We start from the raw sequence: 55,470 nt of genomic DNA, 5'->3' as shown, positions 1-55,470 counted from the left end.
CCCGGACGCCACCGGGCCGATGGCCACCTCCTCCGGTACGCCCGCCCGGCGCAAGGGCCGTGCCCTGCTCGCCGCCGTGGCCGTCGCCGTCGTCCTCGCGGCGGCCGGGGGCACCGTCGCCCTGGTGAACAACAAGGGCGACGCCAAGAACGAAGGGCAGGACAAGTCGTCGGTCGGCGTCGCGGAGGGCACGTCCGCCGCGGCGAGCGGCAGCGCCGACGCCGACCGTTCGGGCGACTCCGGCCTGACCGAGAAGGACAAGGACGAGAAGTCGCCCGACGCGACCAAGTCCCCGAGCCGATCGGCGGACACCGAGCCCTCGGACCGGCCCACCACCTCCTCCCCGACCAAGACCTCGGGCGGGGGCGGCTCCGACGGCGGTACCACGGGCGGCGGTTCCGGCGACGGCGGCACCACGGGCGGCGGCGGAACGACCGGCGGCGGTGGCACCACCGGCGGTGGCGGGGGCGGCAGCACACCGACCCCGTCCTGCTTCTCCATCGGCGGCGGCAAGTACAACTGCAAGGTCTGGAAGCAGGCCAAGTCGTACACCGCCGCGGGCGCCGAGGTCGGTGTCCTCAACGCGGGCACCAACTACTTCTACTGCCAGCAGAACCTGGGCCGCCGCGAGACGTACGGCGAGTGGACCAACGTCTGGTGGGCCAAGACGGACGACGACAGCGGCAACACCAACGTCTTCGTCAGCGACGTCTACATCGAGGGCGGCAACAACGACGAGCCGGTGCCCGGACTGCCGGTCTGCTGAGGCCGAACCGGGAGGTACCCCTCCAGCCCGGAGGCCGTCACCAGGTTCTCCTGCGCGAACAGCAGGGTGCCCCGCTCGCACCGCCCCGCGTCGGCACGCGCCCGCGCGCAGAACTCCTCGGGCGTGGCCCCGAAGAGATCCCTCAACCGGGCCGAGCCCGCGAGGAGTTCGGTGAGCAGCGCGCGCTGGCCGGGGTGGGTGCGCGGCGCGCCGGTGCCGTCGTGCAGGACGCCATGACGGTTGACGTACGCGAAGGCGCCCGGGAGTACGGTGCCGTCCGCCAGCTCGATCCGTACGTCGGGTGAGGGCAGCCAGGAGCGGTCGTAGTTGCCGTCCGGTGCCTGCGCTCCCTCGCTCGCGTCGATCACCGGGAGCTGCTCGTCGTCGAGCCAGGTGACGAACAACTCCCGTACGTGCCCCGGGGCGTGGAACGGCGACGCGGACACGTACCCCAGGCGGCTGATGTGCGCGGAGACACCGACGTCGAGGCCGGTCACCCGTGCCTTCACCATCGGCAGGGGCGAGACGATGCCGAACTGGTCCATCTTGTGCCGCAGTTGGCCGGGGCAGGCGTTGGAGCCGACCGCGAGGACGGGCACTCGGTCGTCGTGGACCAGGCGGTCCAGGGGCAGCAGCCGGTCCCCGTCGAGGAGCCCGGAGTCGGACGGCCAGGCGCCGGGGTAGAGCAGCGGATGCTCGCGCGGCGCGTCCGCCAGGCCGAGTGTCCGCAGGCTGCGGTCGTCGTCCACGGGCCGATCGCTCCTCTCAGCGCGCCGGCGGCAGCTCGCCCGAGCCGCGGGCGATCAGCCGCGTGGGCAACTCGATGCGCTCCGGGGTGACCAGCGTGCCGTCGAGCTGGCGGAACAGCCGCTCGGCGGCGGTACGGCCGAGGGCCGCGGCGTCCTGGGCGACGACGGTGACGCCCGGCTGGAGCAGATCGGCGAGCTCGATGTCGTCGAAGCCGACGAGGGCGACGGGACGGGGCTGCTCGGCGAGAACACGGATGACGGTGACCGTCACACGGTTGTTGCCCGTGAAGATCGCGGTCACGGGGGAGGGGCCGGTGAGCATCTCCTCGGCCGCCCGGCGCACCCGCTCCGGGTCGGTGCCCCCGAGGGACATCCAGGAGTCCTCCACCGGTATGCCCGCGTCCTCCATGGCGGCCCGATAGCCGCGCAGCCGCTCCGCGGCCGTGTGGATGCGGGGCATGTCGCCGATGAAGCCGATGCGGCTGTGGCCGTGCGCGATGAGGTGGGCGACGCCGTCGCGGGCCCCGCCGTGGTTGTCGGCCAGGACGCAGTCGGCGTCGATGTTCCCCGCCGGACGGTCGACGAACACCGTGGCGACGCCCGCCTTGAGCTCGGGCTCCAGGTACCGGTGGTCGTCACCGGCCGGAATGATCACGAGCCCGTCCACCCGGCGCGCGCACAGCGCCAGCGCCAGTTCCTGCTCGCGGTCCGGGTCCTCGGCGCTGGATCCGTTGATCAGCAGGGCTCCGTGCGCCCGGGCGACCTCCTCGACCGCGCGGCTGAGCGGTCCGTAGAAGGGGTCCGCGAGATCCTCCAGGACCAGTCCGATGCTCGCCGTGCGGCCCTTGCGCAGCACCCGAGCGCTGTCGTTGCGGCGAAAGCCGAGGGCGTCGATGGCCTCCTGGACGCGCCGCTCCGTCTCCGGGGTGACCCCGGGCTCACCGTTGACCACGCGCGAGACGGTCTTCAGGCCGACTCCGGCACGCGCGGCGACGTCCTTCATGGTGGGACGGTTGCCGTATCGGTTCTCGGGCGCGCGGTCGGATCGGCGGATGGTCTCGGGCACGATGCGGTGTCCTGTCCTGTCGTCGTCCACGGGGGTGCGTAGGTCCATGGGTTTGTATGAGGATGTGGCGTCGAGCATAGAGCCTGGACAACGTTGTCAGATCCGGGAGACACTGTCCACCGCAATCTCCGGCCTGCGTCCCCACCGCGAGACCGGCTCTCATAATTCCCGTGGTTGACGGGGAGTTCCGAATGGTTGACGGGGAGAACTGACACTGATGCACACCGACCTCGTGGCTGCGCTCGACATCGGCGGCACCAAGATCGCCGGAGCGCTGGTGGACGGCCACGGCACGATCGTGGCCCGGGCCCAGCGCGCCACTCCCGCGCGGGAGGACGGTGAGACGGTGATGCGGGCCGTCGAGGAGGTCGTCGGCGAGCTCACCGTATCGCCTCTGTGGGGGCACGCCACGGCCCTCGGCATCGGCAGCGCGGGCCCGGTGGATGCCTCCGCGGGCACCGTGAGTCCGGTGAACGTGCCCGGCTGGCGCGACTATCCGCTGGTCAGGCGCGTCCGCGAGGCGGCCGGTGGCCTGCCCGTCGAGCTGATCGGCGACGGCGTGGCCATCACGGCGGCCGAGCACTGGCAGGGAGCCGCCCGGGGGCACGACAACGCGCTCTGCATGGTCGTCTCGACGGGCGTCGGCGGCGGCCTGGTCCTGAACGGCCGACTGCACCCCGGCCCCACCGGCAACGCCGGTCACATCGGCCACATCAGTGTCGATCTGGACGGCGATCTGTGTCCGTGCGGGTCGCGCGGCTGCGTGGAGCGCATCGCGAGCGGTCCGAACATCGCCCGGCGGGCGATCGAGAACGGCTGGCTTCCCGGCCCGGACGGCGACACGTCCGCCGCCGCGGTGGCCGCCTCCGCGCAGGACGGCGACCCGGTCGCCGTGGCCTCCTTCGAGCGGGCCGCGCAGGCCCTGGCCGCCGGGATCGCGGCCACCGCGACTCTCGTCGAGATCGACATCGCGGTGATCGGCGGGGGAGTCGGCAAGGCAGGCGACGTCCTCTTCACCCCTCTGCGCAAGGCGCTTAGCGACTACGCCACCCTGTCCTTCGTCCAGCGCCTGGCGATCGTGCCCGCGCAGATGGGCACGGACGCGGGCCTGGTGGGCGCCGCGGCGGCCGCCCTCGCACGGAAGGCGGACGCGGCGGCGGGCGTGTGAGGCGAACGGCGGAACGTTCACTCACCGGCGTGCGGCCCGTCGCGCACGGCGGCCGCGGGTCCGTGGGGGCTGGTCGCGCAGTTCCCCGCGCCCCTGAAAGACAGGGGGTTGCAGCCGGCCTGCGCCACGAGGGGCCGCGGGCCTCGACCACGTACGGCGGCCGCGGATCCGTAGTGGCTGGTCGCGCAGTTCCCCGCGCCCCTAAAAGAAGGGGGTTGCAGCCGGCCCGCGCCAAGACGTGACCGCAGCCTTCGCAACCGGTCGCGCAGTTCCCCGCGCCCCTGAAAGACAGGGGGTTGGAGTGGGCCTGCGCCAAGATGTGACCGCAGCCTTCGCAACCGGTCGCGCAGTTCCCCGCGCCCCTGAAAGACAGGGGGTTGGAGTGGGCCTGCGCCAAGATGTGACCGCAGGCGCCGCAACCGGTTGCGCAGTTCCCCGCGCCCCCAGGGAGTCGCAGTCGCGTACGGCGTAAGGGGACGTGCCGGGGGGTGTCCGCCCGCAGCGGCGGGCGTCAAGGAACGGCTCCTCTCTGCCCGGCAGCAACCGCCCGACCGAGGACGGACACCCCCCGGCGCGGCCCCGACCCACCCACCGAACCGTTGGCGCTACGCGCACCCCCACACAGCCGCAGGCATACCCGTCCCCTCGCTCAACAACTCAACCGCGCCTCCGCCCAGTCCCCGTGGTCCGATGTGATGCCGTCGCCGCCGTCCGTGGCGACCAGTCGGACGACCTGGGCGCCGGTCACGTCGGCCGTGATCGGCTGGGCCGGCATCGCGTTGGTGAGAACTCCGGTCGAGGCGGCCTTCACGCCGTCCGCCCAGATCTCGAAGGCGACGGTGCCGTCCGTGCCCTCCTCGTCGTCGACCCCGACCTGCGCGGTCACCGTCTCGCATGCGCCGCCGGCGTAGAACTCGACGGCGCTCTCGGCGTGGACGCCGAGCCCCGTGCCGTACACGACGCCGCCGACGGTGATCGGATGGCCGTCACCGGCAGCGCTCTCGCCGTTGCTGGTGTCGCGCTCGACGGGGCCCCACCCGTTGGTGGCCGACAGCCAGGGGAGGTCACCGAGCCCCGACGTTCCCGCAGGCGGTGGTGCCACCACGGTCGCGGTCAGCGGCAGCGCGCTGTCGACGCGAACGCCGGACGGTGAGCGGTAACTCGCCTTCAGGGTGAGGCCGTACGACCCCAAGGGCGTTCCCGCCGGCGCCCTGACCGCCCACTCGGTGCGCAGGGACCGGCCGCTCGGGAGCGAGGGCGATGCGGTCGGCGACGTCGCCTTGACGGACCAGCCCGCGGGCCCGGTCAGCGAGACGGACACGCGCTTGGCAGCCGTCCGCCCGAGGTCGGTGACCGTCGAGGTCAGCGCGGCCGTCCGGCCCGCCTCGAACAACGGGCCGCCTTCCAGGCCGAGTTCGACGGCCGGCGGGTGCTGCGCCCACCGGCCGTCTGCCTGCACGCGGAAAAGGACCGTGCCGTGCGCGGGGACGGTCGCGGAGATCGTGCCCGCGGTGTTGTAGCTGCGGTGCTGCCACAGGTCGCGCATCGTGTACGCGTCAGCGGCAGGCAGCCCGACCGCCGCGGCGCTCGTGCTGATGCGCTGGGCGGTGCCGGACTCGTTGAACAGCGCCACCGCGCGGCTGCCGTCCCGCATCTCCTTGGTGACAACCCAGCGTCCGCCCGCGGAGGAGACGACGGCGCCCTGCTTGCCCAGCGGGTCCTGGTCGACCGCGATGACCTCGCGATTGCCGAGGATCTCGAAGGTCGCCTCGGAGGCCGACCGCAGATCGGAGCCGATCAGCAGCGGCGCCGCCATGATCGACCACATCGAGAAGTGCGAGCGGTACTCGGTGTCCGTCATGCCGCCGTTGCCGACCTCCAGCATGTCGGGGTCGTTCCAGCGGCCGGGACCGGCATGCGGCGCGAGCGGCAGGTTCTGCTTGAGGATCGACAGCATCGAGCCCCAGTTGTCGCTGATGTCACCGGTCGTACGCCACAGATGCCCGACGTCCGCGGCCCATTCCCAGGGCTTGTTCTCGCCCCATTCGCAGATGCTGTAGACGATCGGCCGGCCGGTGGCCGCGAGCGCGTCACGCATGGTCGTGTAGCGCTGCTTGGCGTCCACGCCCTGGTTGTTGCAGTTGTCGTACTTGAGGTAGTCCACGCCCCAGTCCGCGAACTGCTGCGCGTCGCTGTACTCATGGCCGAGGGCGCCGGGGAAGCCGGCGGTGTTGCAGGTCTTGGTGCCCGCGCTCGTGTAGATGCCGAGTTTCAGGCCCTTGGCGTGCACATAGTCCGCGACCGCCTTGATCCCGCCCGGGAAGCGGACCGGGTCGGGCACGAGCTTGCCGTTCGCGTCCCTGGCGGGCAGGGCCCAGCAGTCGTCGAGGTTGACGTACTCGTATCCGGCGTCCTTGAGGCCCCTCTCCACGAAGATGTCCGCGATCCCTTTGACCATGGCCTCGTTGAAGTCGGCCCGGCAGTGGGTGGAGTTCCAGTTGTTGAAGCCCATGGGCGGGGTGAGCGCGAGACCGTCGTCCACGGCGTCCACGGCGTCCACGGCGTCCACGGCGTCCACGGCGTCCACGGCGTCCATGGCCGGCGCGCCGGGTGCCGCGCCGGCCGCCGGAACGGCGAGCCCCATAGCGCACAGCAGCCCTGCCGCGAGCGCGCCAAGCAGCCTTCTTCGGGTTGTACGGGTGTGAAGGTGACGCATCGTCACGTTCCTCCGAACCTGCGAAATCGGGATGACGCGATGACGACATGTACGCGTCATGATTCGCTCACGGTAGAACCTGTCGGAGTGTGTTGGAAAGTGGTGCGTAGCGAACCTATGTGTGTGGCTCGATTTTTACGACGCGCTTTTTGAACATGTTCAACACTCTGCGCTAGGCTTCCTCTCACACCGAGGGGGAGCCGATGAAGATAGTGATTCCCGGGGGAACCGGGCAGGTGGGCACGATCCTGAACCGTGCGCTGACCGGGGCGGGCCACGACGTCGTCGTACTGACCCGGCGGCCCACGCGTGAAGGCGAGGTCGAGTGGGACGGGCGCACATGGGGTCCGTGGGCCGAGGAGATCGACGGCAGCGACGTCGTGATCAACCTCGCCGGGCGCAGTGTGAGCTGCCGCTACACTCCGGCCAATCTGCGGGCCATGATGGATTCGCGGGTGCAGTCCACGGAGGTCGTGGGCGAGGCGATCGCCGCTGCCGGCCGGCCGCCGAAGGTCTGGCTCCAGATGAGCACGGCAACCGTCTACGCCCACCGGTTCGACGCCCCGAACGACGAGGCGACCGGTGTCATCGGCGGCCGCGAGCCAGATGTGCCGGACTACTGGTCCTACAGCGTCGAGATCGCCAGGGCCTGGGAGAGGGCGCAGGAGATGGCGGACACGCCGCACACCCGCAAGGTCGCCCTGCGTTCCGCCATGGTGATGAGCCCCGATCGCGGCGGCGTCTTCGACATCCTGCTGCGGCTCGCCCGACTGGGGCTCGGCGGCCCTGTGGCGGGCGGCAAGCAGTACGTCTCATGGATCCACGACCGGGACTTCGTGCGCGCGGTCGAGTTCCTGGTCGAGCGGGACGACCTGCACGGGCCGGTGAACCTCGCAGCTCCGCAGCCCCTGCCGCAGCGCGCGTTCATGCGGGAACTGCGCTCGGCCTGGGGTGTCCCGCTCGGCCTGCCCGCGACGAAGGCCATGGCCGAGCTCGGTGCGTTCGCCCTGCGCACGGACACCGAGCTCCTGCTGAAGAGCCGGCGTGTAGTCCCCGGCCGGCTGCTCGCCGAAGGGTTCGACTTCGCCTACACGGGCTGGCCGGAAGCGGCCGGTGATCTGGTACGCCGGCGGCGGGGCGATCGGGGCCGGGTCGGCGACGAGGGCGCGCTGGTGTCCGGTTCGTCCTGAGGTGGGGCGTGACTCCATGGCCGTTTCACAGTTGAACCGGCCATGAAGAAGCGCAGCATGCTCGCCATTGCCTCCCTGGCCACCGGATTCGTCGTCGCGGCGGTCACTCCGTCCCACTCGGTCGAGAACTCCGGCACCTCCGGCACCGGGTCTCCTTCAGCCGGGCTGCCCGGCACCACCGGCGGTCAGATCAAGGCCGCCGGGCTGGACATGAGCGGCAAGAAGCTCGGTGGCCTGGGCACGACGGCTCCGACCAAGCTCGCCGGGATCAACGTGGACCAGACCCTGGACACCTTCGGCAAGGCGATCAACCGCGAGACTGACCGGGCCGTGAACAACGCCCCGCACGGGAAGCCCGGCAAGAAGGGCTGACGACCTCGCCGACCCGACCGCACGGCGCCGCGGCCCGCATTCGAGGGGGCTCCGGCGCCGTTGTCATGCGCCCTCTACGGGAGCTGGTTTCCGTGGCAGGGTGGAGCGGGCAAGCCACAGGGGGCCAATAGAAGAGGGGGAAACGTGATCGTCTGGATCAACGGCGCTTTCGGTGCGGGGAAGACCACCACCGCACGGGAACTGATCGAGCTGATCCCGAACAGCACGCTCTTCGACCCCGAGGTCATCGGCGGAGCACTCAACCATCTGCTCCCGCCCAAACACCTCACCGAGGTCGGTGACTTCCAGGACCTGCCGATCTGGCGCCGTCTCGTGATCGACACGGCTGCCGCACTGCACGCCGAGCTCGGCGGGACCCTCGTGGTCCCGATGACGCTGCTGCGCCAGGAGTACCGCGACGAGATCTTCGGCGGTCTCGCCGCCCGCCGTATCACCGTCCAGCATGTGCTCCTCGCCCCGGCGGAAACGATCCTGCGGGAGCGAATAGCGGGGCGGGAGATCCCGCCCGAGCTGCCCGACGGCGAGATACGGATCCGGCAGTGGTCGTACGACCACATAGAGCCGTTCCGCGCCGCGCTCGCTTCCTGGCTCACCGCCGACGCCTACCCGGTCGACAACAGCGGCCTGACGCCGTACGAGAGTGCTGTCCGGATCGCCGAGGCGGTCGGTGACGGGACGGTTCCCGTCTGTGACATCGTGCAGACGCCCGAACCGACCGCCGAGACCCTCGCCGCGGGCGTCCTCCTCTTCGACGAGCAGGACCGGGTGCTGCTCGTCGACCCCACCTACAAGGCCGGCTGGGAGTTCCCCGGCGGTGTCGTCGAGCGCGGCGAGGCACCCGCGCGGGCGGGCATGCGCGAGGTCGCCGAGGAGACGGGGATACGGCTCGACGACGTACCGCGCCTCCTGGTCGTCGACTGGGAGCGGCCCGTTCCTCCCGGCTACGGCGGTCTGCGGCTGCTCTTCGACGGCGGCCGGCTCGACTCCGAGGTGGCAGAACGCCTGCTGCTGCCCGGCCCCGAGCTGCGCGACTGGCGCTTCGTCACCGAGGAGGAGGCCGCCCATCTGCTGCCGCCGGTGCGCTACGAGCGGCTGCGCTGGGCGCTGCGGGCGCGCGAACGCGGAGCCGCGCTCTACCTGGAGGCGGGCATTCCGGCGCCTTCCTGAGCGAGCCGGAGCTCGGCGTGCGGGAACGGGGTCAGCCTGCTCTCGTTCTGAAGCCGCCGGGCGAAGTCGCCCATGACGGCGGCGAGCGGCGCGTACCGCTCGATGATGTCCGCGGCGGCCCGCGGGATCCCCCGGGCCGGTTCGCCGTCGGCACAGGCGCGCACGAAGGCCTCGTGTCCGTCCCGGTCATGCCCGTACAGGGCGGTCGCGAGCCAGTTCACGTGGTGGAAGGCGGTGTAGACGCGGTCGTAGTCCCGGTGCCGCTCGAAGAAGTCCCGCTCCCAGGCGGTGAGGGGGAAGCGGGCCGAGAGGGCGAGGCCGTAGTCGGCCAGGTAGAGCCGGTGCCCGTCGGTGAGGAAGTTCTGGAAGTGGGCGTCGAAGTGCAGCAGGCGCTCCTCGCGCAGGAAGTCGGTCACGGCCGTGAGCTCCTTCTCCACGAAGGCGCACGCGGCGTCGGCCTCGTCCGTGCGCACCCGGGCGTCCAGCCAGTCGTGCAGGGTGTGCGGGACGTACTCGAGGAACAGCGTCAGGCTCGCGGACGCCGTCCGCAGTTGCTCGATGCGCTCGCGCACCTGTGGTCCGCCGCCCCAGTAGGCGACGGCCCGTTCCACGTCGGCCAGTTCGCCGGCCAGGGGCTGTGGCGGCTGGGGCAGGATCCGCCAGTGATGGGTGAGCGGGAAGCCCGGGAACCGGTCGGAGACGACCCAGTTCGTCGTCATGGTGTGCACCGCGAGTTCCCGCCAGGCACCGAAGCCCGGGCTGCCGATGCCGTAGTGGAAGAAGGCCGGCAGCCCCAGGAGGTTCGCCGTGGAGCGGACGTTCTCCGGCCGTGCCTCCACATCGGTGAGCGGGACCCGCTTCACGAACACCCGTCTGCCGTCCACCTCGACCAGCGCCGACCGCCCACCGATCCCGCTGCCGAGCGGCGTGCCCGACTCCACGAGGCCGGCGAGTTCGCGGTCGGAGAGCAGTGCGAGCGAGGTGGCCAGTTCGGCGTGGGCGAGAAGGCGCGGGGAGGGTGGCATGCCCACCAGGATCGACGATCTACGAGAGCGGTGTCCGGTTCTTCCATCGAACCGGACCTCCCAGCCCTTGCTCGGTCTATCGATATTCGATAGATTCCCATCGCAACTCGATGGAGGGACGGGTCATGGGAAAGCTGGCAGTGCGTGCGCTTCGCGCCGTGCTCGTGGTGGTGCTCGCCGGCACCGTGTTCGTACAGGCAGGGATGGTGTGGGCGTTGGTCAGCGGGAGCGACCCGGAGGACGGGTCGCTCCCGCTGACCCCGCTGCGCGTGATCACGATCCTGGGCATGGTCTCGGCCCAGGTCGCCGTGGTCTGCGTATGGCGGCTGGTGTCGATGGTGCGACGCGGAACCGTCTTCTCCCACGCCGCCTTCCGGTACGTGGACGGCGTGATCGGCGCGATCGTGGCGGCAGCCCTGGTGTGGTTCACGGTCACGGCCATCAACGCACCGGGCCAGCGGGAGGACCCGGGCGTCACCGTCATCATGGGCGGCATCGGCGTGGCCATCCTCGGGGTCGCGCTCATCGTGCTGGTGCTGCGGATGCTGCTCGCCCAGGCCGTCGCCCGCGACGTCGAAGCGGCGCAGATGCAGGCCGAGTTGGACGAGGTGATCTGATGCCGATCGCCGTCGACATCGACGTGATGCTGGCACGGCGGAAGATGTCCGTGGGCGAGCTCGCGGACCGCGTCGGGATCACGCCCGCCAACCTGGCGGTACTCAAGAACGGCCGCGCCAAGGCGGTGCGCTTCGCGACGCTCGCCGCCCTCTGCGAGGTGCTCAAGTGCCAGCCGGGCGACCTGCTGCGCTGGGAGGCCGAGGACGCCGCCGACGGATGACGTGCCCCGGAGCGGACGGGAAAGCACCTGGCCGACCGCATGGACGGTCTTGTCGCTGACCAGGACGCTGCAGCGCAGGTGCGGGCAACCGGAATCTGCCGGCGCGATCGTCACGCGACTACGCCGAGAGCCCTGGTGTGCAGGGCCCTCGGCGTCAGGCGGAGCCGGCAGGCTCAACTCGCCGCGTAGTTGCGCAGGAACAGCGCCTCGGCGACCGACAGCCGCTCCAGCTCCTGCGGCGACACGCTCTCGTTCACGGCGTGGATCTGCGCCTCCGGCTCGCTCAGGCCGATCAGGAGGATCTCCGCGTTCGGGTACAGGGCGGCGAGGGTGTTGCACAGCGGGATCGAGCCGCCCTGACCGGCGTACTGCATGTCCTGGCCGGGGTACGCCACCGCCATCGCGTCCGCCATCGCCTGGTACGCCGGGCTGCTCGTGTCGGCGCGGAACGGCTGGCCCTGGCCGATCTGCTCGGTACGCACCCGGGCACCCCACGGCGTGCGGTTCTCCAGGTGGGCCTGGAGCAGCTTGGTCGCCTCGGCCGCGTCCACGCCCGGCGGTACCCGGAGGCTGACCAGGGCACGCGCGCTCGCCTGCACCGACGGGGTGGCGCCGACGACCGGCGGGCAGTCGATGCCGAGGACCGTCACGGCGGGGCGTGCCCAGATGCGGTCGGCGACCGTGCCGGAGCCGATCAGCTCGACGCCGTCGATGACCTTGGCGTCCGCACGGAACTGCTCCTCCTCGTACTGGAGCCCCTGCCAGGAGGACTCGACGGTCAGCCCGTCCACCGTCGTCGAACCGTCCTCGGCGCGCAGCGAGTCCAGTACGCGGATCAGCGCGCCGAGCGCGTCCGGCGCGGCCCCGCCGAACTGGCCGGAGTGCAGGTTGCCTTCGAGCGTGTCGACCTGCACGCGCACCGCGGTCATGCCCCGCAGGGTCGAGGTGACCGTGGGCAGCCCGACGCGGAAGTTGCCCGCGTCGCCGATCACGATGGTGTCGGCGGCCAGCAGGTCGGGGTGCTGCTCGGCGTACTGCTCCAGACCGCCCGTGCCCATCTCCTCCGAGCCCTCGGCGATCACCTTCAGGTGCACCGGCACGCCGCCGTTCGCCTTGAGTGCGCGCAGCGCCAGCAGGTGCATGATCAGGCCGCCCTTGCAGTCGGCGGCCCCGCGTCCGTACCAGCGGCCGTCGCGCTCGGTCAGCTCGAACGGCGGGGTGCTCCAGGCGGCCTCGTCCAGCGGGGGCTGCACGTCGTAGTGGGCGTACAGCAGGACCGTCTTCGCGCCCTCGGGTCCGGGCAGGTAGCCGTACACCGACTGCGTGCCGTCGGGGGTGTCCAGCAGGGCGACGTCCTCGAAGCCCTCGGCGCGCAGCGCGTCGGCGACCCAGTGGGCGGCGCCTTCGCTCTCACTCCTCGGGAACTGGTCGAAGTCCGCCACCGACTTGAACGCCACCAGTTCGGTGAGCTCCGCCCGCGCCCTGGGCATCAGCGAGGCGACGGTCTCGGCGACCGGATTCGACGACATGGGCACGCTCCTTGTGGGTGCGACGTTGTACGTGTGAGTGCTGTGATCCTCCCACAGCGGCCTGCGACGATGCCCGCCGTAGGATGCGAGGGGACAGCAGCGGCATGCGGTTTGATCGGGAGCAGTAGACCATCGTGAGCAGCGAGAACTCTTCGGCGGACGACGCGCAGCAGGTGTGGGACGTCGTCGTGGTGGGTGCGGGACCGGCGGGGGCCTCGGCCGCGTACGCGGCGGCGGTCGCCGGGCGGCGCGTACTGGTGCTGGAGAAAGCCGAGCTGCCGCGCTACAAGACCTGCGGCGGCGGCATCATCGGCCCCTCCCGTGACTCACTCCCACCCGGCTTCGAGCTGCCCTTCCGGGACCGGGTGCACGCGGTGACCTTCTCGAACAACGGCCGCTTCACCCGTACCCGCCGCTCCAAGCAGATGCTGTTCGGGCTGATCAACCGCCCGGAGTTCGACCAGCAGCTCGTCGAGCACGCGCAGAAGGCGGGCGCCGAGCTGCGTACGGGCGTCACCGTGCAGCGCGTCGAACAGCACGGCTCGGCGGTGCCGGACCGGCGCTCCGTCGCCGTCGTCCTCCAGGGCGGCGAGACGCTGCTCGCGCGGGCCGTGGTCGGCGCCGACGGCAGCGCGAGCCGCATAGGGGCCCATGTCGGGGTGAAGCTCGACCAGGTGGATCTCGGCCTGGAGGCGGAGATCCCGGTGCCGGAGACGGTCGCCGAGGACTGGAAGGGGCGGGTCCTCATCGACTGGGGGCCGATCCCGGGCAGTTACGGCTGGGTGTTCCCCAAGGGCGACACGCTTACGGTCGGTGTCATCTCGGCGCGCGGCGAAGGCGCCGCGACCAAGCGGTACTTGGAGGAGTTCATCGGCCGGCTGGGCCTCGCCGGCTTCGAACCGAGCATCTCCTCCGGGCATCTGACCCGCTGCCGCGCCGACGACTCCCCGCTGTCGCGGGGGCGTGTGCTGGTGTGCGGTGACGCGGCGGGACTGCTGGAGCCGTGGACACGCGAGGGCATCTCCTTCGCGCTCAGGTCGGGGCGGCTCGCGGGGGAGTGGGCGGTGCGGATCGCCGAGGCGCACGACGCGGTCGACACCCGGCGCCAGGCCCTGAACTACGCCTTCGCGATCAAGGCGGGACTCGGCGTCGAGATGAGCGTCGGCAAGCGGCTGCTGACGGTGTTCGAGCGCCGCCCCGGGCTCTTCCACGCGGGGCTGACCGGTTTCCGGCCGGCCTGGAAGGCGTTCATGGACATCACCCGCGGCGCCACCTCGCTGGGCGAGATCGTCCGCAGCCATCCCATGGCCCAGCGTGCCCTGACCGCGATGGACAACCGCCAGGCGCCCGCCGGCGACGAGGCCGCCTCCTGACGGGGCCGCCTCCTGACGGGACGGGGATGCCGGCTCGGCGAAGGCGCCGGCTCACTTCTTCACGGTGATCCGGAAGACGGGGTGGTCGGGGGCGCAGGCGATGATCTCCTCGTCGGAGGACTTCGCCGTGACGCCCTGGAAGTACTGGTTGACCTCCCAGCCCCACTTCTCCAGATAGGTCCGCAGGAGCGGGAGCTTCTCCGCGTCGGGAAGCTCCACGGCGGTGAACTCGCGGACCTTGCGGCCGACCCGGAGCTCCCCGCCCCCGGCGGCGCGCATGTTGCGCACCCACTGCGAGTGGCCGCGGGCCGAGACGAGGTACTGCCCGCCGTCGTGGGTGTGCGGGTTGACCGGGATGCGCTGCATCTGGCCGCTCTTGCGTCCGCGCACCGACATCTCCGCGGTGCCCGCGATGCTGAGCCCGTGCCGGGCCAGCCAGCCGATCACGCTGTTGAGGCGGACGTTCAGCGGGCTGCCCTTGAGGTAGTACGGCGACGACATGGGGACTCCCGTAGGACGAGTTTGAGAGAGCACTGCTCTCGCTTGAGAGCAGTGTGCACGAGAACGGCGATCCAAAGCAAGAGCAGTGCTCTCGATTGTGTGCACTGCTCTTGCTTTCGTGGGAGACTGCCTCACATGAGCAGCACCCCACAGGGCGCCCGCGCCCGCGCCAGGATGGAAGTCACCGCGGCCATCAAGGACGAGGCACGCAGACAGCTCGCGGCCGAGGGCGCCGCCAAGCTGTCGCTGCGCGCCGTGGCCCGCGAACTCGGCATGGTCTCCTCCGCGCTCTACCGGTACTTCCCCAGCCGGGACGACCTGCTGACCGCTCTCATCATCGACGCCTACGACTCCCTCGGCGAGAGCGCCGAAGCCGCGCACGCCGAGGTCGCCGACGCCGGGCCCGTTCGGCGCTGGACGGCGGTGGCGGAGGCCGTACGCACGTGGGCGCTGCGGCATCCGCACGAGTACGCGCTCATCTACGGCTCGCCCGTGCCCGGCTACACCGCGCCGAGGACCACGGTGCCGCCCGCCTCCCGCGTCGGCCTCGTCTTTCTCGGCATCGTCCGCGACGCCCACCTCGGCGATGTCCTCACCGAACTTCCGGCCCTGCCCGCCGAACTGCGCGCCGAGGCCGACCGCATGGCGGCCGACCTGGCCCCCGACCTGCCCCCGGCGACGGTCGCGGCCCTCGTCGCCGCTTGGGCGCAGCTCTTCGGGCTCGTCGGCTTCGAGCTGTTCGGGCAGTTCAACCGGGTCGTGGAGGACAGGGAGCCGTTCTTCCGGCACGCGGTGACCCGACTCGCCGGGGGCGTCGGCCTGGTGTGACCTGCTGGGCGGGGGCGTACTTCGCGGGGAGTACGCGTGATCACCACGCGCGGGTGACGCCGCCCGGCGGCCGACACGTCTAGCGTGGCGGGCATGGACGAGCAGCAGGCACGCCGGGGCGGCGGTCCGCCGATGTGGTGGCGGCACGGGCCGCCGTGGTGGGACCGATGGGAGGACGGCGATGTGCGCGTCCCACGCTGGCCCTGGCGCTCCACCCTGCTGATCACGTTCTTCGTGCTGGCCGGCTCGACCTTCGCGGCTCGGGGCCAGCACGACCGGGAGGATCTCGACCCGTTCGCCCGCGTCCTGCTGTTCGTGGCCGCGGGGCTGCTGTTGTGGCGCAAGCGTCACCCGGTGGCGGTCGCGTTCGGCACGAGCGCGGCCGCCATGCTCTACCTCGGCGCCGGATACCCCTACGGGCCGGTCTTCCTGACCGTTGCCGTGGCCTGCTTCAACGCCATCGTCATGGGGCACCGCAAAGCCGCCTGGACGGCGGTCGGAGTGCTCTGGATCGGCCATGTCCTGGTGGCCCACTGGCTCTACGAGTGGCTGCCGCCCTCCGGTGACCCGGCCGCCCCCTGGGGCCAGGAAGGCGTGATCGCCGCCTGGGTCGCGGCGGTCGTGGCGGTGTCGGAGCTGGCCAGGACGCGACGCGAGCAGTGGGTGAAGGAGCGGGCCGAGCGGGCGCAGGCGGCCCGGCGGCGGGCCGACGAGGAGCGGCTGCGGATCGCGCGCGAGCTGCACGATGTCCTCGCGCACAGCATCTCCGTGATCAACGTCCAGGCGGGCGTCGGCCTCGCCCTGCTGGACACCGACCCCGAGCAGGCACGCACGGCACTCACCACCATCAAGGCCCAGAGCAAGGAGGCGCTCGGCGAGGTCCGCCAGGTGCTCGACACGCTGCGCACGCCGGGTGACGCACCCCGCGCGCCGGCCCCCGGCCTCGACCGGCTGCCCGAACTGGTCCGGCAGGCCGCGAGCGCAGGCCTCACCGTCGAGGTCGAGGGCGAGCCGCCCCGCCTGGCGCCCGGCACCGACCTCGCTGCCTTCCGTATCGTGCAGGAGGCCCTCACCAACGTCGTACGCCACTCCGGATCGCGGCACGCGCGCGTGCACCTCGATCACGGCGACGCCGCGACACTACGGTTGCGTATCGACGACGACGGACCCGCGACCGGCGCCGACGCGGGCGGCAGCGGCAACGGGTTGGCCGGAATGCGGGAGCGGGCGGCCGCGCTCGGTGGCACGATCGAGGCGGGCCCGCGCGGCGACGGCGGGTTCCGGGTGCTCGCCGTACTGCCGCTGAAGGCCCCTGCCGAGACGAAGGAGGACCGGTGATCCGCGTACTGCTCGCCGACGACCAGTCACTGGTGCGGGCCGGCTTCCGGGCGCTGCTCGACGCACAGCCCGACATCGAGGTGGCCGGCGAGGCGGCCGACGGCGAGGCGGCGCTGCGCAAGGTGCGCGAACTGCGGCCCGACGTCGTCCTGATGGACATCCGCATGCCGCTCCTGGACGGACTCGCCGCGACCCGCCGGATCACCGACGACGACACGCTGGCGGGCGTGAAGGTGGTCATGCTCACCACCTTCGAACTCGACGAGTACGTCTTCGAGGCCATCCGCTCGGGCGCCTCCGGCTTCCTGGTCAAGGACACCGAGCCGGACGAACTCCTGCGTGCCGTACGGGCCGTGGTCGAGGGCGACGCACTGCTGTCGCCCGGCGTGACCCGCCGCCTGATCGCCGAGTTCGCCGCCCGCTCCAAGGAACCCGCGGCCGCCGGCACCCTCACCGAACTCACCGAGCGGGAGCGGGAGGTGATGGCGCTGGTCGGCATCGGCCTGTCCAACGAGGAGATCGCCCGCCGCCTGGTGGTCAGCCCGCTCACCGCGAAGACCCACGTCAGCCGCACCATGGTGAAGCTCGGCGCCCGCGACCGGGCCCAACTCGTGGTGCTGGCCTACGAGTCGGGGCTGGTCCGGCCGGGATGGCTGGGCTGAGACTCCCGGCGGAACCGCGTCAGGACGCTGATGACGCGGGCGAAGAACAGTACGACCGCGACCGTGGCGCCGACACCGACGAGTGTGCCGCGCGTGCCCTTCGACAGGTCGAAGACGTACGCCGGTCCGACGATCGCCGCGAACAGCAGCGCCGCCGCGAACGCGGCGCTGAACAGCGCGTACCCGATCTCGACGGTGATCGCGTCCCGTTCCGCCTGACCGCGCCGTCCCCCATGGCTCTCCATCTCCCGAGTCAAACAGGGATGCGCCCGGCGGAGCAAGCGGCTCCGCCGGGCGCTTTCAGGAGGCGTTCCCCTCAGTCGCGGACCGCCACGCGCTCCGCTCCCGCCTCCTTCGCGGTGGACTTGGCGACCACGACGGTCCGCTGCGTGCGACGCGGGCGCAGTCCGGTGAGGGCGATCAGCAGCCCGGCGACCGCGATCCCGGTGACCACGACCAGGGCGGGCAGGTAGCTGTCCAGCACGGCCTGCGGGGACGCCGGTTCCTCGGGCGCGTTCGCGGTCAGGACCGCCGTCACCACGGCCAGGAACAGTGCGCCGCCCACCTGCACCGAGGTGTTGAGCAGACCCGAGACCATGCCCTGCTCGTGCTCGTCGACGCCGTTGGTGGCCTGGACGTTGAGCGAGGGGAAGGTCAGCGCGAAGGCCGAGCCGACCAACAGCATCGTCGGCAGGATCACCGCCGCGTAGAGCGGGTCGAGGTCGATGCGCAGGAAGAGCAGGTAGCCCGCGACCATCAGGGCGAAGCCGACCGCGATCAGCCGTGCCGTGCCGAACCGGTCGATGACCGCACCGACCTTCGTCGCCGACAGCGCCACGAGCGCGCCCGCCGGCAGGAAGGCCAGGGCCGTGTGCAGCGCCGACCAGCCCAGCAGTTGCTGCATGTACAGCGTGACCAAGAACTGGAAGCCGATGTAGCTGCCGACGAACGTGAGCGCGCCCAACTGCGCCCGCACCTGGGCCCCGGAGCGCAGCACCCCCAGCCGGATCAGCGGGCTCGGGCTGCGCCGCTCGACGAGGACGAAGACGGTGAGCAGGACGGCGACCGCGACGAAGGACAGGATCGTGCGGACCGAGCCCCAGCCTGCCTCGGGGGCCTGTACGACGGTGAACACGAGCAGCAGCATCGAGGCGGTGCCGAGGACGGCGCCCGGGATGTCGTAACCGCCCTCCGCCTTCTCGCGCTTGCTGCGCGGCAGCAGCTTCAGGCCGACGGCCAGGGCGATCAGCGCGATCGGCGCGGGCAGCAGCATCGTCAGGCGCCAACTGGCCTCGGTGAGCAGGCCGGAGAAGACGAGGCCCATCGAGTAGCCGGTGGCGCCGCAGGTGGTGTAGATCGACAGCGCGCGGTTGCGCACCGGGCCCTCGGCGAAGGTCGTGGTGATGATGGACAGGCCGGCCGGTGCCGTGAACGCCGCCGCCAGGCCCTTGATGAAGCGGCTGGCGATCAGCAGTGGCCCCGAGTCGACGAGGCCGCCGAGCAGCGACGCGAGCGCGAAGACGCCCAGGGCGACCAGGAACACCTGGCGCCGGCCCAGCAGGTCGGCGGTACGTCCGCCGAGGAGGAGCAGCCCGCCGTAGCCCAGGATGTAGCCGCTGACGATCCATTGCAGGGTCGAGGTCGAAAGGCCCAGGTCGGCGCCGATGGACGGCAGTGCGACTCCGACCATCGACACGTCCAGCGCGTCCAGGAACATCGCGGCGCACAGCACCAGCAGGGTGCCCCACAGGCGGGGCGTCCAGCGAGCCGTGGAGGGCTCGGCCGCCGGGGAGTTGAGCGGAGAGGTCATGCCGAGGACACTACATGCGTATGCATGAGATGCAAGTACATTTAATGCGGCTGCAATGATCCCGGATTTCTGCTACGGTGCGCCCATGGCGGCGAAGAAGGCCGAGCAGGCGCTCGTGGACCAGTGGCGGGATATCCTGGCGCTGCACGCGCGCACCCAGTGCGAACTCGACCGCGCACTGCATCAACACGGCCTGTGCGCGAGCGACTTCGAGGTCCTGGACGTCCTGGCCGACGGCTCGGCGCGCGGCGGTTCGGGCAGCGGCTCGTCGTTCCGGGTGCAGGAGATCTCCGAGCGGGTCCATCTCAGCCAGAGCGCGCTGTCCCGGCTGATCGCCCGGCTGGAGAAGGACGGCCTCGTCCAGCGCTGTATGTGCCCGCAGGACCGGCGCGGCGTGGTGGTGGCCCTCACGGCCAAGGGGCGTGCGCTGCACGGTGAGGTGCTGCCCCTGCAACGCTCGGTGCTGACCCGGATGCTGACGAACTGACCTGTCTGCGCGGCGGGTTCAGCTTCAGGTGACTGCGGAGTTCTCCCGCCACAGCGCGCCGATCGAGGCGTCGCCGCTCACGTGCGGGAGGGGTAGCCGGTTCCACAGCGACAGATACAGCCGGTGGGTCGGCCCGGAGATCTCGCAGTCGGCCCGTGCGGTGTCGCCCCGCTCGGTCACGGGCGGCTCCTGGGACAGCCGTACGGTCCACACCGCGTCGTCCGTGTCGGTCGCCCGCACCCGCAGCACCCGGGGTTCGGCGCTGCGGACGCGGCTCTTGGAACGGGCGTGGAAGCCGCGCAGCAACTCGTCGACGCCGTCGACCGCGAAGCCGGGGTCGACCTCGTCCGGTGTGCCGCCGCGCGCCGACTGTGCGTCGAAGCGGTGCACGGTCGTCTCGTGCGCCTGTCTGCGCGCCCAGAACGCCAGCGGCGACGGGGCGGGCAGGAAGTGCCAGCACCGCACGTCGGCGGGGGCGCCCGCGAGCGTGTCGACCAGGTGGCGATGGCCCTGGCGGAACCAGGCGAACAACTCCGCTCCGTCGAGGTCGGGCAGACCGCCGTCCGGCTGGTAGGAGGTGTGTCCCCCGGCCACGAACGCCGCCGCCCAACGGTGCACCATCCCCGTGTGCCGCACCAGATCCCGCACCTGCCACTGCGGACAGGCCGGCACCTCGGCCGCCGCCCCGGCCTCCTCGGCGGCCGCGGCCAGCAGCAGACCCTCTCGCTCCAGGGTGCGCACGAAGCCGGCTGTCTCCATGGGGGTGAGTGTGCCGGATGGAGTGAGGGCGACGGGAGGGGTGGCTGCGCGGGGCCGCGGAACTCGCCCGGGTGTGAGGGCGCTCAGGGTGAGGTGGGGAACAGACAGAACTCGTTGTCCTCGGGGTCGGCCAGCACCCAGTGGTCCTCGTGGCGGGTCCGCACGGTCGCGCCGAGGGCGGTGAGCCGGGCGAGCTCGCTCTCCGGGTCGGCGGAGACCAGGTCCAGGTGCAGGCGGTTCTTGCCGCGCTTGGGTTCCGGGACGAGCTGGCACCACAAGCGGGGGCCGCCGCCGACCGGTTCGACGAGCACGGTGGGGTCGTCCTCCGGGCCGGCGATTCCGCGGGCCCGCAGCCGTGCGAGCTCGGCGTCGTCGTACGGGGCGACGGCGTAACCGTCGAGGGCGGCCGCCCAGAAGCGGGCGGTGGCGGCCGGCCGGGCACAGTCGATGACGATGTCGTGGAGTCGTGCCATCCGCACATCATCCGCGGCGGCGGGCGGGTCCGACAACGCGCCGGGCCCGCAACATCGCGTCGGGCAGGCTCAGTTCGGCACCGCGCGCCGGGTCGCGACCCCGATCAGCGTGGCGATCGCCGCGAGCACGGCGACGCTGGTCAGGGCCATGGGCAGGGAGAGCCAGTCCGCCATGAAGCCGATCGCGGGCGGGCCGAGGAGCATGCCGCCGTAGCCGAAGGTGGAGGCCGTGGCGACGCCGTTCGGGCCGGCGAGCGTGCCCGCGCGTTCGACGGCCACGGGGAAGAGGTTGGCCAGCCCGAGTCCGGTCACCGCGAAACCGAGCAGCGCGGCCCACAGGCTGGGCGCGAGTGAGCCGAGCAGCATCCCGGCCGCGGCGGTGGCGCCGCCCGCGACGACGGTACGGCCGTGGCCCAGCCGTTCGAGCAGGGCCGTACCGCTGAGCCGGCCGATGGTCATGGCCAGCGCGAAGCAGGTGTAGCCGAGGGCGGCGACGCCGGACGAGGCGTCGAGGTCCTGTTCGAGGTGCAGGGCGCCCCAGTCGGCCATGGCGCCTTCGCCGTAGGCCGTGCACAGGGCGATCAGGCCGAAGACGAACACCAGCGTGCGCGTCCTGCCGACCAGGCGGTGCGAGGTGTCGCCCGCCGCGCGTGTGGGGCCCGGTGTCGCCGGTGGCTCGTGGCGCAGCAGCGTGCGGCCGGCCACCGCCGTCACCAGCAGCCCGATGACGGCGAGGCCCGCCAGATGCCGGGTGGGGGAGACGGCCCCCGCGACCAGCCCGCCGAGGCCGGCGCCCACCATGCCGCCCAGACTGAAGGCCGCGTGGAAGCCGGGCATGATCGGTCGGCGCAGGGCGGTGACCAGGTCCACGGCCGCGGTGTTGAAGGCGACGTTGATGCCGCCGTAGGCCGCGCCGAAGACCAGCAGGACGGCGCCGAGGGCCAGGACCGAGTGGGTCAGCGGGGGCAGGGCCACGCTGAGGGAGAGCAGAACGGCGCACACGACCGTGACCTGGTGGCTGCCGTAGCGGCGGCAGAGCCGGCCGGTCAGGGTCATGGTCAGGACGGCGCCGGCGGAAACGCCGAGGAGGGCGAGGCCCAGGTCGCCGGCGGATGCGCCGGTCTGGTGCTTGATGGCGGGGATCCGGACGACCCAGCCGGCGAAGAGGAAGCCGTCCAGGGCGAAGAAGGCGGTGATGGCGATACGCAGACGGGTGAGGTCGCTGCTGGTACCCGGCACGACATTGTGCTTACGGGTTTTGTTTATTTGCGGCACAAACTCAGGCTAGGTGGGTGCGCGGCGGGCGGCAAGGGGGATCCGCGGTGGGCGGCAGGGGGGATCCGCGGCGGGCCGGAACAGTTGGGCCGAGCCCTGCCCGAGCCCTCGCCGAGGCCGGGGCCCTGGCCGCACGCCCGCTCGCCCGTGCGAACCTGCGCCGCCCCCTGACTGTCCCGGTTCCGTCCGAAGTGCCACTCTGGGACGAGAAACATCCGCCGAGGGAACTCGGGAGGGCACGATGGGACGTGATGTGCCGGCCCTGGTGTTCACGCGGGAGGATCGCCGCAAGTACCGGGACAAGATGCACACCTGCCTCGACGTGCTGGCGCAGATGCTGCGTGAGTCGACCTTCGAGAGCGAGCGGCCGCAGGTCGGGCTGGAGATCGAGCTCAACCTGGTGGACGGCGACGGTCGGCCGGCGATGCGCAACACCGACGTCCTGCGGGCCATCGCCGATCCCGCCTGGTCGAGCGAGCTGGGCCGTTTCAACCTGGAGATCAACATCCCGCCGCGTGAGCTGACGACGGGCGGACCCGGGGCGTGGGAGCAGGCCATCCGGGACGCGCTCAACCACGCCGAGGAACGCGCCTCCGCCGTGGGCGCGCACCTGATCATGATCGGCATTCTGCCGACGCTGGGGGAGACCGACGTGGGCGAGGCCGCCCTCTCCGGCGATCCGCGCTACCGGCTGCTCAACGAGCAGATCTTCGCGGCGCGGGGCGAGGACCTGCGGATCACCGTGGACGGCGTGGAGCGCCTGTCGACGTACGCCGACACCATCACCCCCGAGGCCGCCTGCACCAGCACCCAGTACCACCTCCAGGTCTCGCCGCGGGACTTCGCCGACTACTGGAACGCGGCCCAGGCGGTGGCCGGCGTACAGATCGCCCTCGCGGCGAACTCGCCCTACCTGTTCGGCAAGGAGCTGTGGCGCGAGACCCGCATCCCGCTGTTCGAGCAGGCCACGGACACCCGTCCGGTGGAGATCAAGGCCCAGGGCGTACGGCCCCGGGTGTGGTTCGGGGAGCGCTGGATCACCAGCGTCTTCGACCTCTTCGAGGAGAACGTGCGCTACTTCCCGGCCCTGCTGCCGCTGTGCGACGACGAGGATCCGCAGGAGGCGCACGACCGCGGCGGCGTCCCGCAACTGGGCGAGCTGACCCTGCACAACGGCACGATCTACCGCTGGAACCGCCCCGTCTACGCCGTCACCGACAGCGGCCCCCATCTGCGCATCGAGAACCGGGTCCTGCCCGCCGGCCCCACCGTCTCCGACACCATCGCCAACGGCGCCTTCTACTACGGCCTCACCCGCGCCCTGGTCGACGACGACCGGCCGGTCTGGACCCGGATGTCCTTCACGGTCGCCGAGGAGAACCTCCACACCGCCGCCCGCGACGGCATCGACGCCCGCCTGTACTGGCCCGGCATGGGCGAAGTCCCGGTCACGGAACTGGTGTTGCGGCGCCTGCTGCCCCAGGCCCACCGGGGCCTGCAACTCGCCGGCATGGACGCGGCCTGGCGCGAACCCCTGCTCGGCATCATCGAGCAGCGCTGCCTCACCGCCCGCAACGGCGCCCTGTGGCAGGCGGAGGTCGTCCACCACCTGGAGAAGGCCGGCACCGCCGACCGGGACGAGGCCTTGCGGCGGATGACCCGGACGTACATGGAGTACATGCATCTGAACGCGGCTGTCCACACCTGGCCGGTGGACTGACCGGAGCCGCGGTCACCGGGCCACGGCACCCCGCCACTCCTCGGCAGCCGTCAGCGGTACGGCGACGGGCGGCTGCGTCGAGGTCGTCAGCTCGATGCGTCGGCCCTCGGCCGCGGAGCGCAGGAGCGCGGTCATCGTCTCCAGTACGTGCAGGGCGAGTTCGCCGTCGGCCCGGGGCGCTCGCCGTGCGTCGGCGGTGACGAAGTCGAGCAGGCCGATGCCCCGGGCGCCGTCGACGTAGCCCGCGGAGACCGGCTGCGTGCGCCACTGGGTGTCGCCGAGTGCGAAGAGCCGGACCTCGCCGTCGAAGCCGTTCGGATCGGGCACCGCGAGCGTGCCCGTCTCGCCGTGCACCTCGATCGGCGTGGCGGCAGTGGCCACGCCGTCGAAGCTGGTGGTGATCGTCGTGAGCGTCCCGCCGACGTGCTCCAGCACTCCGCTGACGTGCGTGTCGACCTCGACCGGGATCCGCTCGCCCGCGCGCGGCCCGGATCCGATGACGCGCTCGTCGCGCAGACGGCCGGCCGCCCCCGTCACGGCTCGCACCGGACCCAGCAGATGGACCAGGGACGCGAGATAGTACGGCCCCATGTCCAGCAGCGGCCCGCCCCCGGCGGTGTAGTAGAAGTCGGGGTGCGGATGCCAGCGTTCGTGGCCCGGCGTGACCATCACCGCCGACGCGAACTGGGGACGTCCGATGCTCCCCGCCGCCACGGCGGCCCGCGCGGTCTGGATGCCGGTGCCAAGGACGGTGTCCGGTGCGCAGCCCACGGCGACGCCCGCTTTCGCGGCGGCCTCCAACACGGCCCGCGCGTCCGCGAGTTCGGCCGTGAGCGGCTTCTCCCCGTAGACGTTCTTCCCGTGACCGATCGCGCCGAGGGCGATCTCTGCGTGCGCCGCGGGCACGGTGAGGTTCAGCACCGTGTCCACGTCCGGGCTGCTCAGCAACTCCTCGACGCCCATGGCCCGGGCGCCTGGCACCTCGGCCGCGACCGCGGCCGAACGGGAGGCGTCGAGGTCGGCGACCGCCGTGACGCGTACGGCGGGGTGGCCGACGAGTGTGTCCAGGTAGGCGCGGGAGATGACGCCGAGTCCTACGACGCCGATGCGGTGCGCGTCGCCCACAGCATGCCCCTTTCGATGACGGTGCGGACAGCGGGGTGTTCCAGCACGTCGAGGCTGTGCCCCGGAGTCGTCACGACGACGCGTCCGGCGCCCCACCGACGGGTCCACACCGCAGGCGAGGTGACCGGGCGGTGCCAGGGATGCCACGGCCGGACGGGATGGGTCGTCGTGGCCAGTACGTCGATCAGGTCGTCGTGGAGCACCCAGTACTGCTCGGTGTGCAGCTCGAAGTCCTCGATGCCGGCGGTGACGGGATGTTCGCGGCCGAGCTCGGTGATGTTGACGGAGTGCGGCAGGTAGTTGTCCTCCTGGCCGCCCTGACGCCCGCACGGCTCCTTGCCCGGGTGGGTCGCGAACTGCCCGCCCACCAGATGGAGATAGTCGGAGGAGGCCCTGAAGGAGTCGGCGATCCCGCCGTGCCAGCCGGTGAATCCGGTGCCCGCCACGACCGCGGCGCTCAGTCCCGCCAGTTGCTCGGCGGTGATCTGCGACATCGTCACGCACTGCACGACGAGGTCGGTGCCGGCCATCGCGGCGGCGTCGGCGTAGACGTCGGTGGACTCCTCGATCCGGACGGCGTACCCGTTGGCGCGCAGGAAGGGCAGGAACAGTTCGGTGGCCGGGACCGGCTGATGCCCCTCCCATCCGCCTCGGACCACCAGGGCGTTCTTGCGCGTCATCTCGTCCCTTCACGGGGCGTGGACGCCCCCGTCGCCAGACAGCCCCCTCACTATGTGCCGACCGCTCACGCAGGGGAAAGGCCCACGGGACGACGCGAAAGTTTCGCCCCGGCGGGCCTTCGAAGACCCGGCTACTGCGGTGGGTTGCCGTGCTTGCGGTAGGGCAGATCGGCCTGCTTCGTGCGGAGCATGTCCAGGGTGCGCACGAGTGTCTCGCGGGTCTCGACGGGGTCGATGACGTCGTCGACCAGGCCGCGTTCGGCGGCGTGGTACGGGTGGATCAGCTCGGCGGCGTACTCCTTGACCAGCGCGGTCCGGACGGCCTGTGGATCGTCGGCCTCGGCGATCTGCCGGCGGAAGATCACGTCGGCCGCGGCCTGCGCGCCCATCACGGCGATCTCATTGGTCGGCCAGGCGTAGGTCACGTCGGAGCCGATGGACTGCGAGTCCATCACGATGTACGCCCCGCCGTAGGCCTTGCGCAGGACGACGGAGACACGTGGCACCGTGGCGTTGCAGTAGGCGTACAGCAGCTTCGCGCCGTGCCGGACGATGCCGCCGTGCTCCTGGGCGACGCCGGGCAGGAACCCGGGGACGTCCACGAGGGTGACCAGCGGGATGCTGAACGCGTCGCACATCTGGACGAAGCGGGCCGCTTTTTCGCTTGCGCGGGTGTCCAGTACCCCGGCGAGGCTGGCGGGTTGGTTGGCGACGACGCCGACGACATGGCCGTCCAGGCGGGCCAGACCCACGACGACGTTGGTGGCCCAGCGCTCGTGCACCTCGAGGAACTCGCCGTCGTCGACCAGTTCCTCGATGACCGCCCGCATGTCGTAGGCGCGGTTGCCGTCGGCGGGGACCAGGTCCAGCAGTGCCGTGCCCGGCCGGTCGGGCGGGTCGGTGGACCGCACCCGCGGCGGCTGCTCGCGGTTGTTGGCGGGGAGCAGGGAAAGCAGGTACCGCACCTCTTCGAGGCAGGTCTCCTCGTCGTCGTAGGCGAAGTGGCACACGCCGCTCGTCGCGGCGTGCACGTCCGCGCCGCCCAGCCCTTCGTGGCCGATCTCCTCGCCGGTCACCGCCTTGACCACGTCCGGGCCGGTGACGAACACCTGGGAGGTGTCCCGCACCATGAACACGAAGTCCGTCAGGGCGGGACTGTAGGCCGCGCCGCCCGCGCACGGGCCCAGCATCACGCTGATCTGCGGGATCACCCCGGAGGCCCGGGTGTTGCGCAGGAAGATGCCGCCGTAGCCGGCGAGCGCGGTGACGCCCTCCTGGATGCGGGCGCCCGCACCGTCGTTGAGCGAGACGAGCGGGGCACCGGCGGCCAGCGCCATGTCCATCAGCTTGTGGATCTTCTGCGCGTGGGCCTCGCCGAGGGCGCCGCCGAAGACGCGGAAGTCGTGGGCGTAGACGAATACCGTCCGGCCGTGGACGGATCCCCAGCCGGTGATCACGCCGTCGGTGTGCGGGCGTTTGTTCTCCAGCCCGAACCCCTGCGCCCGGTGCCGCCGCAACTGTTCCGTCTCATGGAACGTCCCCGCGTCCAGCAGCAGTTCTATCCGTTCACGCGCCGTCAGCTTCCCCTTGGCGTGCTGGGCCGCGGTCGCCCTCTCGCTCGGTCCGCGCCGCACCCGCTCGCGCAACTCGCGTAATTCCGCGGTCCGGCCGCGGGAGTCTGCGTGCATGTGGTTCCCCCGTCCGCGGATGCCAACGGGCGGCCCGTCCGGCGCTGGTCCGTGCATCCGCTCCCATCGACCCTAACTCGCCGTCAAAGTTTGCACATCCCTTGACTGGGAATGTAACTCTGTGCGAGCGTGGAATCGCAGCAGATCGCCATGCCCCTGGGGAAGGACGCACATGTCGGACCACGGCCGCACGGACCCGGTTCTCGACTGCCCGGCCGACGAGACACCGGACGGCGAGGAACTCATCACCGCGGCGATGCGGTGGCACTTCAGCCCGGAGACCGGCTCGCCGTTCTGGCTGGAGCGCGCGGGCAAGCTCGACTTCGACCCGCTCACGGACATCAAGACCTACGCCGACCTGAAGCTGTTCCCCAACCTCGTCAACGAACTGCGTGACGTGCGCGTCGAGGAGCTGATCCCGCGCGGCCTCACGCTGCCTGACGACCTGTACGGCATCTACGAGAGCGGCGGCACCACCGGCGCCCCCAAGCGCGTCGTGTGCACGACCGACTGGATGGAGCGCTGGCTCGCCTTCAGCCAGCGCCATCTGGACGCCCGCGGCTGCCCGCGCGGCGTCAACTGGCTTGCCCTGATGCCCGACGGCCCGCACATCTTCGGCGCCGCGCTGCGCGAGGGCGCCCGGCGCAGCGGCGGCATCCTCTTCACGGTCGACATGGACCCGCGCTGGGTGAAGAAGGCCATCGCCGAGGGCCGCGCCGAGGACGCCGCACGCTACGCCGACCACCTGGTCACCCAGGCCGGGTTCCTGCTGGAGACCCAGGACGTCGGCGTACTGATCACGACCCCGCCACTGCTCCAAAGGCTCGCGCAGGAGGAGCGGCTGGTCGCGCTGATCAACGAGAAGGTGCGCTACATCCAGTGGGGCGGCGCCCACATGGACGCCGACACCCGCCACCTGTTCGGCACCGAGGTCTTCCCCGGCATCCAGCTCCAGGGCGCCTACGGCAGCACGATGATCCTCGGCGGCTCGCTGGAGCGCATCGAACCGACCGGCGACGACCGGTGCGTCTTCGACCCCTTCGCGCCCTACATCACCTTCTCCGTCGTGGACCCCGAGACCGGCGAGAACGTCCCGTACGGCGAGCGCGGCCAGGTCGTCATGAACCACATCAGCAAGGCCATGCTGCTGCCCAACAACCTCGAACGCGACACCGCCGTCCGTATCCGGCCGCCGAAGGGGCAGATGGGCGACTCGGTCGCCGACGTCAGCCCGGTGGCCACCTTCGACGACCAGGCCGTCATCGAAGGGGTCTACTGATGCCCCGACAGGCCGCTGTGGCCCCGGGACCCGCCTTACCGGACGCGGGCGCGCGGCTCGCTCAGCTCGACGCGTTCGGCGCGAACGGCCCCTACCGCGCCCGCAATCGCCTGACGGTGCCCGATGTGACGGGTGAGCCGCTCGCCGAACTCAGCATCGTGCCGCCGCTGTTCGTGCAGCGCGCCCTCGCCGCGCTGCGGTCGGCCGATCCGCTGCCGCCGGCCGAGCGGGCCGCCGCACTGGAGCAGGCCGGCCGGCTGTTCGCCTCCGCCACCGTCGGCGGACTGGACCCGGACGCCTACCGGCAGTCGGTCAGCCGCTGTTCCGGACTCCCGGTCTCCGTGGTCCGCGCCGCGACCGGCATCGTCGCGGACGCGGCGGCGCAGGCCGCCACCACCGTGCTCCAGGCCCGGCCCCAGGCCGCCGTCGGCGACTGGCGGGACCCCGCGACCCGGGCCGGCGGCGCGGTGTGGACACGCCGCGGGAACGTCTTCGCCGTGCACGCCGCCGGCAACCACCCCGGGGTGCACGCCCTGTGGCTGGAGGCCCTCGCCCTCGGCTACCGGGTCGTCGTACGGCCCTCGCGGCGCGAGCCGTTCACACCGCACCGCCTGGTCGCCGCCCTGCGCGAGGCGGGCTTCGGCGCCGGTCACATCGCGCTGACGCCGACCGACCACACCGTGGCGGACACGGTCGTCGCCGGTGCGGACCTCGCGCTCGTCTACGGCGGCGACGACGTGGTGCGCAAGTACTCCGGACACAACACGGTGCTGCCCCAAGGGCCCGGCCGGGCGAAGATCCTGGTCACGGGCGGGGACTGGCGAGCCCACCTGGACGTGATCGTCGACTCGGTCGCAGACGAGGGCGGCACCGCCTGCGTCAACGCCACCGCCGTCCTCGTCGAGGGCGGGCCCGCCGAGGCGGCCGCCGTCGCCGACGCGCTCGCCGCCCGACTGGCGGCCATCCCGAGCCTGCCGCCGCAGGACCCCGAGGCCGTCCTGCCCGTACAACCCCTGGCCGCGGCCCGCACCATCGAGGGATACCTGCTGCACAGCGCCCGCGGCGCCACGGCCCACCTGGGCGGCGACGGCATCGTCGACGACCTGGGCGACGGCAGCGCCGTCCTGCGCCCGGCGGTGTTCCGGCTCGATCGCGCCGACGCCCCGCAGACCGGCGTCGAACTGGGCTTCCCCTGCGTATGGGTGGCGCCCTGGACCCGCGCCGACGGCGTCGCACCACTGCGCGACTCCCTCGTCGTGACCGCGCTCACCGACGACGAGGACCTCCTCGGGCAACTGGTCGACGAGCCGACCATCAGCAACGTCCACGTCGGCGACCACCCGACGTACTGGATGCGACCGGGCCTCCCGCACGACCGGTATCTCGCCGAATTCCTCATGCGGACCAAGACCGTCATCCGGGACTGACCCGCCGAACAGCGCACACCAGGGGGCGACATGGCACTGAACCACGACTTCATCGGCCGCACCCACGGGCCGAGCGAGGTCTACGAAGTCAGCCGGGAGAAGATCCGCGACTACGCGATCGGCACCGGCGACACCCATCCGGTCTACCTCGATCCCGAGGCGGCACGGGCGCTCGGTCACCCGGACGTGATCGCGCCGCCCTCCTTCGCCGTCATGCTCTTCTTCCGCTTCGGCGGCTGGCCGCTGTACGACCCCGAGTTCGGCAAGCGGAAGGAACCGGTGTGCGTGCACCGGGCCCAACGGGTCGAGCACCGAAGGCCGATCAGGCCGGGCGACCGGCTCGTGCAGATGACGACCGTCGACGACGTGAGCGTGCTGGGCGAACACGAGCAGTGGGTGATGACCCACCGGATCAGCACGGTGGACGGCGAGGACGTGTGCACCGTCGTGAACACGATCCTCTCCCGCGGCACCGCGGCCCTGCCCCGGGAAACGGCCGCGGCACCCGCCCCGGCGCTCCAGGCCCAGGAGGCGTGACATGGCAGCCAAGGTCGCCCACGACGACATCGAGGTCGGCACCGAGATACCCGCCCAGGACATCACCGTGCGGCGGGTCGACCTGCTCCGCTACTGCGGGGCCTGCTCGGACTTCACCGCCACGCACTGGAACGAACGGATCGCCAAGTCCGTCGGCCTGCCGGACGTCATCGCGCACGGCACCTACACCATCGCCGCCGCCGTACGGGTCGTCACCGACTGGGCGGGCGACCCCTCGGCCCTCGTCGAGTACAGCGTGCGCCGCTTCACCCGGCCCGTCGTCGTGCCCGACGACGACGCCGGCGCGACCGTACGGATCACGGGTGTCGTCGAGCAGAAGCTGGACGACCGCCGCGCCGTGATCCGGCTGCGCGCCCGCTTCGAGGGGCTGGAGGTGATGTCCGGGGCGCGAGCCGTCGTACGGCTCGCCTGAGCCCGCACCGCGCACCGCCGGGCCCCGGCCGGTGCCGCGTCAGACAGGGGGCCGCCCGACGCGGCGGCTGATGCGACCAAAGGAGCACAGACATGACCAGCACCGACATCGCCGCGGAGCGGGAGAACGAGATCAAGGAGCTCGTGGCCGACATCCTCGAACTCGAACCCGACGAGATGACCCGCACCAGCCGCTTCAAGGAGGACCACGAGGCCGACTCCCTGCTCGCGATCGAGATACTCGCCTCCCTGGAGAAGAGGTTCAAGATCACCATCGCCCAGCAGGAACTCGCCCGCATGGTGAACCTGGAGGGCGTGTACGAGGTGGTGGCCGAGGCCGCCGCGGCCCGGCAGTAGGCGGCGGCGTGTCACCGACCATGACACCGCGGCGCGTCGTCGTCACCGGACTCGGCGCCGTGACCAGCATCGGGATCGGCGCCGACGAGTTCCTGACCGGGCTGCGCGCCGGACGCAGCGGGGCCGGGCCCATCACCTCCTTCGACGCGAGCGGCTTCGACCACTCCCGGGCGTGCGAGATCACCGACTTCGACGCCGCCCGCTTCGTCACCCGGCTGCCGCTGCGCGAGTACGGCCGGGCGAGCCACTTCGCCGCCGCGGCCGCCCGGATGGCCGTCGCGGACGCCGCCCTTCCGGTCGAGGACCTGCGCGCCGTCCGCTCGCTCGTCTCCGTCGGCACCACCGACGGCGAGTCCCGCGACCTCGACGGACTGACCCGGCAGGAAGTGGAACTCGGGCCGCGGCGGATGGACCCGGTCGTGGCCCGCCGGGTCCCGGCCGGCCGGCTGTCGGTGGCCGCAGCCCGCGAACTGGGGCTGGTCGACGTCGAGGCCGTGACGCTGCCCACCGCCTGCGCGGCCGGCAACTACGCCATCGGCTACGGCTACGACGCCGTGCGCACCGGGGAGTTCGAGTTCGCGCTGTGCGGCGGGGCGGACGCCGTCTGCCTGAAGACCTTCGCCGGCTTCTACCGCCTCGGCACCATCGCCCCCGAGCGCTGCCAGCCCTTCGACCGCGAGCGCAAAGGCATCCTCACCGGCGAGGGCGCCGGGATGATGCTGCTGGAGAGCCTGGACTCGGCCCTCGCGCGGGGCGCGCGCATCCACGCCGAGGTGCTGGGCTACGGCCTGAACTGCGACGCCGACCATCCCGTCGCGCCCAACGAGGACAGCTTCGCCCGCTGCGTGCGCCTCGCCCACGACAACGCCGGCGTCACCGCCGACGACGTCGACCTGATCTCGGCGCACGGCACCGGCACCAGGGCCAACGACGTCAGCGAGGCCCGCGCGATCCGACAGGTCTTCGGCGGCGTTCCGCCGCGCATGGTCTCCATCAAGTCGATGATCGGCCACACCATGGGCGCGGCCAGCGCCCTCGCCGCGATCGCCTGCACGCTCGCCCTGCGCGAGGGCTTCATCCCGCCGACGATCAACCACGTGGAGACCGACCCGGAGTGCGACATCGACTGCGTGCCCAACCGCGCGATCGACGCCGACCTCAAGGTGGTGCAGAACAACGCGCTGGCCTTCGGCGGCAACAACGCCGTCCTGATCCTCGGCCGCTACGAGCCCGACGGCGCCGCCGAGGCACGCCAGGCGGAAAGGGGAGCGGCATGAACGGCCGTACGCCGCACGGAGGTTGCCGATGAGCACCAATGGACCGGTCATCTCCGCCTGGTCGGCGGTGTCCGCGTTCGGTGTCGGACGGGAGGCGTTCGGCGCCGGCGTACGGGCGCGGCAGCCGGCCGTCACCGACCTGGACCCCGAGCGATGGGCCGCGCCCACCGACCGGGCCTGCCTCGTACCCGGCGGCGAGCCGCGCGAGTTGCTGGGCCGCAAGGGCACCCGCTCCATGGACCGGGTCACCGCACTCGCCGTCGTCGCCGTGGGCAGGCTGCTCGACGACGGCCAGGGCGCGCGCATCCCGGGGCTCGACGAGGACACCGGCCTCGTCCTCGGCACGTCGAACGGCAGCGTGAGCAGCATCATGAGCTTCACCCGCGATTCGCTGACCCAGGACCGGCCCTACCTGGTCGACCCCGCCCGCTTCCCCAACACCGTCATGAACTGCGCGGCGGGACAGTCCGCGATCCGGCACGGACTGCGCGGACCCAATGTCACCATCGCCGGCGGCCGGGCCTCCGCCCTGCTCGCCCTCAACCACGCCCAGCGGCTCCAGCGCTGCGGCCACGCCCGCACCGTCGTGTGCGGCGCGGCCGAGGAGTTCTCCGCGGAACGCGCCTGGCTGGACTGGCACGCCCGCGCCGAACACGGACCGGCGGAGCCCGGCGCCGCCCCAGTTGAAGATGAGGCGTCGCTGACCGGCGAGGGATGCGCGGTCCTGCTGCTCGAAGCGGGCCCCGGCACCGGCGCCGGCCGAACGGCCCTCGCCGAGGTGGCCGCCGTCGAGACAGCGCTGCCCGCCGACGACAAGGACGCGGGACCCGTGCTCGCCGACTGTGTGCGCCGCGCGCTGCGGCGGGCCGACCTGACGCCGGCCGACCTGTGGGCCCTCGCCCCGGCGGACACCCCTGGAACGTACGGCGACCGGGAACGCACCGCGCTCGCCGAGGTACTGGGCGACCACGATCCGCTACGGCTGTCCTGCACCGGCCTGCTCGGCGACACCGGCGCCGCCTCCGCCGCCTTCCAGATCGCCGCCCTCCTGGCGAGCGCCGAGGACGATCCGGCGGCGGCCGGGCGCGGGGCCCTGGTCACGACCGCCGACCCGGACGGCGTCGTCGGCTGTGTCGTGCTGCGCCTCGCCTGACCGCCCGCCGACCGACACCCCTCACGAGAGGATCACCCCATGGACCACGACCGGCGGCCCGTCGCCCTGGTCACCGGCGGCTCCCGCGGCATCGGCCGCGCCGTCGTACGCCAACTCGCGCGGGACGGACACGACGTGGCCTTCTGCTACCGCGCCCGCTCCGACGCGGCCCGGGAGGTCGAGAAGGAGGCCGAGGAACTCGGCGCCCGGGTCCTGTCCCGCCCCGTCGACGTGACGGACCCGGACGACGTCAGGGCCCTGGTCCGGGACGTCGAGGAGGAGTTGGGGCCCGTCGAGGTGCTCGTCACCTCGGCCGGCGTCACCCGGGACAACCCCGTGGTGACCATGACCGACGACGACTGGCGACAGGTGCTGGGGGTCAACCTCGACGGCACCTTCACCGCCTGCCACGCGGTGATCATGGGGATGATGAAGCGCCGGCGCGGGGTCGTGATCACCCTGTCCTCGGTCTCGGGCGTCTACGGCAATCCCCGCCAGGCCAACTACTCCGCCTCCAAGGCCGGGATCATCGGCTTCACCCGCGCGCTCGCCAAGGAGGTGGGCGGCTTCGGCGTGCGGGCGAACGTCGTCGCGCCCGGCTTCATCGACACCGACATGACGGCGGTGCTGCGCGAGCGCGAACACCAACGGGCCGTCGACAGCGTGCCGTTGGGCCGGTTCGGCACGGCGGAGGAGGTGGCGGGCCTGGTCGGCTTCCTGGCCTCGGACCGGGCCTCGTACATCACCGGAGCCGTCGTCCAGGTCGACGGCGGCATCACCATCTAGCGTCCGCACAGCCCCAGGAGGCCGCCATGGCGCCCGCACCGCGTCGTCCCCGTATCTACTTCTCCTTCCGCAGCCCGTACTCCTGGCTGGCCTTCCACGACCTCACCACCAGCCGTCCGCACGTCGTGGACGCCCTGGAGTGGCGGCCCTTTTGGGAGCCCGACGCGCGCAGCGAGAAGCTGCTCACCGAGGCCGGCGGCCGCTTCCCCTACACGCCGATGTCGCGCGAGAAGCACCTGTACATGCTCGGCGACGTACGGCGGCTGGCCGCCCGGCGCGGACTCGCGGTCACCTGGCCGCAGGACGTCGAGCCCTGGTGGGAGGCGTCCCACCTCGCCTATGTGGTGGCGGCGGCCGAGGGACGGGGCCTCGCCTTCATCGAGCGCGTCTACCGTGCCCGGTGGCAGGAGAACCTGGACATCTCCGACCGCAGGACCGTCGGGCAACTGGCCGCCGACGTCGGCGTCGACCCCGACGCCGCCGAACACGCCGCCGATGACGACCGCATACGCGCCGAAGGCGTCCGCGCGCTCCTCGACATCCACCGCGACGACGTCTTCGGCGTCCCGTTCTTCATCCACCGCCGCCAGAAGTTCTGGGGCATCGACCGCCTCGCGGACTTCCTGGCGGTACTGGGAGAGACGGGGGAGGGCGCCACTACGGACGAGCCCGCCCCGCCGCCTGCGATCGCGGCCCACGACGCCCGCTCCACCGACCTGGGACACGCGGGCGGCTGCGGCTGATCAGCCCACCACCAGCGCCGGACACACCCGCACCACCGCGATCCCCCGGTCGCTGCGCCCCAGCCGGAACCGCACCTTGTCGTGCAGCACCGTGCCCGAGGCGGCCTTGCCGTCGACCTGGGGCTCGCCGGGGAACAGGGTGAACGTCCAGCCGCCGCCGACCTCGCAGTCCGGGAGTTCGCTCCCGGACTGAAGCACGCGCGCGCCCCAGATCTGGCGCACCATCAACTCCCTGGTGTCGACGCCGTCCACCGTGAAGGTGCCGGCGTCCGCCGCCGTGATGTCGTCGAAGCTGCCGAAGTGCAGCCCGGCCGGGCCGGTGACGGTGGCCACAAGTGTCCAGTCGGTGCCCGGCGGCACCGCCAGTTGGCCCGCCGGAAGGGCGCGGTCGACCACATCGACCGCGCCCTTGCCGGTCTTCCCGGTCTGGTCGGCGCGCATCGCCGGATCGACCGCGCCACGGGTGTCGAGCTTGTCGGGATCGGGCACCAGCAGGACGCCGAAGACCGTCTCGTCGGCGAACCGGGAGTCCTTGAAGTGCTCCCGCAGCGCCTCCACTGCGCGCTCCGCGCGTCCCCAAAGCGACGCGTCGACGCTGCGTTCGAGATACGCGGCCGTCGGGAGCGGAAGCCCGGCCCGCTCGACGCCCTCCCGTACGGAGTCGCAGGTGTTCCATCCCGATTCGGCCAACAGCTTGATCTGCTCGCTGGCAAACAATGCCACCTCCGGTCGGCATGTCGCGGGTGCGGCGGCCGCGGTGCGCGGCCGGGATCAGGCCCAGGCCCCAAGCTAACCGATGCGATCGCCGAGCGAGCGGGCCACGGGAGCCTCGGGTCCGGGCGTGTCGGCGGCCGGCAACGGCAGCGCGCGCAGCGTTGCCTCGGCCTTGACCAGCATCTCGTCGTACTCGGCGAGCGGCTGCGAGTCGAGCACGATCGCCCCGCCCGCGCCCACACTCAGCTCCTCGCGCCACCGTACCGCCGTACGGATCACGATGTTGAGATCCGCCGTGCCGGAATAGCCGATGAAGCCGAGGGCGCCCGAGTAGATGCCGCGGGCCTGGTCCTCCAGGGAGTCGATGATCTCCATGGTGCGCAGCTTGGGCGCCCCGGTCATCGACCCGCCGGGGAAGCACGCCTTGACGCAGTCGACGGCGCTCGCGTCCGGGCGCAGGGTGCCGCGCACGGTGGACACCAACTGGTGCACGGTCGTGTACGACTCGGTCGCCATGAACGCCGGCACATGCACGCTGCCGACCTGGCAGATCCGCCCGAGGTCGTTGCGTAGCAGATCGACGATCATCAGGTTCTCGGCACGGGTCTTGGGGTCGGCGGGGAGGGAGGCGCGCAGGGCCTCGTCGAGCGTGGGGTCCGGGTTGCGGCGGGTCGTTCCCTTGATCGGCTTGCTCTCCACGGTCCGGTCGCGGTCGATACGCAGGAAGCGCTCGGGCGAGGAGCAGAAGACGGAGAGTTCGCCGAGGCGCAGCAGGGCCGCGTACGGCGCCGGGTTGAGCCTGCGCAGCCTGCGGTAGTAGGCCAGATCGTCGGCCGGGGCCGGCAGATGCAGGCTGTTGGTCAGGCATATCTCGTAGCTCTCGCCGGCGTGCAACTGGCGCTGGGAGGCCGTGATGTCGGCCAGGTACTGATCGCGGGGCCGGGCGAGCCATCGGGTGACGTCCGGGTCGGCCGAGGCCGGGACCGGCCGCGCGGCCACGGCGTCGGGGAGGGTACGCAGCACCGCTGCCGTGCGGTCCAGCCACTCCTCGGCGAGGGCGGCGTCGGACGGCTCGGCGAGGCCCACCAGATACGTGCGCCCCTCCAGGTGGTCGAAGGCGAGGAAGCGGTGCGCGCGCAGCCACATCGCGTCCGGCGCCGGAGCACGGTGGGCGTTCTTGTCGGCGCCGGTGTCGGCCTTCAACTCGTAGCCGAAGTAGCCGACATAGCCGCCGCACAGGTCGAAGGGGAGGTCCGCCGTGCCGGTGATCTCGCGGCGCAGCCGGCCGTCCAGGACGTCGAAGATGGTGCCGTGCTCCAGGTAGGGGATGCCGCCCGAGGGTTCGACGATCACGGACGCGTCGCCGACGCGGTAGGTGAGCACCTCGCCGTCGGGTCCGTCGGCATCACCCATGAACGAGAAGCGGGACAGGCCGGGTTCCACATGGGCGCTGTCGAGCCAGAACGCCCGGCTGCTGTCGCCGTGCAGAGCGGTGAACGCCGACTCCGCGTCCACGGCCCGTTCCAGGCAGCGCACATGGGCGCGCAGGGCGGGCTTCGGGGAGGGGCCGGTGGCCGTCGCCGGGGCCGCGGGCGGCGGGGCCGGTACGGCGGCTCGGGGCGGCGGCACACGCCGTCCGGGACGGGCCGCGCGCGCCAGTCGCCGGAAGTTCTGCATCAGTTCGGCGCCGTACTCCGTGGAGATCGACTCGGGGTGGAACTGCACGCCCCACCGCGGCAGTTCACGATGGCGCAGCCCCATGATGACGCCGTCCTCGGCCCGTGCCGTCACCTCCAGCTCCGCAGGCAGCGGCTCGGCGACGCACAGCGAGTGGTAGCGCACGGCGGTGAAGCGGTCGGGCAGACCGGCGAAGACATCGCTGCCGTTGTGCTCGACGGTCGTGAGGTGGCCGTGGCGGGGCTCGGGCGCGCCGACCACCCGCGCGCCCGTCAGCAGCCCGATGCCCTGGTGCCCGAGGCAGACCCCGAGGACGGGCATTGCGGTGTGTTCCAGCAGCGCCCGCGAATGCCCGAAGTCCCGTCGTCCCGCCGGATGCCCGGGGCCCGGTGAGATCACCGCCGCGTCGAACGCGTCGACGTCCAGCAGACTCCAGGCCGGGTCGTCGTTGGGTACGACGGTCGGCTCATGGCCGTAGGTCTCGGCCAATAGCTGGAAGAGGTTGTAGGTGTAGGAGTCGTAGTTGTCGATCAGCAGTGTGCGCATGGCCCCTTCAGATGGTCGTAAGCGGTCGCCGGTGGGTGGGTGCGGGTGCCGCCGACGGTCGGACGTGGCTCAGGGCGGGGGCGGCCGGTCAGCCGACGGAGACGGTCGACCAGTCGAAAGGCAGCTCGTCGAGGACGTCCATCTCGCTGCACAGCCGGTGCAGCCCGCTGAAGTCCTGCAACAGCCGCTTGCGCGCGGCCGACGCGGCCACGTCCTGGAGCATCTGCCGCCCGCCCGGCACGTCCGTCAGCTCGACGATCCGGTGCCAGGTCGTGTAGTCGGTCGCCGCGAAGGCCTCCATGCCGTCGGCGAGCGCGGCGAGGAAGAAACGCCGGTGCTCGGGCGTGAGGTGGGCGTAGGCGGCCATGGCGATCTCGGCCGCGATCGATGAGTGGCAGTACTCGTCGCGGTTGTGGAGGTCGGCGGTGACGCGGTTGATGGGCTGGACGGCGTCGTCGTCCGCGACGAGGTCGAGATAGGCGTTGATGGAGATCTCGGCGACCGTCGTGTAGGCGAGCTGGTCCAGTTCGCGCAGGGCGGGTGTCGCCGCGGCGGCCAGGCGCTCCTCGTGCCGGCGGGCCTTGTGGCCGAGCGGCAGTGCGCTGTCGGGCATGGCCCAGCCGCGCCGACGGCGGGTCACCGCACTGGCGTTGAGGTGCATCAGGGTGTGGTACTGCTCGTCCACCATGGCCTGGGTCACGGCCACCGTCATGGACTCGCCGAGCCCGGTCTCGAACGCGTCGGCGGCCATCAGGGCGAAGCCGGGATTGACCACCCGCTGCTCGATGTCCTGGATGTTCTTGTTGAACGCGATCCAGCCCCAGCCGCGCAGCCGCGCCTGCGTCTCGTCGTCGAGCGCGAGATAGGTGGGGTGGTCGCGGAACGGCAGCAGGCTGTCCGGGCAGTCGGGCCGGTCCGGCTCGAACAGGTCGTCCAGGTCCGGCTCCTGGCGCTTGACCGCCGCGCGCCGATGCCAGTTGCCGGACAAACGGCTGATCACGGCGTTCTCGACGGGGTGTGTCGGGTCGTGGGCCGGTAATCCGGGAGGCGCGCCGCTCTGCCCCTGGTGGTCGTCCGTTCGTTCGTCTGAGGAATCAATACTCATGCATACATTGTATGGGTCTATACTCTGGATGGAAGCCCCCACGGCTCGATGAGCCGCTGAGCAGGACTCGATGACGGACCGTCGGACGGATGACCTCGCATGTGGCTGACCCAGATCCTGGACCGCAACCGCCGTTGGCGTGCCGGCCGCACCGCCCTGGTCGACGAGCGGCGCGAAGTGACCTGGAGCGAGCTGGCCGAGCGGGTGGACTCCCTCGCCGGCGCACTGCTCGCGCAGGGCCTGGGACCGGGCGACCGGGTCCTGCTGCCGGCCCCGGAGCGGATCGAGGTGTTCGAGGCGTACTTCGCCCTGGCCCGGATCGGCGCCGTGGCCGTACCGGTCGACTCCGCGGGCCCCGCGCAGGAGACGGCCGCGGTCGCCCGGCGGACGGGCGCGGTGGCCGTCCTCGCCGACCTCGCGAGCCACGCCCGGGTCCACGACCCCGGCCTACCGGTCGCCCTGGACCTCGCCGGGATGTCCGACCTGCCGCCGTACGAGGGCTCTTGGCCGCAGGTGCGCCCCGACGACCCCGTCGCGATCATGCACACCTCGGCGACCACCGGCCGGGCCCGAGCCGTGGTCTGGGACCACCGGAGCCTGATGCAGGTCTGCCTCGCCTGGCTCGCGGCGAGCGGACCGTCCGAGGAGGCGACGCTCGTCAACTGCGCCCCGTTGTTCCACAGCAGCGTCGCCATGTCGTTTACGTACATGGCGGGCGGCGCCCGTATCGTCCTGCCGCCCGCGTCGGCCCCGCAGGGCACGCTGGAGACGGTGACCCGGCATCGGGCCACACACCTCTGGCTCGACCCCGAGACCCTCCGGCACCTGCTCGACGCGGCCCGCACGCGGCCGCAGGACACCGGGAGCCTCCAGGAGATCGTCTACGGCGGGGCCCCGCTGCCCTGGGAGGTCTACCGCGACGCAGCCCGCACCTTCGGCTGCGCCTTCCGGCAGGCGTACGGCGCCGCCGAGGCCGGCGGCCACTTCGCCATGCTCGCCCCGCACGAGCACCCGGACCCGCGCACGCCGCCCGACCGGCACCCCGCCCTCGGCGCGGGCCGGCCCCTGCCCGGCGTCGACGTGCGGATCCGCCGTCCCGACGGCACCGAGGCGGCACCGGAGGAGGACGGCGAGATCTGCGTACGCAGCGACAGCCTGATGCGCGGCTACTGGGCCGATCCGCAGGCCACCGCCGAGGCGACCCGCGGTGGCTGGCTGCACACCGGCGACCTGGGCCGGGCCGACCCGGCTGGCTGTCTCACGCTCGTCGGCCGGCAGACCGACGTGATCACCACCGGCGGGCGCAGTGTGCACCCGGCGGAGATCGAGCGGGTGCTGCTCTCGCACGACGGAGTCGCCGACACCGCCGTCGTGGGCCGGCCCGACCCCGCGCACGGCGAGGTGCCGATCGCGTATGTGGTGCCCGCCCGGGCGGCCCGCCCCACACCCGACGAACTCACCCGGCTGATCGCGGCGGAACTGGCCGGCCACCACAGGCCCGCCGTGATCACCTTCCTGGACACCCTGCCGCGCAACCGCTCCGGCAAGATCCTCAAGACGATCCTGCGGGACATGGCGGACGGACACCCGTGACATGAAGACCACCCCGGATCGCGACGCGCACGAGAAGGAGGGCGATGACCCATGCAGGTGATGACGCAGTCCTCGCTGCACGGCCGCGCCCCGTGGCACCCGGCACGCTGGCGCGGACTGCCGGCCGGCCAACCGCCCGGCTGGCCCTACGACCACCGACTGCGCCAGGCGCACGGCCAACTCGCCGCGCGCACCGCGCTGGTGACCGCCCAGGAGGTGCTGACGCTACGACGCCGGCTCGCCGAAGTGGCGTACGGCCGGGGCATGGTGATCCAGATGGGGGACTGCGCCGAGCTGTTCGCCCCGGCGACCCCGGCGGGCATCGGCCGGACCCTGGACCTGTTCCGGGACGTCTCCCGGATCGTCGAGGAACGGCTCGCGCTGCCCGTGCTCACCGTCGGCCGGATCGCCGGCCAGTTCGCCAAGCCCCGGTCCTCGCCGACCGAGGAGGTCGACGGCGTCCGGCTGCCCGCCTTCCGCGGCTTCCTGGTCAACGACGCTGCACCGGACGCCACCGCCCGCCGCCCCGATCCGCGCCGGATGCTCTGGGGCTACGAACACGCCGCACGCACCTTGTTCCTGCTGCGCCGCGCCGCCGACGAGGGCCTGCCCATGCGCGGGCACTGGGGCGACGGCCTGCCCGCGCTGTGGACCAGCCACGAGGCCCTGGTCCTGGACTACGAGGAGCCGCTGACCCGATGGGACGCCGAGGCGCAGGGCTGGGTACTGACCTCGACCCACCTGCCCTGGACGGGCGAGCGGACCCGTCACCCCGACGGTGCCCATGTGCGCTTCCTGGCCGGGCTGCTGAACCCGGTCGGCTGCAAAGTGGGCCCGGGGATGTCACCCGCTGAGGTCGTACGCCTCGCCGCGACGCTCGACCCCGACCGCAGGCCCGGCCGTCTGGTCCTGATCTCCAGGATGGGGGCGGACCGGATCGAGGACCGCCTGACGCCGCTGGTGGAGGCGGTCCGCGCGGCCGGGCACGCGGCAGTGTGGCTGTGCGACCCGATGCACGGCAACACCGTCCGGGCCGCCACCGGCCACAAGACCCGCCACATGCGGGCGGTGGTCGCCGAGAGCGAGGCATTCGTGCGAGCGGTGTGCCGCGGCGGCGGCCGTCCGGGCGGCCTGCACCTGGAGAGCACCGCCGAATCCGTGACCGAATGCGTCGGAGGCCGTTGCGGGATCTCCGAGAATGATCTGCCGTATGCGTACCGCACCGCATGTGACCCAAGGCTGAATGCCGATCAGACCATGGAAACCGTGGAGCGTTTCGCCGAACAGTTGGCGCGAATCTGACTTCCTGCTCCTCCGTCATTGCCACGCCCCAGCTCACCGTTCCTTCACCCGATCGTCACTTTTCGGGCAAGTGCCAAGTCGGCCAGCGTCGTTGCGTCCACTCCGGGGCGAATCGCCCGGGAGCGCGCGGCCGGATGGAGTACGCTTGTGCGGGGATCGCTGCCGTCAATTGTTTCCAGTTGGACGACAGTTGCTCCATAACGGGGATGATGGGGGCGTGCATGGCCGTACGAAACCCGGTCAATCAAGATTCGATCGAGCCTCGTGACGCAAGTCACCGGATACGACCACCGGACACCGAGGCCACCGACACCGAAACGACAGAGACCCGCCGGATATTAGCCCGCGCCGGGGTGCGGTCCGGTCAGCGAATTCTGGATATCGGCGCGTTGCTGCGTCAGCGGGGTATGACGGACCTGGAATCGAAGGAGTTCCAGGTCGTCGGAGTGCGAGAAGCCGCCGGCGCGGCGGCGCGACCGCACCCGGTGCCGGTCGCGCCGGATCTCGACTTCACCGTGGCGCACCTGGATGAACTCGATCTGCCCGTCGCCTCGTTCGACGTGGTCGTGGCGCTCGACTTCTGGCCCTCCACACCGCTCGCGGTCGCCGCCCGTGGCTGGCGGCGCGTCCTCGGGCCGGAGGGAGGGACGGTGATCGTCACCGGGACCGACCTGCCCGGTGTCCATCGGGCGTCGCGTGAGTGGACGAGCGCGCTGGAGGCGGCCGGTTTCACCGTCGAAGCGGTGGCTAAGGCGCCGGCCGACTCCGGTCACTATGCGGCACTGGCGAGCGCGGTCCGGCTCGGCGGTGAAGGGCTGCGCGCGGCATTGGGTCCGGGAACGGCCGAATCGTATGTGGCGCATGTTCAGAGATTGCACGGCAGTACACGTCACGAGTCGGCGGAATGCTTCGAGATCGTGGCCCGGAGCGCGGCCTTTCGGTCACACCCATAGCGCCGGATCGCGATGGTGGTCGGGTGGCGAGGGGATGTGGTCCCATGCAATGATTGCGCGTACCTTTACGAGTACATTAGGTAGTTGTACCGTTGTTGGTTGCCGCGAGCTGCTCCTCCGGCGTCAGGAGGGTAGTAGCGATGAGTCAGAGCGCATCGGAGCGACAGGCCACCCAGACAGAGCAGGGTGCCTGGAACAAGCTCGTCGCCTTCCACACCCAGGTTTCCGAGCTGGTCGAGAAGGCACTTCAGGACAGGTTCGGACTGTCGCTGAGCGAGTACACCGCGCTGGAGGCCCTCGCCGCGGTCTCCGGCAGCGGCCGGCCGGGGCTGCGGATGCAGGCGCTGGCCGAGGCGGTCGGCATGAACCAGAGCTCCGTCAGCCGCCTGGTCACCCGTCTGGAGCGACAGGATCTCGTCGAGCGCATTCACTACGAGAAGGACAGGCGGGGTGTGTTCACGGCCATCACCGCGTCCGGCCGAGAGACCCTGGAAGCCGCCGTTCCGGCCTATCTCCAGACCCTCGCCGCCGCCTTCGACCGGGCGAACGCCGACCCGGACCTGCGGGAAATGGTGAAGCGCATCGGCAGTTAACCTGCCGTTTGAATTCAGGTACGTACAAGCCGGTCCATCCAACTTCGCCGTGCGTGTTCGGCCGAATTTCCGCGTCTGCGTCACGGAGCTTCTGCGGCCTTCTCACTCCACCACTAGTATTTCCAAGCGACGTGAATGAGCCGTCGGCACCCATGTGCCCATGGCCACCTGCACAGTTCTCTACGGGAGTTGGTCGCATGACCACGGCAGAAATCGTCGAGCGGTACTACGACGCCTGGATCAACCGTGACGGAGACATGAGCGACGTTCCGCTCGCGGACGACTTCGTCTTCGTCGGTCCGGTGGGCAACTTTGATTCCGCTGACGGCTTCCGCGCGATGGCCGGGCAATTCGGTCCGGCCGCCACCGATTTCACCGTCCGCCACCGATTCGTAGACGGGGACCGGGCCTGCGCCTTCGTTTCCTGGAACCTGACCGCCGTACCCGGCACCATGACGGCCGCCGAACTGCTCGAAGTCCGGGACGGCGCCCTCGTCCGCGCCGAGGTGATCTACGACGCGGAGGAACTCCGCAAGGCCGCGGCGGCCGGCCGCGTCTGACCCTAGCCACTCGCCGGGCGTCGGGAGGGATCAGATCCAGCCTTGCTCCCACGCCCGGTGCGCGGCCGCATGGCGAGTCGGCGCACCCAGCTTGGACATGGCCGCGGAGAGATAGTTGCGGACCGTGCCGGGAGCCAGATGGACCTCGGAGGCGATGCCGGCGATCGACGCGCCCGTGCGAGCGGCCCGCAGCACTTCCAGTTCGCGCTCGGTGAGCGGGCAGTCGTCCTCGGTCAGCGCGGAGGCGGCGATGTCCGGATCCACGTAACGGCGGCCGGCGGCGACGTCACGGATGATCTCCGCCAGTTTGGCGGCCGGCGTCGTCTTCGGAACGAAGCCGCGTACGCCCGCGGCCAGGGCCCGGCGCAGTACGGCGGGTCTGGCGTGTCGGGTGACCAGGACGACCTGGGTGGGCAGCCCGGCCCGGATCTCCTCGGCGGCGCGCAGCCCGTCGGTGGGCGGCATCTCAAGGTCGAGGACGGCGATGTCGGGGCGGTGCTCGCGAGCCAGCCGTACCGCGTCCGTGGACGTGGACGCCTCGGCCACCACCGAGAGATCGGGCTCCAGCGCGAGCAGGGCGGCCAGAGCGCTGCGCAGCAGGTCCTCGTCGTCGGCGATCAACAGGCGGATCGTCGGGTGGGCCGTGGAGTTGGCCATGGAGTGGGTCATCGGGCGGCTCCATCCGCGTGGCCCGGTGAGTCCGGCGTTCGCGGCGACCCGAGGACCCCCGGCCGTCGGCGCCGGTTGTCCCGGCCGTCCGGCGCGGAGGGTGAATGCGTCGGCAGCGCGGCCGTGACGACGAAGCGGTCGCCGTCCCGCTGCCAGGTCAGCTCCCCGCCCGCCGCCTCCAGGCGCTCGGCGAGGCCGCGCAGTCCCGTCCCGTCCGACCCGCCCGGGTGCTCCTCGACCCCGTCGTTGCTGACCCGCAGCCGGGCGAAGCCGTCCGCGACGCGGTATTCGACCTCGGCGTGCGCGGCCCGGCTGTGCCGCAGGACGTTCGTCGTGGCCTCCCGCATCACCAGCCCGAAAAGATGCCGGGCGGGGTCCGTGAGGCCCATGGGCACGGCACCCGGGGCCGGCGTCATCCGTGCGTCGATTCCGGCGGCGGCCAGCACCCGGGTCGCGTTGGCGAACTCGTCGTCCAGCGTGGTGCGCCGGTAGCCCTGCACCACGGCACGGGTGTCGCCGAGTGCGTCCGCCGCGAGGCGCCGTATGTCCTTCAGCTCCACGGCCGCGCGCGCCGGGTCCACCTCCACCAGACGCTCCGCCAACTCGCCCTTCAGAGCGATCACCTGAAGGTGATGACCCTGGATGTCGTGCAGGTCGGCGGCGAACCGCTGCCGTTCTTCCCTGACCGCCAGCTCCGCCTCCAGATGCCGCGCCTCGTCCAGCCTCCGCGCGGTGTCCCAGGCCCACAGGGGACCGAGCGTCACCCAGACCGTGAACGCGATCAGCCCTGGCGGGAAAAGCGCGGCGTAGGCCAACTCGCCGTCCCCCGCAGCCAGGCTGACGACGCCCCCGGGCAGCAGCGCGAGGGCCACGGCGGCCACGACGAGCGGGCGCCTGCGGCGCGCCGGGAGGTAGGTCGCAAAGATCGCCACCACCACGGCAGGCGCGACCGGCCACAGCCCGTAGTTCCGCCGGACCAGGGGAGCGGCGGCGAGGACGACTCCCGCTGCCACCGCGGCGAGAAGCCATGCCTTGGGCGGCCGCACGGGACCGTCGGACACCGGTAGCAGTGCCAGCCGGCGGCTCAGCAGGACGACACTCGCGCCCACCTCGACCGCCAGCGCGGCGGCGGCCGGGACGCGGGCCCACAGCGGGACGTCGCCGTCGAGAACCCACTCGCCCACGAAGAGGGCCAGGACGCACGCGGTCATTCCCGGCACGGTCCACCAGGTGTAGCGACGCAGGCCCGTCAGCCCCGCCGCTCGCTCGATCGCCCCGTCCCCCACCCGGTCATTGTGGCCCACACCGGATGACAAATGTCATCCGAGGACGTGACAACGCCACGCGTCCGCATGGGGGTTCGGCACTACTGACGCGCCCGGCGACGGCACAGGCTGTGGCCAGGTGAGTTTCCGCGCGAACTCGCCTACGTCCTTTGCGACTTCACGAACCCGGAGGCTCCCCATGTCCATCCCAGCACCGCACGCGACGGCTGACGGCCCGCATCCGGCGGCCGGGCTCAAACGGCGTTGGCCGACCGCGCTGGCCGTCGCCGTCGTCGCCCTCAATGTGGCCGCATCCGGCTCGCAGGACCTGGCCGACGCCGTCGGCGGCTTCGGGGAGACACTCCCGCTGCTGCCCCTGATCTATCTGATGGTGAATCAGCTCGGGGAACGCCGGCTCACCTGGCCGGTGCTCGGAGCCGGCCTGGTGGCCGTGTTCGGCCTCGCCGCGCAGGACGCCGTGGCCGCGTCGACGGTCCTCGTCGGCCTCGCCGCGGTCCTCCTGATGTGGGGCACCGTCCGTGGAGCACCGCACGGGCGGGCGGGCTTCGGCGTCCAGGCCGGCGGCGCGGTCCTCTTCTGCGGGCTGGCACTGGCCGGACTGGCCGTGGATCCGGATCTGGGCCGCTACCTGGTGGCGGCGGGCTGGTTCCTGCACGGCGTCTGGGACTTCGTGCACCTGTGGCGCGACAAGGTCGTCTCCCGCACGTTCGCCGAGTGGTGCGGCGTCATCGACGTACTCGTCGCCGCCCAACTGCTGTTTCTGGTCTAGCCGGGCGCAGAAACGGCCGAGAAACGCCGCGGCGGGCCCGTAACCGGGTCCCGCCACGTACGTTGCCACCAGTGGTCTCTCCCGTCCGATCCGCCAACTCCGCGCACTGGGAGCTCCCTTGGACACCGAAGACACCTCCGGCGCCCTCCGTTTCGGCCCGCTCTCCCGCCGCAGATTCCTTCAGGCCACCGCCACGGCCACCGCGCTCACCACCGTCGGTACCCCGGCCGTGGCCGCCGCCTCCGGTCCGACCACCCTCTCCTTCACCGCCGCCACGGGCGGATCCGCCACCCTCGCCCCCTCCGGTGACCGGCTCGTCGCCGAGGTCCAGAACGTGCTGTGGTCCGTCCCGCGGCAGGGCGGCACCGCCGTGCCGCTCACCTCGCCCGGCCTCGAACCCACCCGCCCGCACTTCTCGCCCGACGGCAGCCTGCTCGTCGTCTGTGCCTACCGCAGCGGAGGCTTCCACCTCTGGACGCTGCGGCCGGACGGCTCCGGGCTGCGGCAGCTCACCGACGGGCCGTGGGACGACCGCGGCCCGGCCTGGTCGCCGGACGGCACCCGGATCGCGTTCGCCTCCGAGCGCGGCGGCGACACCGTGACCGGCGCCCCGTACCGCGTCTGGGTCGTGGACGTGCGCACCGGCGGGCTGACCCGGCTCACCGGGCGCACCGACCAGCAGGGACCCGGGCAGGACACCCGCTGGGAGGACTTCGACCCGGCCTGGTCGCCGGACGGCGAGCGGGTCCTCTTCGTGCGGGCCGGTGTCAGCGCCACGGGCACCCTGCGCGCGACCACGATCGCGTCGGTCGCCGCCGACGGCACGGGCCCGGTCACCACCGAGCACACCGACGACTCCGGGGCCCAGCTCATGACCCCCGCCGTCTCCCCGGCCGGCCGCCTGGCGTACCTGCGCACCACCGCCTCACCCGCGGCGTCCTGCACCCTCGTCGTCGACGGCGAACCGGTCGCCGTGCAGGGCGACCTCCTGCCCGCGCCGCCCCGCTGGACGCACGACGAGCGGCTGCTCCTCACCGTCGACGGCAACTTCCGCCTGGTCGACCCGGACACGCCGGGCGACGGCGAGGTGGTCCCGTTCACCGCCACGCTGCCCGTGGACCGGCCCCGCTACCGCGGCAAGACCTACGACTTCGAGGGCACCGGCACCCGCCCCGTCCGCGCCCTGCACCTGCCCGCCCTGTCACCGGACGGCCGCAGCGTCGCGTTCGCCGCGCTCAACGCGCTGTGGACCACCGGGACGACGGGTGGCCGCACGCCCCGCAAGGTGCTGCAAGTCCCGCCCACCCGCTATGTGCTGGCGCCGGTCTGGACGCCCGACGGCACCGGGCTGGTGTACGCCGACGACCGCGACGGGCTGTTCGCCGTACGGCGCCGCGACCTCGGCTCCGGCGAGGAGACGGTGCTCGCCGAGGGCGGCCGTGTCTTCCCCGCTCTGTCGCCCGACGGGACGCGGCTGGCATGCCTGGACATGTCCGGCAACCTCGTGGTGCGCGACCTGCCCGACGGCGCCGAACAGGTTCTCGCCGCCCCGCTCGGCGGGGGCGGGATGCCCGGCCGGCCCACCTGGTCGCCCGACGGCCGGTATGTGGCCCTGTGTGACCGCAACCGCCTCAACCAGCGCTTCCGGGAGGGCTACAACCTCATCCGCGTCGTCGACACGACCGACCGGGCCGCCGCCCTGCACGCCTTCGCCCCGCACACCTCGCTCTCCGACCGCTACGACTCCGGCCCCGTCTGGTCCCCGGACGGCCGCTGGATGGCCGTCGTCGTGGAGTCGGCGCTGTGGCTGCTGCCGGTCCGCGCCGACGGCACCCCGGACGGCGACCCGCGCCGGCTCACCACCGAACCCGCCGACCACCCGTCCTGGTCCGCCGACGCCCGCACCCTGCTCCACCTCTCGGCGGGCCGCCTGCGCCTGCTCGATGTCGGCAGCGGCAGGACCCGTACCGTCCGCGTCCCGCTGGACTACCGCCGGCCCCGTCCGGCCGACACCGTCGTGCACGCGGGCCGCTTCTGGGACGGCACAGGCACGCAGGTCCGCGAGGACATCGATGTCGTGATCCGTGACGGCAGGGTCACCGAGGTCTCCCCGCACCGCACCGGCCGTTCGGCCGCGCGCCGCGTCGACGCGAGCGAGCGCACGGTGATCCCGGGACTGTGGGACGCGCACACCCACCCCTGGCAGACCACCTACGGCGGCCGGCAGACCGCGCTCCAGCTCGCGTACGGCATCACGACGGCCGTCTCGCTGGGCGGCTTCGCCTACGAGCAGGCCCGCATCCGGGAGGCCGTCGCCGCCGGCGAGCTCGCCGGGCCCCGGCTGCTGGCCACCGGCGAACTCCTCGACGGGGCGCGCGTCGCCTACAGCATGGGCCGCGCCCACCGCACCCGCGAGGGCCTGCGCCGCACGCTGGCGCGCGCGGAGGCACTGGACTGGGATTTCGTGAAGACCTACGTCCGCGCCCCCGGCTGGGTGATGAAGGAGGCCGCGGACTTCGGGCACGAGCGGCTCGGTGTGCGCAGCGGCAGCCATCTGTGCACACCGGGTGTGCAGCTCGGGCAGGATCTGACCACGCATCTGCAGGCCACCCAGCGGCTGGAGTTCGGGCACGCGACCTCCGCGTCCGGGCGTTCCTTCCAGGACGTGAAGGAGATCTACACCGCCGCCGGCTTCCACCTCGTCGCGACCCCGTTCACGGCACTGGCCCTCCTCGGCGCCGACCCCGCGCTCGCCGAGGACCCGCGGGTCACCGCGCTCATGCCGCCGTGGGACACCGCGCTCGTGCGCGAACAGGCCGGGCATGCGCCCACCGACGCCCAACTGGCCACGCTGGGGCGGGAGATGGACGTCTACCGGGGGATCCTTGCCGGTGGCGGGCTGATCGCGCTCGGCACGGACCAGCCGATCGTCCCGGTCGGACTGCACCTGCACCTGGCCCTGCGGGCCCTGCATCGCGCCGGTCTCTCACCCGCGCAGGCGCTGCGCACCGCGACTCTGCTGCCCGCGCGGGTCTTCGGCGCAGACGCCGACCTCGGCACGCTGGAGGAGGGCAAGCTGGCCGACCTCACGGTCGTGGACGGCGATCCGTTCACCGACTTCGCCACCCTGATCCGTACGGCGGCGGTCCTGCGCGGCGGAGTGCTCTTCGAGCAGTCGGACCTGGTCGACGCCTTCGGTGCCGGCACCGGGCGACATGTGAAGGAGAAGTGGCTGGAGGTGAGCCGCCGTATGCGCCGCGAGGGGTGCTGTGAACCGTGACCGGTGGCCCCTGACCGGGGCACCGCTCTCACACACTTCCTGAGACATCTGCGCAGGAGTATCACTCAGGCTGCACACAGCCTGTCGAAAGCCTCGTTAGCGTTCTGGCCGTTCGATCTCGAGTACGAACGCGACCAGGCCGCGGCCGAGCAGGGCCGATGGCGCAGTCAAGCCAGAAAGACCGCAGATGGACTACTGCTCCTCGTGCCGTCGGCACCTCAACGGGGCCCTCGTGTGCCCCGGGTGCGGCGCCTACGCCCCGGACATCGCTCCCTCCGCGGCAGGAGGTCCCGCCGCCTCGGCGGTGCCGGGCCCGGCGGCGGGCGCCATGACGGCGTGGGGGAGCCCCGCGGCCGACAACTGGTACGACGGCTACTTCCGTGACGAGACAACGCCGCCGGCCGAGCCGGACGCGACCGCGTCTGATGCCGCGGACACCGACGTGGAAGGCGCCGAAGGCGCACTCGCCGCCCCGCAGGGCCGGGCGGCCCGGCGCCGTCAGCGGGCCCGCTGGAAGAAGAACCAGCGCCGGGCCGTCGTCGCGACCGCGGTGGCCCTGGTCGGCGGCGGGCTGACCGTCGTGTCGATGGACCGGGGGACCGGCGACAAGGCCCAGGCGGCCACCGCGCCGGAGCGGCCGGAGGTGGGGCTTCCGGAGCAGCAGCACACGGAGCTCACCCGCCCCGCGTCCACTGCGCCGGACACGCACAAGGCCCCGCGCAGCGACACGCCCACCTCGAAGCCGTCCCCGACGAACGTCGCGCGCGAGTCCGTGGCCACGTCCCACACCACCCGGCAGTTCACCCGACCGGACGCCGCCGCCACCCCGAGTGCCACGGCGACCACGGTCCCGCAGACGCAGACCGTCGCCCCGCCCTCCGGCGCAGACGCGGGCGGCAGCGGCGGCTCGTCCGCCGACCAGCAGACGCCGGCCCCGGCCCCCACGGACGGCGCGGACTCCGGAGCGACCCCGGCGCCGAGCAACCCGGCACCGCAGGAGACCACGCCGGCGCAGCTCTGCGTGCTCAACGTCCTCTGCCTCGGCTGACCCGCACCGGGAACCGTCCCGACCGGCGCGGCGCGCACCACCTGAGATCACCGTCACCCTCCCGCATCGCCACACGACCTCGTGGATGCGGTCATGCTGGAAGAAGCCGGACACCGTCCCGAGACGGAGTCCGGCCCCGGCAGAGCAGGACGCAACCCTCAGGAAGGAACTCCCATGGTCGAGCAGGACGAGCGCTTCGATGTCGTGGTACTCGGAGCCGGCCCCGGCGGCTACGTCGCCGCCATCCGCGCCGCCCAGCTCGGCAAGCGCGTCGCGGTCGTGGAGGAGAAGTACTGGGGCGGCGTCTGTCTGAACGTGGGCTGCATCCCCAGCAAGGCACTGCTGCGCAACGCCGAACTGGCGCACATCTTCACCCGCGAGGCGAAGACCTTCGGCATCAAGGTGGACGGGACGGTCTCCTTCGACTTCGGCGAGGCGTTCCGCCGTAGCCGCAAGGTCGCGGACGGCCGGGTCAAGGGCGTCCACTACCTGATGAAGAAGAACAAGATCACCGAGATCGACGGCCGCGGCACCTTCCTCGACCCGCACACCCTCCAGGTGGCGGGCTACGACGGCGAGACCCGCACCATCGGCTTCGAGCAGTGCATCATCGCCACCGGCGCCTCGCCGAAGCTGCTGCCCGGCACCCGGCGCAGCGCACGCGTGGTGACGTTCGAGGAGCAGATCCTGGCCGAGGAGCTGCCGCGGTCGATCGTCATCGCGGGTGCCGGCGCGATCGGCGTCGAGTTCGCCTATGTGCTCCACAACTACGGCGTGAAGGTGACGATCGTAGAGTTCCTGGACCGGATGGCCCCGCTGGAGGACGCCGAGGTCTCCGCCGAACTCGCCAAGCAGTACCGCAAGTTGGGCATCGACGTGCTGACCTCCACCCGCGTCGACGCCGTCGACGAGTCCGGCGAGCAGGTGCGCGTCACAGTCACCGGCAAGGACGGCGCCCAGCAGGTCCTGGAGGCCGACAAGGTGCTCCAGGCGATCGGCTTCCAGCCGAACATCGAGGGCTACGGCCTGGACAAGACCGGCGTGAACGTCACCGAACGCGGCGCGATCGACGTCGACGGCCGCTGCCGTACCTCGGTCCCGCACATCTTCGCCATCGGCGACGTCACGGCGAAGCTGATGCTCGCGCACGCCGCCGAGGCGATGGGCATCATCGCCGCCGAGACCATCGCGGACGCCGAGACGATGGAGCTGGACTACGTGATGATCCCGCGGGCCACCTACTGCCAGCCGCAGATCGCCAGCTTCGGCTACACCGAGGCGCAGGCCCGCGAGCTCGGCCACGACGTCAAGGTGGCCAAGTTCCCCTTCACCGCGAACGGCAAGTCGCACGGCCTCGGCGACGCGACCGGCTTCGTGAAGCTGATCAGCGACGCCAAGTACGGCGAACTCCTCGGCGGCCACCTCATCGGCCCGGACGTCACCGAGCTGCTGCCGGAACTGACCCTGGCCCAGCAGTGGGACCTGACCGTCCACGAGGTCGCCCGCAACGTCCACGCCCACCCCACCCTCGGCGAGGCGGTCAAGGAAGCGGTGCACGGCCTCGCCGGACACATGATCAACTTCTGAGGTCCGGCACCGGGTTCGGCGTTCAGCCGTCGAGCCACCAGCGGGGCGCCGCCCAGGCCAGCCCGTAGCTGAGGCTGTTCACCGACCAGTGCAGGGCCATCGGTGCCAGGAGGCTGCCGGAGCGGCGGCGCAGCTCGCACAGGACCACCCCGGCCAGGGCCGTGGCGACGATCGCCACGGCCACGGTCGGCGCCACCCCCGCCGGCCCGTCGCCGAAGACCGAGCCCACCGCGGCGTTGGAGCGGTTGATGCCCCGTGAGGGCATCAGATGCCACACCCCGAACAGCAGTGACGACAGGCCGGTGGCCCACGCCGTTCCGTGCCGGCGCCTGATCATGGCCCACAGCACACCGCGGAAGGCGGTCTCCTCCAGCAGCACGGTCCCGAACGGCACCCGCACAAGCGCTCCGAACAGCATCCGCTCCAGGGACAGATCCGTGGCCCGCGCGTCCCGGAACGCATCCCGTCCGGCGGGAAGCGCGAGGAGGATCAGCAGGACCAGCAGGACGATCGCCACCAGGACGGGAGCCCACCGCAGCCCCCGGCGCACCCCCTCCGGATCGAGCCCCAGGTCGGCCCGGGTCAGACCGTCCCAGCGGGCGATCAGCAGCAGCACGGCCGTCGCCGTCACGCAGATGAGCACGTACATGGCGGGGCTCCGCGCGAGCCAGTTGTTCAACAGGTTCGCGGCGGCGAGCACGGCGACAGCACAGGTGATCCGCATCCGGGTTCCAGCATCCCCCGGCGCCATCGTCCCGGCTCCCCGGTCCGTCCGTGGGCGTGTCGGCCCGTTCCGGGCGTTCAGCCCAGCTTTCGGCAGTACAGCGCGTCGGGCGTGCGCGCCGACCCCACCCGGCCTGTGTAGGCGATCCCGGCCGCGTACTCGTCGTCCGCGCACTGGCCCTTGTAGCGGCCGTACGCGAAGTCGCCGCCCTTGGCGGCCGGCCCCCGGTTGTCGCCCCGGTCGAACCAGACCGTACGGCCGCTCGTGCCGAGCCTCCCGGCCGGCGCGGCCGCGCACAGGGCGGCGGAGACGGCCGCGCCGCGGACGCTGTACCCGATGAGGAACTGACCGTCGGCGCACTGGAGTTTGGTGTACCCGGACGCCCAGTCGCCGCCGGGGCGGACGTGCCGTTCGTCGACGACCACCTCGTGGCCGCCGGCCGGGGCCCACAGCGCGCCGGCGGTCACGTCCGAGCACAGTCCCCGGTTGCCGGTGCGGGCGAGGCCGAGCAGCCGCTGCCCGTCGGGGCAGGCCGCCTTGCGGGCGCCGGAGTCCCAGTCGGGCAGAGCGCGCATTCGCCGCGACTGCACGAAGTCGCCGTGGTCGGGGCTGAGCATGGACCACTGGGCGACCCGCGGCACCGGGCCGGTGCGGCCGTCGGCCTCGATGAGCCGTGTCCAGGCGGCGGCCCGCCAGTCGTCGCCGTCGTACAGGCCCATCCGGCGGCCTTCGGCGTCCCAGTGCAGCAGCGCCCAGCCGTTGCCCTGGCGGTTGTCGTGCCAGCCGACGAGCGGCCAGTAGGCGAAGTCGGCGTCGGTGCGGATGAGTTGGTCCACGAAGTTCTCGAACCAGGCGCGCGGCTTCTGACCGGTCTCGGCGCGGCCCCCGACGCCGAACTCGCTGATCCAGACGGGGGCGGTGAAGTGCTGGTCCTGCTCGGCGGACACGAAGAAGGCCTGGCGGTTGAGCACGGCGATCAGTTCGGTGGGGCTCAGATCGCGGTAGCGGGGGTCGGTGGTCTCGCCCGTGCCGGTGGCGCCGCTGTGGTTCGGGCCCGTGTAGTCGTAGAAGTGGGCCGAGTACACGAGCTTGCCGGAGTCGACGAGCGTGTGTGAGAGACGGCGGGCGGGCTCCAGGGTGGGGCGCTCGTGCGGGAGGCCGTCGACGGGGATGCCCGTCCAGTTGATGCCCTCGACGACGATCAGCAGGTTCGGGTTGGCCTCGGTCAGGATGCGGTCCCCGACGCGCTGGGACGCGGCGAACCAGTCGTGATCGTCGCCGAGGCCCCAGTTGGGGTCGTCCCAGACGTTCCGGCGCACCTCGTTGTACAGGTCGGCGCCGACGACGCGCGGGTCGTCCCGGTAGCGGCGGGCCATGAACAGCCAGTCGTCCTCCCAGGCGGCGGTGGACCGGCTCGCGTTCCAGCGTTCGTTGCCGTCGACCCCGCAGCACCAACGGGTGGTGTTCGTATGGTTGTTGAGGATCACCGCGAGGCCGGCCGCCGTGAGCTCGCGCACCACCGCGTCGTACACCTGGAGCGGGGTCTTTCCGCGCAGCGCGGGGTTGGCGGCGACGGAGTCGTCCGTCACGGGGCGGCTGTCGTGGATCATCTCGTTGGAGAACGGCAGCCGGATGCTGTTGATCCCGATCTCCCGGAAGCCCGCGACGATCTCGGCCATCGGGGCGCGGTCCAGGCCGAGCGGCATCCGGCCGGAGTTCTCGCCCGCGTGGTGGGCGGCGTCGTCCT

The 55,470-nt window shown here is 72.0% G+C and carries 52 protein-coding genes (2 of these 52 running past the window's edge); 31 read left to right on the top strand and 21 right to left on the bottom strand.

What is annotated here, in order from left to right:
• Positions 1–766: the end of a serine/threonine-protein kinase gene (locus ACZ69Q_RS12820; protein WP_471040874.1), read on the top strand. It extends 1,316 nt beyond the left edge of the window; 766 of the gene's 2,082 nt are visible here — the last part of the coding sequence; its start codon lies off the left edge, out of view; its stop codon occupies positions 764–766.
• Here ACZ69Q_RS12820 and ACZ69Q_RS12815 read toward each other — a convergent pair.
• Together ACZ69Q_RS12815 and ACZ69Q_RS12810 are read right to left on the bottom strand one after the other, a co-directional pair.
• A complete protein-coding gene (locus ACZ69Q_RS12815; protein WP_471040871.1) occupies positions 712–1,515 on the bottom strand; it encodes a hypothetical protein in 804 nt (267 codons plus the stop codon). The two genes, ACZ69Q_RS12820 and ACZ69Q_RS12815, sit on opposite strands and share 55 nt — an antisense overlap.
• A gap of 16 nt (positions 1,516–1,531) precedes the next feature.
• A complete protein-coding gene (locus tag ACZ69Q_RS12810) occupies positions 1,532–2,629 on the bottom strand; it encodes a LacI family DNA-binding transcriptional regulator (RefSeq protein WP_471040869.1) in 1,098 nt (365 codons plus the stop codon).
• A gap of 169 nt (positions 2,630–2,798) precedes the next feature.
• Between ACZ69Q_RS12810 and ACZ69Q_RS12805 the strand changes: the two genes are divergently transcribed.
• Positions 2,799–3,749, top strand: a complete 951-nt coding sequence (locus tag ACZ69Q_RS12805; RefSeq protein WP_471040866.1) for an ROK family protein — start codon at positions 2,799–2,801, stop codon at positions 3,747–3,749.
• Between the two features lie 649 nt (positions 3,750–4,398).
• Here ACZ69Q_RS12805 and ACZ69Q_RS12800 read toward each other — a convergent pair.
• Positions 4,399–6,465, bottom strand: a complete 2,067-nt coding sequence (locus ACZ69Q_RS12800; RefSeq protein ID WP_471040863.1) for an NPCBM/NEW2 domain-containing protein — start codon at positions 6,463–6,465, stop codon at positions 4,399–4,401.
• 203 nt (positions 6,466–6,668) lie between these two features.
• On the opposite strand from ACZ69Q_RS12800, the gene ACZ69Q_RS12795 reads away from it, so the two are divergent.
• The 3 genes from ACZ69Q_RS12795 to ACZ69Q_RS12785 all read left to right on the top strand — a co-directional run bounded on the left by ACZ69Q_RS12795 (position 6,669) and on the right by ACZ69Q_RS12785 (position 9,215).
• A complete protein-coding gene (locus tag ACZ69Q_RS12795; protein ID WP_471040860.1) occupies positions 6,669–7,655 on the top strand; it encodes a TIGR01777 family oxidoreductase in 987 nt (328 codons plus the stop codon).
• Positions 7,656–7,697: 42 nt separating this feature from the next.
• Positions 7,698–8,027 (top strand): hypothetical protein, encoded by a 330-nt coding sequence (locus tag ACZ69Q_RS12790; RefSeq protein ID WP_471041561.1) that lies wholly within the window; start codon positions 7,698–7,700, stop codon positions 8,025–8,027.
• A gap of 144 nt (positions 8,028–8,171) precedes the next feature.
• On the top strand, positions 8,172–9,215 hold the full coding sequence (locus ACZ69Q_RS12785) for an NUDIX hydrolase (protein WP_471040857.1): 1,044 nt from the start codon (positions 8,172–8,174) through the stop codon (positions 9,213–9,215).
• Here ACZ69Q_RS12785 and ACZ69Q_RS12780 read toward each other — a convergent pair.
• Positions 9,182–10,240, bottom strand: coding sequence for a protein kinase family protein (locus tag ACZ69Q_RS12780; protein WP_471040854.1), 1,059 nt, complete (start codon positions 10,238–10,240; stop codon positions 9,182–9,184). The genes ACZ69Q_RS12785 and ACZ69Q_RS12780 overlap by 34 nt on opposite strands.
• A gap of 125 nt (positions 10,241–10,365) precedes the next feature.
• Between ACZ69Q_RS12780 and ACZ69Q_RS12775 the strand changes: the two genes are divergently transcribed.
• Positions 10,366–10,857 carry a DUF2975 domain-containing protein gene (locus ACZ69Q_RS12775; protein WP_471040851.1) on the top strand — a complete coding sequence of 164 codons (492 nt, stop codon included), beginning with the start codon at positions 10,366–10,368 and terminating at the stop codon, positions 10,855–10,857.
• Positions 10,857–11,078 carry a helix-turn-helix domain-containing protein gene (locus tag ACZ69Q_RS12770; RefSeq protein ID WP_224740315.1) on the top strand — a complete coding sequence of 74 codons (222 nt, stop codon included), beginning with the start codon at positions 10,857–10,859 and terminating at the stop codon, positions 11,076–11,078. The genes ACZ69Q_RS12775 and ACZ69Q_RS12770 overlap by 1 nt, the downstream gene beginning before the upstream one ends.
• A gap of 173 nt (positions 11,079–11,251) precedes the next feature.
• On the opposite strand, the gene ACZ69Q_RS12765 is transcribed toward ACZ69Q_RS12770, so the two are convergent.
• Positions 11,252–12,607 (bottom strand): M20/M25/M40 family metallo-hydrolase, encoded by a 1,356-nt coding sequence (locus ACZ69Q_RS12765; RefSeq protein WP_471040847.1) that lies wholly within the window; start codon positions 12,605–12,607, stop codon positions 11,252–11,254.
• A 134-nt stretch (positions 12,608–12,741) separates the two neighbouring features.
• On the opposite strand from ACZ69Q_RS12765, the gene ACZ69Q_RS12760 reads away from it, so the two are divergent.
• On the top strand, positions 12,742–13,980 hold the full coding sequence (locus ACZ69Q_RS12760; protein WP_471040845.1) for a geranylgeranyl reductase family protein: 1,239 nt from the start codon (positions 12,742–12,744) through the stop codon (positions 13,978–13,980).
• A gap of 51 nt (positions 13,981–14,031) precedes the next feature.
• On the opposite strand, the gene ACZ69Q_RS12755 is transcribed toward ACZ69Q_RS12760, so the two are convergent.
• Positions 14,032–14,481: a nitroreductase family deazaflavin-dependent oxidoreductase gene (locus ACZ69Q_RS12755; protein WP_471040842.1), complete on the bottom strand. Its 450-nt coding sequence runs from the start codon at positions 14,479–14,481 to the stop codon at positions 14,032–14,034.
• 135 nt (positions 14,482–14,616) lie between these two features.
• On the opposite strand from ACZ69Q_RS12755, the gene ACZ69Q_RS12750 reads away from it, so the two are divergent.
• The 3 genes from ACZ69Q_RS12750 (at position 14,617) to ACZ69Q_RS12740 (ending at position 17,309) form a co-directional block, all read left to right on the top strand.
• A complete protein-coding gene (locus ACZ69Q_RS12750) occupies positions 14,617–15,309 on the top strand; it encodes a TetR/AcrR family transcriptional regulator (RefSeq protein WP_471040839.1) in 693 nt (230 codons plus the stop codon).
• A gap of 93 nt (positions 15,310–15,402) precedes the next feature.
• Positions 15,403–16,647 (top strand): sensor histidine kinase, encoded by a 1,245-nt coding sequence (locus ACZ69Q_RS12745; protein ID WP_471040837.1) that lies wholly within the window; start codon positions 15,403–15,405, stop codon positions 16,645–16,647.
• The gene (locus ACZ69Q_RS12740) at positions 16,644–17,309 is read left to right on the top strand and encodes a response regulator (protein WP_471040834.1); all 666 of its coding nucleotides are present in this window, start codon (positions 16,644–16,646) and stop codon (positions 17,307–17,309) included. Before ACZ69Q_RS12745 ends, ACZ69Q_RS12740 begins: the two co-directional genes overlap by 4 nt.
• Here ACZ69Q_RS12740 and ACZ69Q_RS12735 read toward each other — a convergent pair.
• A complete protein-coding gene (locus ACZ69Q_RS12735; RefSeq protein WP_471040831.1) occupies positions 17,270–17,554 on the bottom strand; it encodes a DUF6332 family protein in 285 nt (94 codons plus the stop codon). The two genes, ACZ69Q_RS12740 and ACZ69Q_RS12735, sit on opposite strands and share 40 nt — an antisense overlap.
• Positions 17,555–17,625: 71 nt before the next feature.
• On the bottom strand, positions 17,626–19,119 hold the full coding sequence (locus ACZ69Q_RS12730; protein ID WP_471040829.1) for an MFS transporter: 1,494 nt from the start codon (positions 19,117–19,119) through the stop codon (positions 17,626–17,628).
• A gap of 85 nt (positions 19,120–19,204) precedes the next feature.
• Here ACZ69Q_RS12730 and ACZ69Q_RS12725 point away from each other — a divergent pair, with 85 nt between their 5' ends.
• Complete coding sequence (locus ACZ69Q_RS12725; RefSeq protein ID WP_471040827.1) at positions 19,205–19,606, top strand: MarR family winged helix-turn-helix transcriptional regulator; 402 nt, start codon at positions 19,205–19,207, stop codon at positions 19,604–19,606.
• Positions 19,607–19,630: 24 nt separating this feature from the next.
• Here ACZ69Q_RS12725 and ACZ69Q_RS12720 read toward each other — a convergent pair whose 3' ends face one another.
• From ACZ69Q_RS12720 to ACZ69Q_RS12710, 3 genes are all read right to left on the bottom strand, one after another.
• A complete protein-coding gene (locus tag ACZ69Q_RS12720; RefSeq protein ID WP_471040825.1) occupies positions 19,631–20,365 on the bottom strand; it encodes a maleylpyruvate isomerase family mycothiol-dependent enzyme in 735 nt (244 codons plus the stop codon).
• An 83-nt stretch (positions 20,366–20,448) separates the two neighbouring features.
• Positions 20,449–20,838: a VOC family protein gene (locus tag ACZ69Q_RS12715; protein ID WP_471040823.1), complete on the bottom strand. Its 390-nt coding sequence runs from the start codon at positions 20,836–20,838 to the stop codon at positions 20,449–20,451.
• A gap of 69 nt (positions 20,839–20,907) precedes the next feature.
• Positions 20,908–22,077, bottom strand: a complete 1,170-nt coding sequence (locus ACZ69Q_RS12710) for an MFS transporter (protein ID WP_471040820.1) — start codon at positions 22,075–22,077, stop codon at positions 20,908–20,910.
• A gap of 277 nt (positions 22,078–22,354) precedes the next feature.
• On the opposite strand from ACZ69Q_RS12710, the gene ACZ69Q_RS12705 reads away from it, so the two are divergent.
• Entirely contained in the window at positions 22,355–23,833 is a 1,479-nt protein-coding gene (locus ACZ69Q_RS12705) for a glutamate-cysteine ligase family protein (protein ID WP_471040818.1), read from the top strand.
• A 12-nt stretch (positions 23,834–23,845) separates the two neighbouring features.
• Here the strand turns inward: ACZ69Q_RS12705 and ACZ69Q_RS12700 are convergent, their stop codons facing one another.
• From ACZ69Q_RS12700 to ACZ69Q_RS12690, 3 genes are all read right to left on the bottom strand, one after another.
• Positions 23,846–24,958, bottom strand: coding sequence for a Gfo/Idh/MocA family protein (locus ACZ69Q_RS12700; RefSeq protein ID WP_471040815.1), 1,113 nt, complete (start codon positions 24,956–24,958; stop codon positions 23,846–23,848).
• Positions 24,928–25,638 (bottom strand): ThuA domain-containing protein, encoded by a 711-nt coding sequence (locus tag ACZ69Q_RS12695; RefSeq protein WP_471040813.1) that lies wholly within the window; start codon positions 25,636–25,638, stop codon positions 24,928–24,930. The genes ACZ69Q_RS12700 and ACZ69Q_RS12695 overlap by 31 nt, the downstream gene beginning before the upstream one ends.
• 131 nt (positions 25,639–25,769) lie before the next feature.
• Positions 25,770–27,326 carry an acyl-CoA carboxylase subunit beta gene (locus ACZ69Q_RS12690; protein ID WP_471040811.1) on the bottom strand — a complete coding sequence of 519 codons (1,557 nt, stop codon included), beginning with the start codon at positions 27,324–27,326 and terminating at the stop codon, positions 25,770–25,772.
• A gap of 172 nt (positions 27,327–27,498) precedes the next feature.
• On the opposite strand from ACZ69Q_RS12690, the gene ACZ69Q_RS12685 reads away from it, so the two are divergent.
• The 9 genes from ACZ69Q_RS12685 (at position 27,499) to ACZ69Q_RS12645 (ending at position 35,317) form a co-directional block, all read left to right on the top strand.
• A complete protein-coding gene (locus ACZ69Q_RS12685) occupies positions 27,499–28,605 on the top strand; it encodes an AMP-binding protein (protein ID WP_471040808.1) in 1,107 nt (368 codons plus the stop codon).
• Positions 28,605–30,032 (top strand): aldehyde dehydrogenase family protein, encoded by a 1,428-nt coding sequence (locus tag ACZ69Q_RS12680; RefSeq protein ID WP_471040805.1) that lies wholly within the window; start codon positions 28,605–28,607, stop codon positions 30,030–30,032. Before ACZ69Q_RS12685 ends, ACZ69Q_RS12680 begins: the two co-directional genes overlap by 1 nt.
• A gap of 30 nt (positions 30,033–30,062) precedes the next feature.
• Complete coding sequence (locus ACZ69Q_RS12675) at positions 30,063–30,569, top strand: FAS1-like dehydratase domain-containing protein (protein WP_471040803.1); 507 nt, start codon at positions 30,063–30,065, stop codon at positions 30,567–30,569.
• A 1-nt stretch (position 30,570) separates the two neighbouring features.
• Positions 30,571–31,002 (top strand): MaoC/PaaZ C-terminal domain-containing protein, encoded by a 432-nt coding sequence (locus ACZ69Q_RS12670; protein WP_471040801.1) that lies wholly within the window; start codon positions 30,571–30,573, stop codon positions 31,000–31,002.
• A gap of 92 nt (positions 31,003–31,094) precedes the next feature.
• Positions 31,095–31,358 (top strand): acyl carrier protein, encoded by a 264-nt coding sequence (locus ACZ69Q_RS12665; RefSeq protein WP_471040799.1) that lies wholly within the window; start codon positions 31,095–31,097, stop codon positions 31,356–31,358.
• Between the two features lie 20 nt (positions 31,359–31,378).
• Entirely contained in the window at positions 31,379–32,635 is a 1,257-nt protein-coding gene (locus ACZ69Q_RS12660; RefSeq protein ID WP_471041531.1) for a beta-ketoacyl-[acyl-carrier-protein] synthase family protein, read from the top strand.
• Between the two features lie 28 nt (positions 32,636–32,663).
• Entirely contained in the window at positions 32,664–33,788 is a 1,125-nt protein-coding gene (locus ACZ69Q_RS12655) for a beta-ketoacyl synthase N-terminal-like domain-containing protein (RefSeq protein WP_471040796.1), read from the top strand.
• Positions 33,789–33,827: 39 nt separating this feature from the next.
• Positions 33,828–34,574, top strand: coding sequence for a 3-oxoacyl-[acyl-carrier-protein] reductase (gene fabG, locus ACZ69Q_RS12650; protein ID WP_471040793.1), 747 nt, complete (start codon positions 33,828–33,830; stop codon positions 34,572–34,574).
• 26 nt (positions 34,575–34,600) lie between these two features.
• Positions 34,601–35,317, top strand: a complete 717-nt coding sequence (locus ACZ69Q_RS12645) for a DsbA family protein (protein ID WP_471040790.1) — start codon at positions 34,601–34,603, stop codon at positions 35,315–35,317.
• On the opposite strand, the gene ACZ69Q_RS12640 is transcribed toward ACZ69Q_RS12645, so the two are convergent.
• From ACZ69Q_RS12640 to ACZ69Q_RS12630, 3 genes are all read right to left on the bottom strand, one after another.
• On the bottom strand, positions 35,318–36,040 hold the full coding sequence (locus ACZ69Q_RS12640; RefSeq protein ID WP_471040787.1) for a hypothetical protein: 723 nt from the start codon (positions 36,038–36,040) through the stop codon (positions 35,318–35,320). It abuts the gene before it with no gap.
• Between the two features lie 66 nt (positions 36,041–36,106).
• Complete coding sequence (pabB, locus tag ACZ69Q_RS12635; protein WP_471040784.1) at positions 36,107–38,254, bottom strand: aminodeoxychorismate synthase component I; 2,148 nt, start codon at positions 38,252–38,254, stop codon at positions 36,107–36,109.
• 88 nt (positions 38,255–38,342) lie between these two features.
• Positions 38,343–39,359 (bottom strand): AurF N-oxygenase family protein, encoded by a 1,017-nt coding sequence (locus ACZ69Q_RS12630; RefSeq protein WP_471040782.1) that lies wholly within the window; start codon positions 39,357–39,359, stop codon positions 38,343–38,345.
• Between the two features lie 99 nt (positions 39,360–39,458).
• Between ACZ69Q_RS12630 and ACZ69Q_RS12625 the strand changes: the two genes are divergently transcribed.
• The 5 genes from ACZ69Q_RS12625 to ACZ69Q_RS12605 all read left to right on the top strand — a co-directional run bounded on the left by ACZ69Q_RS12625 (position 39,459) and on the right by ACZ69Q_RS12605 (position 44,360).
• Positions 39,459–40,952, top strand: coding sequence for a class I adenylate-forming enzyme family protein (locus ACZ69Q_RS12625; RefSeq protein WP_471040779.1), 1,494 nt, complete (start codon positions 39,459–39,461; stop codon positions 40,950–40,952).
• Positions 40,953–41,003: 51 nt separating this feature from the next.
• Positions 41,004–42,254: a 3-deoxy-7-phosphoheptulonate synthase gene (locus ACZ69Q_RS12620; RefSeq protein WP_471040776.1), complete on the top strand. Its 1,251-nt coding sequence runs from the start codon at positions 41,004–41,006 to the stop codon at positions 42,252–42,254.
• A 221-nt stretch (positions 42,255–42,475) separates the two neighbouring features.
• Positions 42,476–43,207: a class I SAM-dependent methyltransferase gene (locus ACZ69Q_RS12615; RefSeq protein WP_471040774.1), complete on the top strand. Its 732-nt coding sequence runs from the start codon at positions 42,476–42,478 to the stop codon at positions 43,205–43,207.
• Between the two features lie 140 nt (positions 43,208–43,347).
• Positions 43,348–43,800, top strand: coding sequence for a MarR family winged helix-turn-helix transcriptional regulator (locus ACZ69Q_RS12610; RefSeq protein ID WP_471040771.1), 453 nt, complete (start codon positions 43,348–43,350; stop codon positions 43,798–43,800).
• Between the two features lie 197 nt (positions 43,801–43,997).
• The gene (locus ACZ69Q_RS12605; protein WP_471040768.1) at positions 43,998–44,360 is read left to right on the top strand and encodes a nuclear transport factor 2 family protein; all 363 of its coding nucleotides are present in this window, start codon (positions 43,998–44,000) and stop codon (positions 44,358–44,360) included.
• Between the two features lie 30 nt (positions 44,361–44,390).
• Here the strand turns inward: ACZ69Q_RS12605 and ACZ69Q_RS12600 are convergent, their stop codons facing one another.
• The gene (locus ACZ69Q_RS12600; protein ID WP_471040765.1) at positions 44,391–45,029 is read right to left on the bottom strand and encodes a response regulator transcription factor; all 639 of its coding nucleotides are present in this window, start codon (positions 45,027–45,029) and stop codon (positions 44,391–44,393) included.
• On the bottom strand, positions 45,026–46,315 hold the full coding sequence (locus ACZ69Q_RS12595) for a sensor histidine kinase (RefSeq protein WP_471040762.1): 1,290 nt from the start codon (positions 46,313–46,315) through the stop codon (positions 45,026–45,028). Before ACZ69Q_RS12595 ends, ACZ69Q_RS12600 begins: the two co-directional genes overlap by 4 nt.
• A 178-nt stretch (positions 46,316–46,493) precedes the next feature.
• Between ACZ69Q_RS12595 and ACZ69Q_RS12590 the strand changes: the two genes are divergently transcribed.
• The 4 genes from ACZ69Q_RS12590 (at position 46,494) to lpdA (ending at position 52,999) form a co-directional block, all read left to right on the top strand.
• The gene (locus ACZ69Q_RS12590; protein WP_471040759.1) at positions 46,494–47,084 is read left to right on the top strand and encodes a hypothetical protein; all 591 of its coding nucleotides are present in this window, start codon (positions 46,494–46,496) and stop codon (positions 47,082–47,084) included.
• A gap of 118 nt (positions 47,085–47,202) precedes the next feature.
• Positions 47,203–50,364 carry an amidohydrolase family protein gene (locus ACZ69Q_RS12585; RefSeq protein WP_471040756.1) on the top strand — a complete coding sequence of 1,054 codons (3,162 nt, stop codon included), beginning with the start codon at positions 47,203–47,205 and terminating at the stop codon, positions 50,362–50,364.
• A gap of 187 nt (positions 50,365–50,551) precedes the next feature.
• Entirely contained in the window at positions 50,552–51,412 is an 861-nt protein-coding gene (locus ACZ69Q_RS12580; RefSeq protein WP_471040752.1) for an SCO2400 family protein, read from the top strand.
• 174 nt (positions 51,413–51,586) lie between these two features.
• Entirely contained in the window at positions 51,587–52,999 is a 1,413-nt protein-coding gene (gene lpdA, locus ACZ69Q_RS12575) for a dihydrolipoyl dehydrogenase (RefSeq protein WP_471040749.1), read from the top strand.
• A 22-nt stretch (positions 53,000–53,021) separates the two neighbouring features.
• Here lpdA and ACZ69Q_RS12570 read toward each other — a convergent pair whose 3' ends face one another.
• Entirely contained in the window at positions 53,022–53,723 is a 702-nt protein-coding gene (locus ACZ69Q_RS12570) for a lysostaphin resistance A-like protein (RefSeq protein WP_471040747.1), read from the bottom strand.
• Positions 53,724–53,800: 77 nt separating this feature from the next.
• On the bottom strand, positions 53,801–55,470 hold the 3' portion of the coding sequence (locus tag ACZ69Q_RS12565) for a glycoside hydrolase family 5 protein (protein ID WP_471040744.1). Its footprint extends 259 nt past the window's final position; 1,670 of the gene's 1,929 nt are visible here — the last part of the coding sequence; the start codon falls outside the window, past its right edge; the stop codon is at positions 53,801–53,803.

It is taken from the genome of Streptomyces sp. NPDC036764 (assembly GCF_055609385.1).
This window is presented reverse-complemented; position numbering and strand designations above follow the sequence as displayed.

Excerpts from the sequence above, each read along its gene's own strand:
- ACZ69Q_RS12670 (WP_471040801.1), top strand. The coding sequence starts at position 30,571 with ATGGCAGCCAAGGTCGCCCACGACGACATCGAGGTCGGCACCGAGATA.
- ACZ69Q_RS12665 (WP_471040799.1), top strand. The coding sequence starts at position 31,095 with ATGACCAGCACCGACATCGCCGCGGAGCGGGAGAACGAGATCAAGGAG.
- ACZ69Q_RS12685 (WP_471040808.1), top strand. The coding sequence starts at position 27,499 with ATGTCGGACCACGGCCGCACGGACCCGGTTCTCGACTGCCCGGCCGAC.
- ACZ69Q_RS12790 (WP_471041561.1), top strand. The coding sequence starts at position 7,698 with ATGAAGAAGCGCAGCATGCTCGCCATTGCCTCCCTGGCCACCGGATTC.
- ACZ69Q_RS12805 (WP_471040866.1), top strand. The coding sequence starts at position 2,799 with ATGCACACCGACCTCGTGGCTGCGCTCGACATCGGCGGCACCAAGATC.
- ACZ69Q_RS12715 (WP_471040823.1), bottom strand. The coding sequence starts at position 20,838 with ATGGCACGACTCCACGACATCGTCATCGACTGTGCCCGGCCGGCCGCC.
- ACZ69Q_RS12730 (WP_471040829.1), bottom strand. The coding sequence starts at position 19,119 with ATGACCTCTCCGCTCAACTCCCCGGCGGCCGAGCCCTCCACGGCTCGC.
- ACZ69Q_RS12655 (WP_471040796.1), top strand. The coding sequence starts at position 32,664 with ATGAGCACCAATGGACCGGTCATCTCCGCCTGGTCGGCGGTGTCCGCG.
- lpdA (WP_471040749.1), top strand. The coding sequence starts at position 51,587 with ATGGTCGAGCAGGACGAGCGCTTCGATGTCGTGGTACTCGGAGCCGGC.
- ACZ69Q_RS12755 (WP_471040842.1), bottom strand. The coding sequence starts at position 14,481 with ATGTCGTCGCCGTACTACCTCAAGGGCAGCCCGCTGAACGTCCGCCTC.
- ACZ69Q_RS12610 (WP_471040771.1), top strand. The coding sequence starts at position 43,348 with ATGAGTCAGAGCGCATCGGAGCGACAGGCCACCCAGACAGAGCAGGGT.
- ACZ69Q_RS12725 (WP_471040827.1), top strand. The coding sequence starts at position 19,205 with ATGGCGGCGAAGAAGGCCGAGCAGGCGCTCGTGGACCAGTGGCGGGAT.
- ACZ69Q_RS12770 (WP_224740315.1), top strand. The coding sequence starts at position 10,857 with ATGCCGATCGCCGTCGACATCGACGTGATGCTGGCACGGCGGAAGATG.
- ACZ69Q_RS12695 (WP_471040813.1), bottom strand. The coding sequence starts at position 25,638 with ATGACGCGCAAGAACGCCCTGGTGGTCCGAGGCGGATGGGAGGGGCAT.
- ACZ69Q_RS12720 (WP_471040825.1), bottom strand. The coding sequence starts at position 20,365 with ATGGAGACAGCCGGCTTCGTGCGCACCCTGGAGCGAGAGGGTCTGCTG.
- ACZ69Q_RS12660 (WP_471041531.1), top strand. The coding sequence starts at position 31,379 with ATGACACCGCGGCGCGTCGTCGTCACCGGACTCGGCGCCGTGACCAGC.
- ACZ69Q_RS12745 (WP_471040837.1), top strand. The coding sequence starts at position 15,403 with ATGGACGAGCAGCAGGCACGCCGGGGCGGCGGTCCGCCGATGTGGTGG.
- ACZ69Q_RS12750 (WP_471040839.1), top strand. The coding sequence starts at position 14,617 with ATGAGCAGCACCCCACAGGGCGCCCGCGCCCGCGCCAGGATGGAAGTC.
- ACZ69Q_RS12590 (WP_471040759.1), top strand. The coding sequence starts at position 46,494 with ATGTCCATCCCAGCACCGCACGCGACGGCTGACGGCCCGCATCCGGCG.
- ACZ69Q_RS12625 (WP_471040779.1), top strand. The coding sequence starts at position 39,459 with ATGTGGCTGACCCAGATCCTGGACCGCAACCGCCGTTGGCGTGCCGGC.
- ACZ69Q_RS12605 (WP_471040768.1), top strand. The coding sequence starts at position 43,998 with ATGACCACGGCAGAAATCGTCGAGCGGTACTACGACGCCTGGATCAAC.
- ACZ69Q_RS12615 (WP_471040774.1), top strand. The coding sequence starts at position 42,476 with ATGGCCGTACGAAACCCGGTCAATCAAGATTCGATCGAGCCTCGTGAC.
- ACZ69Q_RS12580 (WP_471040752.1), top strand. The coding sequence starts at position 50,552 with ATGGACTACTGCTCCTCGTGCCGTCGGCACCTCAACGGGGCCCTCGTG.
- ACZ69Q_RS12735 (WP_471040831.1), bottom strand. The coding sequence starts at position 17,554 with ATGGAGAGCCATGGGGGACGGCGCGGTCAGGCGGAACGGGACGCGATC.
- ACZ69Q_RS12600 (WP_471040765.1), bottom strand. The coding sequence starts at position 45,029 with ATGACCCACTCCATGGCCAACTCCACGGCCCACCCGACGATCCGCCTG.
- ACZ69Q_RS12775 (WP_471040851.1), top strand. The coding sequence starts at position 10,366 with ATGGGAAAGCTGGCAGTGCGTGCGCTTCGCGCCGTGCTCGTGGTGGTG.
- ACZ69Q_RS12570 (WP_471040747.1), bottom strand. The coding sequence starts at position 53,723 with ATGCGGATCACCTGTGCTGTCGCCGTGCTCGCCGCCGCGAACCTGTTG.
- ACZ69Q_RS12795 (WP_471040860.1), top strand. The coding sequence starts at position 6,669 with ATGAAGATAGTGATTCCCGGGGGAACCGGGCAGGTGGGCACGATCCTG.
- ACZ69Q_RS12675 (WP_471040803.1), top strand. The coding sequence starts at position 30,063 with ATGGCACTGAACCACGACTTCATCGGCCGCACCCACGGGCCGAGCGAG.
- ACZ69Q_RS12800 (WP_471040863.1), bottom strand. The coding sequence starts at position 6,465 with ATGCGTCACCTTCACACCCGTACAACCCGAAGAAGGCTGCTTGGCGCG.
- fabG (WP_471040793.1), top strand. The coding sequence starts at position 33,828 with ATGGACCACGACCGGCGGCCCGTCGCCCTGGTCACCGGCGGCTCCCGC.
- ACZ69Q_RS12810 (WP_471040869.1), bottom strand. The coding sequence starts at position 2,629 with ATGGACCTACGCACCCCCGTGGACGACGACAGGACAGGACACCGCATC.
- pabB (WP_471040784.1), bottom strand. The coding sequence starts at position 38,254 with ATGCGCACACTGCTGATCGACAACTACGACTCCTACACCTACAACCTC.
- ACZ69Q_RS12705 (WP_471040818.1), top strand. The coding sequence starts at position 22,355 with ATGGGACGTGATGTGCCGGCCCTGGTGTTCACGCGGGAGGATCGCCGC.
- ACZ69Q_RS12780 (WP_471040854.1), bottom strand. The coding sequence starts at position 10,240 with ATGCCACCCTCCCCGCGCCTTCTCGCCCACGCCGAACTGGCCACCTCG.
- ACZ69Q_RS12690 (WP_471040811.1), bottom strand. The coding sequence starts at position 27,326 with ATGCACGCAGACTCCCGCGGCCGGACCGCGGAATTACGCGAGTTGCGC.
- ACZ69Q_RS12630 (WP_471040782.1), bottom strand. The coding sequence starts at position 39,359 with ATGAGTATTGATTCCTCAGACGAACGAACGGACGACCACCAGGGGCAG.
- ACZ69Q_RS12620 (WP_471040776.1), top strand. The coding sequence starts at position 41,004 with ATGCAGGTGATGACGCAGTCCTCGCTGCACGGCCGCGCCCCGTGGCAC.
- ACZ69Q_RS12680 (WP_471040805.1), top strand. The coding sequence starts at position 28,605 with ATGCCCCGACAGGCCGCTGTGGCCCCGGGACCCGCCTTACCGGACGCG.
- ACZ69Q_RS12645 (WP_471040790.1), top strand. The coding sequence starts at position 34,601 with ATGGCGCCCGCACCGCGTCGTCCCCGTATCTACTTCTCCTTCCGCAGC.
- ACZ69Q_RS12765 (WP_471040847.1), bottom strand. The coding sequence starts at position 12,607 with ATGTCGTCGAATCCGGTCGCCGAGACCGTCGCCTCGCTGATGCCCAGG.